This is a genomic window from Epilithonimonas hispanica (assembly GCF_003385395.1).
Lineage (GTDB): Bacteria > Bacteroidota > Bacteroidia > Flavobacteriales > Weeksellaceae > Epilithonimonas > Epilithonimonas hispanica.
This window is the reverse complement of sequence record NZ_QNUG01000008.1, coordinates 1-57,671: the sequence shown is the minus strand read 5'-3', so window position 1 is coordinate 57,671 and position 57,671 is coordinate 1. Positions and strand designations below refer to the sequence as shown.

Below are 57,671 nucleotides of genomic sequence, written 5' to 3'. Positions count from 1 at the left end.
ACCTTAGTTCCCATTGAGTTATAAAAATCAGCAAACTCAATTCCGATAGCTCCAGAACCTACAACAATCATAGATTTTGGCTGCTCAGGAAGCGATAATGCCTGTCTGTATCCAATTACTTTTTTACCATCTTGAGGCAAGTTTGGCAATTCTCTAGAACGCGCACCAGTTGCGATGATGATATTAGTTCCAGAATATTCTGTTGATTTTCCGTCAGCATCTACAACAGTCACTTTTTTACCAGCTTTCACTGTTGCAGTTCCCATAATGACATCGATTTTATTTTTCTTCATCAAGAAAGAGATTCCGCCACTCATTTTAGAAGCTACACCTCTACTTCTCTGGATTACTTTTGTAAAATCAAATCCTGGATTTTCCACTTTATTAAGACCATAATCTTCAGCGTGCTTCAAATAATTGAAAACGTGAGCAGATTTCAATAATGCTTTCGTTGGGATACAACCCCAGTTAAGACAGATTCCACCAAGATTTTCTTTTTCAATAATGGCTGTTTTGAAACCTAATTGAGCAGCTCTGATTGCAGTTACATAACCGCCAGGTCCACTTCCAATAACAATAATATCGTAGTTCATTGTGATTAAAAAATTTTAGCGAATTTACGGAAAATTATTGAAAGCATAATATGACAAAAAGCAACTTTATCAGTTGCTTTATATTTAGTTTTTAATGATTTTAAATGTTTCTGATTCTGTCCCATACTTCAATTTAACGAGATAAACACTTTGAGGATAATGTGTAATATCAAAATTGTGAAGTCCTTTTACCAAGTTATTTTTCTGGATTAAAATTTTCCCCGTATAATCATACAAAATAAACTCTTCCGCATCACGTTTTAGATCAATTTTGAAAATTCCTTTTGTTGGATTAGGATAAACCTTGGTAGCGAAATCTTTTTTATCTAGGCTTTCCACTTCCAATTTTTTATTGATATATTCTTTTGTTATACCATTTTTACAATCTGGAACCGTTGATCTTTGGAGGATTAACCTTAATAATAAATCATTTAGTTTTTCTACTTCATATTCGCTTGCAGTTGGTTTGATATGATCATTTCCTATTCCACTATCATTCGTCAGAAAAGTATAAGTTCCGTTGGTTAATAAAGCAAATGTTCTCATCAGATATTCGGTTTGTTTATCCGTATCACTCGCAGCAATTGGAATGATTGTGATTCCTTTTTTGGAAGCTAATTTAATTTTCTGATTTAAAATTTCAATATTTCCTTCAGATAAATGTGGTGGCGCGTCCAAAAGTAAGAACATTATTTTTGTAGAATTCTCTTTGTTCCAAGCTAATTCATCAATCGAAGTTTCCAAAGCTTCAACAACCGCTTCCGGTCTGTCTCCGCCTCCTCTAGCATTTTGTTTTTTAATAAAACTGATAAGATTTTCTGCATCATTTGAAAAATCGAATTTTCTTGTAATATATTCATCTCCATTATCTCTGTAAAAAACAGAACCATATCTTATGTTGGTTTGGGTTAAATTAGTTTCTACCTTTTTCAGAACATCCAATAATTCTGATTTAAGATAATTGATTTCATCTCCCATAGAACCTGTTGCATCTACAACGAAAACCAAATCTAATGCTCTTTTTTTGATGCAATCATCATTAACTTTTATTAAATTCTGCCCTTTTCGGAACTCTTTAACATTATTTGACAAAACATTTCCTTCATCATCAATAATCGAATATTGTTGCGAATTTGTTTTCTGGTCTATTAACGAAGAAATCCATAATTCTGCATTTCCACGATTATCTGTTACACTTTCCCAGATGATTTCTTTTTTATAGTCAATTAATTTTAATTTTTTACCAATGACTGGATTACTATGAAAATTGGTCAATTGTACAGAAACTCTTTTGTCTGGGAAAAATTTCCAAGTTTTCTTATATTGATCAAGAATTGGAACCGCAAAGTCTTGCCAATAATCCCATTTGGAGAAATCGTTCACTTCGCCTGCGGTTAGTTTTCCAGCTTCTGGTAAACTTTTCTTTTCTTCTTTTAGCTCTTTTTGTCTAATTTCCCATTCTTTGTTTAATTTCCTTTTTTTCTTTTCGGATAATTTTTTGGTTTTGATTATTAATACACCATTTATTGCCTGATTTCCGTATAAACTTATTGCCTTATCTTTTTTTAGGACTTCCAACGACTCAATTACATGAGGATTAAGGGTCTTCAAAATACTTGATGATTCTACTTTCCCATCCACGATATACAATGGTTCTTTTGTTTTATCATAAGAAGCTATTCCTCTAATCATAATTGTTGAAGAACTTCCAGGATTTCCCATATTTGGAGAAATTTTGAGTCCTTCAACTCTTCCCATTAAAGCAGAGTTTACAGTTGGGGTTGCATATCCTAAACTTTTCGCATCTCTTTTAATCCCCATTGCGGTTACAGTAACAGATTCTAAATCTTTTGTTTTTTCAGTTTCATAAACATAATTTTCAACGATTCCTGTAGAGGTTTCTAAACTTTTGGATATTGCTGGTGGTGGCGTTTCTGAAATATTTTTTTCAATATAATTGTCGTTTGTTGACTGATTGTTAACTCTTGTTTTATAGAAAATTTCATCAAACTCATCGTTCTTATATTCAACATCTTGATAAGCAATAATATCTTTTCTTTCAGTAAGTTGAATTGGATTTTTGCTCAGATTCTCTTTAAAGGTTTTATTAATTTCTTCAACTTTTTTCGGAGTTTCAATTTGATTTGGATTAATTGGTTTTCCAAAATCTTTCGAAGCAACCTGAGGTTGAATCTGTACTTTATCATCTTTCACAAAATACAAAACGCCAAAGGTCAAAGCCAATCCAGCAACCATTCCGTAAGGAAACCAAATCGGGATAATTCTTTTCTTTTGTTCTTTTTTGTCTAATTTCTCTTCAACTTTTCCCCAAACTTTTTCAAAGGCAGGAAATGTAGAATTTTCTTCTGCTGATTTCCCAGCATCATTGAACATTTTATCGATATCTTGATTTTCCATTTTTTTTAACTTTAAGAATTAATTGTTTGAAGTTTCACAAACTCCTGCAATTTTTTGCGGGCAAAATTCACCTGAGATTTAGACGTACCTTCGGAGATAGAAAGCATTTGTGCAATTTCTTTGTGTGGATAACCTTCCATCGCAAACAGATTGAAAATCGTGCGACAACCCTCCGGAAGAAAATTAAGAAGAGACAAAATTCCTCTTTCTTCAGAAACATTTTCCGATTCAGAATCCGGTAAATCCACAAAATTCTCTTCAATTGAAATTGAGAACGGTTGTTTCTTGCGAAGTTTCTGTAAACATTGATTCACTACAATTTTCTTTGCCCAAGCATCGAAAACCTGAAAATCTTTAAGTTGTTCAAGCTTTGTGAAAATTAGGTAGAAAGAATCGGCTAAAACTTCTTCCGCATCTTCATCATTTTTCAGGTAACGTTTGCAGGTTGCGAAGAATCGTCCTGCATATTCTTCATAAAGTTTTCGCTGTGCGTTGCGGTCTTTATTTCTGCATCTTATGTATATGTCGTGTTCCATACATTGGCTTTTATAAGGAAAGATGCAATAGTTTAAAAAAGGTTGGAATTATTTTGAAAATTTATGAAAATTATTTGGATTTAAATTCTCTTATTAAAAGATGATTCTGCAATTTCTTTTATCAGTCTATTTCTTTCAATTAGAAATTTTTTAAGATAATTTTTCAGGAATATTTTATTAAATAATTTTCCAAAAATTCCAAAAGGTGATTCAAATTCGAAAATATCAACCATACAAGTTTTTCCATCTTTTTCTTTGAAAATGTGTTGATGCTTCATCGATTTGAAAGCGCCTTCAGTCATTTTATCTGTAAACATTTTTGGACTTTCCATTTCAGTAATTTTCGTTGTAAGCGTTTGATAAAATCCCAAATGTTTGGCGCACCAAGTTACCGTTTCGCCAAGTTCTATTAATCCATAGGTTTTTCCAGCAATTGCTTTTTCGTTGGTTTTAGCTGATTTTTGGTGGAGATCAATATCTCGTGATAAATCAAAAACTTTCCGAATATCAGCATTAATAAATGTTTCTAAATAAATTTTAGCCATCATTTTTCTTCTGTTTTTAAAGGTTGAGGAAATCGCCTTTTGTTCTTCGGTTTTTTCTGAAAAGGAAGAACATTATGATTTTAAATATTAGGTTTTTCATCAGTTAAATTATTAATAAGTTCTTTTTCGTTAGATTTCTTTCTTACTTTCATAAAAAGTAACAGATTGAAAAGAAGCATCAATCCTAAATAAATTGAAAATCCTCCTATTTTTTTACTCAAACCAACAACCAAAGATTCTCCGGTTATGAGTTGACTGAATTCTATAATTAAGAATGCAAAACCAATATTCAGAAGATAAAATCCAATTTTAAATAAAGAATTGGTCGCTAAAGCAATGTCAGATTTCTGGTGAAAAATATCCATCATGAATACTTTTGCATTGCGGAAAAGTAGTTCTGAAACAATAACTGTTAATGTTAAAACTATTGGCAAATAGATTGCGTAAGCGGTGAGGTTGTAAGTTGCGGTCATAATTTTATGATTTAAAAGTTGATAATATTTGTTTACGGAAATAAGTCAGAGAAAAAATATTGATATAATGCATCACTGCAATCAGTAAAAGTGTTGTTGCGATTTTTGTAAAAATTGATACAATAAATAACTCGATTGTACCTGTTTTTAGATCTTCTGAAAGAGAAAAAGTCACATATCCGATATTCATTAGATAATATCCAATCAACAAAATTCTGTTGACAGAATCGCATATCCGGATATTGCTGAACAAATCCATCAGATAAATTCTGCCGATTGTAAAACATTTCCAACCTACCAAAACAATCACAGGAACTGTTATGAGAAAATAGATTATAAAGGAAATAATATTAATCATTTTGTAAATTTTATATTTTCAGTAATTATTGAAAATTAATTCTAAATAAAAAAGGAAAATGTTTTCCTTTCTATTTCAGTAAGTTGGTGATTTTACCAACCAGCCAATGGTCATCACTTTTTATGGCTAAGTCCATTATATTAAAAACTTTCCCAGTTACACTTTCCATTTCTTTCATCAAATCTGTAAATCTTTTTGCTTCTTCTGTATCTTCATCTACAATTTTGAGTTCAGCAATAGAATTCAGAATAGGTTCAATCTCTCTTTTTTTACGTTCTTTTACCAACTGTTTGAAAAGAAACCACATGTCGCGTTCCGCTACAAAGTATTCTTTTCTATCGCCTTTAATTAATTCTTTTTTTATAATTCCCCACTCTAGCAGATTCCGAAGATTCATATTGGCATTTCCTCTTGAAATTTGCAAAACTTCCATCACTTCATCCGTTGATAAAGGTTTGCCTTCTGCAAGAAGCAAAGCGTGAACCTGAGCCATTGTCCTATTGATTCCCCAATTAGTGGCCAATGTTCCCCAAGTCTGGATATATTTTTCTTTAGCTTCTTCAAGTTTCATTTTGTAATGTTTAAATCCTTATACAAATACAAATATAATTAAATTTTCTAGACTTTCAAAAATTATTGAAAATACAATATGTAAATATTAATTTTTAATTAATAAACTAAAATTAATTAGCTATTAATAACTATAATAGATTATTATTAATAAATTTGTTTAAAATTGACAGCATGAAATATACTTTGGTAAAACGGAATAAGAGTCTGCGTGCAGAATCTCATTCCCATTTTATAAGTTGGATGAGAAAGATGGATCTACAGCAGTGGGATAGTAATGAGGAATTTATGGAGGCCTATTCTTACAGAAAGAAAACTTTCGAAAAGATAGAAATTCGGTATGAAAAAGAAGATTTTTTTGTGGAAGATCTGCAAAAAAATAACCTTTTGAAAATAGAATCTTCAAAAGGTTTTTTAGGATTATTTTAGAAATTATTATTAATAAATCGCTGGATATTTTTGAGGATTTATTTCATTGAAAATTGTATAGATCTTTTCTACCATATCATCAGCAGAAGGTTTACTAAAATAATCTCCATCACTTGCAAAAGCAGGTCTATGGTTTTCAGCAGAAATAGTTAAAGGCTCAGAATCTAAAAATTTGAAAGCCTTTTGCTTCTCTAAAATCTGTTGAAGAATGAATGCCGAAGTTCCGCCTTCTACATCTTCATCAATCACAACCAATCTATTGGTTTTCTTAACACTTTCTGCAATTTCGTGAGACAAATCAAAAGGAATCAAAGACTGAACATCAATTACTTCTGCTGAGATTCCTACTTTTTCTAGTTCTTTTGCTGCTTCTGAAACTATTCTCCATGTTGAGCCATAAGTTACTAGAGTTACATCTTTTCCTTCTTTGGTTACTTCAATTTTTCCTACAGGAATAGTAAATTCTCCAAGATTGTCAGGTTGCTTTTCTTTTAATCTGTAGCCATTTAAACATTCTACAATCACAGCAGGCTCGTCACTTTGGAGCATTGTATTGTAAAATCCGGCAGCTTTTGTTAAACTTCTTGGAACTAATATATTAATGCCTTTTGATAGATTAAGGATTCCCGCCATTGGAGAGCCAGAATGCCAAACGCCTTCCAATCTATGTCCTCTTGTTCTGATGATTACAGGTGCTTTTTGACCTCCTCTTGTTCTATATTGAACGGTTGCCAAATCATCACTCATCCCTTGAAGACAATATAAAATATAATCCAGATATTGGATTTCGGCAATTGGCTTCAAACCACGCATTGCCATTCCAATTCCTTGCCCGAGGATTGTTGCTTCACGGATTCCTGTGTCAGCAATTCTCACATCGCCATATTTTTCTTGTAGACCTTCCAATCCTTGGTTGACATCTCCAATATTCCCAGCATCTTCTCCAAAAACTAAAGCTTGAGGATATTTTTCAAAAATCTTATCGAAGTTATTTCTTACAACTACTCTTCCATCAACTTCTTCAGAAGATTCTGAGTAGATAGGCTTGATTTCTTTAACATTGGTTGCTTTCCATTGGGATTGAGAGTAAAGGTGTGAAGAATAATTATCTTTTTCAACTTTCAGAAGCTCTTCATATTTAGCTTTTAAAGCATTTCTTTCGGGAGAAACTTGTGCTCGGGTAGATAATAAAGTTTGTCTTATTAAATGAAATACATCTTTCTTACTTACGGATATCACTTTGTTAAAGTTTTCAATGAAATTAAAAACTTCAGTATTTTGATTCTTAAGAGGTTCTATTAATAATAAAGCTTCTCGTTTTATATCTGTGATGGTTTTTTGATAAACTTCCCAAGCTTTTTTCTGTCCATCTTTTACTAATTTTTTAGCTTCTGCATCTATCAAATCTAATTCTTCTATAGAGGCAAGATATTCTTCATTTCCTTCGATTTCTATACTGTAATCCAAAATCCACTCTTTGAATTTTATCAAACCATCAAATTCTGATTCCCAATGCAATCGATCTTCAGATTTGTAACGCTCGTGCGATCCAGAAGTAGAATGTCCTTGCGGTTGTGTCACTTCAGTTACGTGAATTACAACAGGCACGCTTTCATATCTTGCAAAATGTTCTGCTTTTGCATAAGCTTCCATCAGCGCTGGATAATCCCAAGCTTTCACTTGGATGATTTCGCAACCTTGTTTTTCGTCAGTTTTTCTTTGGAAACCAGAAAGCATTTCAGAAATATCGGCTTTTGCTCTTTGGTTTTGAGTCGGTACGGAAATCCCATAACCGTCATCCCAAATCGAAACAATCATTGGAACTTGTAGAGCACAAGCAGCGTTCAAAGTTTCCCAGAAATGACCTTCAGCCGTAGAAGCATCACCAATTGTTCCAAAAGCTACTTCATTTCCTTCTTTTGAAAACTTCTCAGAACCATCGAATTTTACAGATTTATAAACTTTGGAAGCCTGAGCTAAACCTAATAATCTTGGCATTTGTCCTGCTGTAGGAGAAATATCCGATGAGATATTTTTTTGAGCAGTCAAATCTTTCCAGCTTCCATCTGCATTCAAACTTCTTGTAGCATAATGGCCATTCATTTGGCGACCTGCAGAAGCTGGCTCTCTTTCTACACTAGTATCCGCGTATAATTGTGCAAAAAAACTTTCTATAGAAACTGCATCGATTGCCAAAGCAAATGTCTGATCACGATAATATCCGGAACGAAAATCTCCATTTCTGAAAACTTTTGCCATTGCCAATTGAGGTAATTCTTTTCCGTCTCCGAAAATTCCGAACTTTGCTTTCCCCGTAAGAACTTCTCTTCTTCCTAGATATGACATTTCGCGGGAAATTCTTCCTAATCGATAGTCGTCTAAAATACTGCTTTTAAAGTCCTGAAAAGAGATCTGCTGAGTTTCTATATATGTTGATTGCATAACTTAGGGTTTTGACAAATATAAAATTTTTTACTTAATTTTTTATTAATTTGATATTTAGTAAAAGTAAGAAATTTTATATAAAGTATTAAAATTTCATTAAATGTCTATTTTACAGATAATTATTGAATATTTTCGAATGATCAAATTTAATAAATGAAAAAAAACGGCACCTCATATCCTGAATGCATCTACAAATCTTCTGGGATTTTGTTTAGTAATCATTACTTCTTTGAAGATTTCTAAGTTCAATCATTCATCTTATCTTGATGAGTTTACCGTTGGTGCGATTCTCTGTTTGATGATAAGTTGTGCCTTTTCTTTTCTTGCAATTAGAACTAACAAGGAAAAGCTATCAGATAAATTAGAAAACATTGCCGATATCCTTTTCTTTGTTGCTTTACTCTGTATCTCTCTAGCGGTTTGTATTGTGAGTATTGATGTGGTGTGATGGTATTAATTTAACTAAATTTTTAATTATATTATTATATGAATATTAGAATTTTACTTTTGATGTTATTCTTAACTAATTGTAATCCTAAAAATTCAAAATTTGAAGATGATTATTCTCCTAATATTTTTCTTACAAACTATTGGAAAGTTGATGACAAGAATTTAAAATTAAAGTTCGGAGATTTGATCGAACTTAATATTGGCGAAGAAAACATCAAGGCAATCGTATTGGGTATTAACCCAGAAAATGATGGAAATTGGTTTGGATTATGCTTTTTAAATGGAAATCAAATTTTCGGCAGGAAAATACCACAGGGTTTTAACGGTCATTGTGTCGACCTATTTGACTTTAGTTATATAAATGAAAAAGCTTTGAGTAATTATAAAATTTTAAAAAATATAAAAGTTAATTTTAAAAAGATTGGGCGTGGAATGGATAGTCCAACAAAAAACATTCAAGAGATTTTAAGGGATTATAAAAATGGTATTGAAGAGCGGAAGAAAAAGCAAACTCCTTGTGATGATAAGTTGGGAGAATTAGATCCTGTCAACGAATGTTATTTTCCACTCAGTAAAATTCAATAAAACTATCCTACCTTTATCGTCTCCAAAGCCTTTGGTAAAAAACTGTTCGGGAAAATCTGTCTGGCTTCATCTGTCATTACACTCAGGTCACTGTAACGATTGGAGAAATGCCCTAAAATCAATTTTCCAACTTGTGCTTTCTTTGCAATAGTTGCAGCTTCCAAAGCGGTTGAATGTCCGGTGTAATCTGCCATTTCCTTCAAAACGTGGAGAAAAGTGGACTCGTGGTAGAGAACATCTACGTTTTCTATAATTGGAATGATGTCTTCCTTATATTTAGTATCACTACAAAAAGCATAAGATACAGATGGTTTCGGATCAGTTGTCAATAAAGAATTTTTGATAATATTTCCACCTTCCGAAACAAAGTCTTTTCCTAAACGCAGATTCTGGAAATCACAAATCTCAATTTCCTTATATTTTGAGATTTCTTTCATATTCAGGTGGCGTTCTTTTGGTTTTTCTTTGAAGAGATAACCGTTGCAATATATTCTGTGATTCAATGGAATTGTATAGACTTCTACCCTTTTATCTTCATATATTTTCACAGATTCTTTGCCTTCCAATTCGTGATAGATGACTTCGAAGCCTTTGTAGGTTTCGGTGATTTCGAAAATAGTGTCCATCATTTTTTTGATTCCTTTTGGACCGTAAATGTTCAAAGGGGTTTTTCTTCCTAATAATCGGAAAGATGCGACTAATCCAGGCAAACCAAAACAATGGTCGCCGTGAAGATGGGAAATGAAAATATGATTAATCTTAGAAAATCTAACTTTTGCTTTTCGCATCTGAACCTGAGTTCCTTCGCCACAATCAATTAAAAAATGACGTTCTTCCATTTCTAGAAACTGTGAAGTTGGCGAGGAATTAATGGTTGGAATTGCTGAATTGAATCCTAAGATTGTAAGATATGTACTCAATTTTCTAAAATGTGTTGAAAATTAAAAGGCTAAAGATATAAAAACATCACAAAAACTACAAAATACCCCCTCTGGAATTCAAAAATTCTAGAAATAATTTCAAAGCTTCACTTCGGTGGCTGATTTTGTTTTTTTCTTCGGGCAACATCTGAGCAAATGTCATATTGTAATCATCCGGAATGAAAATTGGGTCGTAACCAAATCCATCTGCGCCAAAAACCTCAGTGGTCAAATTACCATAAACACGACCTTCGAAGTAATGTTCGCCATCTTTATCTTTGAAACATAAAACAGTGATGAAATAAGCTCTTCTATTGGGCTCGCCTTTCATCTCTTCCAAAACTTTTTCGATGTTTTTTTGGAAATTGTGATTACCTGCATAACGTGCAGAATAAATCCCTGGTCTTCCATCCAAAGCTTCTACAACTAATCCGCTGTCATCGCCTACACTTCCTTTTCCGGTTTTTTCGAAACAGTATTTTGCTTTGATGAGTGCGTTTTCTTGGAAGCTATTTCCGTCCTCGATGATTTCTTCATTCAAATTGTAATCTGACAAACTTGTCACAATATATTCTGTTCCGAGAATCTGCTGAATCTCTTCTTTTTTATGTAAGTTATGTGTGGCTATAAGGATTTCCATATGTTATTATAAATGATAATTGATAAATGATTGTGATTTAAATTTTGAAAGTTCGTTTTTTGACAAGTTTGAATGCATTAAAAAATGTTGAACTTTGCGAAGCTGCAGCCCGGCTTGAGCGCAAATCCTTTTTTGCGTGGACTTGGGATTCTATTGAACTGGAAGTCGTCTGCAAAAAAGATTAGGAGTACTTCGACAAGCTCAGGATAAACTACAGAGTATATAGCTGCCATAATTTTAATCTTTATAAATAATATTTTTGTTGATTGCGAAAAAGTAAAATGGTATTGCAAAAATTACGATTCCTAAAACAAGTACTATTTCTTTGTTTAATTTGAATAATTCAGAAAATGTTTCTGAATCAGAATACATCATCATCAATGCTGATAAGAGATTATTGAAGGCGTGCAACAATATCGACATCAGCAGAGATTTCGTTTTGTAGTACACCAAACCTAATACCAAACCGAGTAAAAATGCGCCCGCAAATTGCCAAGGATTGAAATGAACTGCTCCAAAAATGAACGCTGAAACGATAATTGCCGTCACAGGTTTCACATTGTTATTTATCATTCCTTTCATTATGATTCCACGGAAAAGTATCTCTTCCAAAATTGGCGCAAGTATCACTGTCATTAGGATTAACAAAATTGGACTGGACAAAAGTTTGGCAAATTCGTCATTGTACATTTTGTAAATCTCTCCTAAAAAAGGCCCTGTTGTAGGGATAAGTTGTGTGGTGTAATCTGCAATCAACATCATCCCAAACATCATTGGAAATATCAAAAGATAAACTCGGAGTGGTTTTGTAGAAAAATCGAAACAGAGTTTTTTTCCTTCGTTTCTCGCAATCAAAAAATAGAAAAATAAAATGGGAATCAGCATTGTCATTACATATGCGAACAACGAAAAACCGCCTGTCTGCTGGATATCTTGACTGAATAATGCCGATATTCCCAACCCAACTGCCTGAGCTAATCCTGCGCCTATATAAAGTCCTACAACAAGAATGATTCCTGTGAAAAAATCTAATTTGTAATTTTGATTTTCCATTATTTAAGCTCTTTCATATAGATTAATGGTTCTGACTGGAAAGTTACGTCTTCTGGATGGAAAATCTTGAAATAATCTCTCAAAACTAAATCGCATCTTACAACGCCACTTTCAAAATAATCGTTGGCTTGGTTATTCTCCTTATTATTAATCATATATAATTTGCCTGAGTTGAAAGCGCCCATTTTGCTGTAGTTTGGATTCATTGTCAACAATTCTTTTTTGTTTTTGTGAGGGCTGATATTAATCCAATAATTGGCTTTTTTTGCTTTTACAAAGACTTCTTCAAAACTCAACGGAACTGAGCTTGATTCTTTGTTATCTTTCAAAATATAATTTCCGCCTGCATCGTTAATCAGTTTGGCAACAAAGGAATCTCCGCCGGGTAAAAACCATTGACTTCCGTACATCTCATTACATAGTACTAAAGATTCTGATTTTGAATTTTTGCTTAATGTCTGGATTTTTTTGTAATTATTTTCGATGTTTTGATAAGCTTTTTCAGCTTTCTCCTCCATTCCAAATAACTTTCCGAAGAGCAAAAGATATTTTGATTTTTCTAATGGGTTCTGTTCTAAAAATTCGTCTAAGAAAATGACTTCGATTCCGTTTTTCTTTAGAATATCATAAGTGTTTGCAAAGTTGGGAACATAATTGGTAAAAATAACATCGGGTTTGTTTGCCAGAATTTTTTCGATGTTATACTTCTGCTCGTTTCCGATGTTTTGGATTTTATTTTCTTTGATTAATTGATGAATTTTTTCTGAGAAAACATACTCTGGACTGGAAACACCAGTGATTTTATTTTCAAGATTGAGCTCAGAAAAAAAGCCAATTAAGCTTGAATTAAGCAATATTACAGTTTTGAAAGGTAATTTTTGACTCGGAATTGTATTTTTAAATTTTCCGGATGTTAAAATCAAATTGTCGAAATTTTCAATATAATTAACTCGTGATGAGATAGTTATGTTTTTATTTAATTCCTGAGGGATTTCCTTTTTACATGAAACTGAAAAAAGAAATAAAATTAAAAGTAAAAAAATGCGTTTCATGTTTCAAAGAACGGAAAAAAGTACTATATTTGCAAACCTTTAAACGATAAGGAAACAAAGGACTCGTGGCGCAACTGAATAGCGCATCTGATTACGGCTCAGAAGGTTACAGGTTTGAATCCTGTCGAGTTCACAAGACCGACATTTGAAGTTTTGAACTTCTTATGTCGGTTTTTTTTATTTCCTAATGCATTGTTATAGTGATTTATACACTGAGCTACAATATTCATTTTAGGTGTTTGAAAACTTTTTCCGTCAAATTCAACTTTTTGAGGAAAGTTTACAAGATTTTCCATTAAATCTAAAGCATTTCTATTTTTGTCCTGATGTCAAGTTCTATAATAGTCCCCAAAATTAAAAAAGACTATCTTAAGTTTTGTGAAATCCTGTCCTAAGGATGGGGTGTATTATACATATTATTACAGTTGAAAATTGCCATAATAAGGCTGGTCACAATTTTATTAAAAGGCGGCAACTGAATCAGTTGCCGCCGTTTTTCATTTTTTTTAGCTATGTTTACTGAATATTAACCCCTATAAATTTTTTCCTTTAAAAAATCTTCAATTTCTTCATTTCTCAGTTTAGGATTTGCTCCACTATAACTTGCTACCAAAGCTCCCACAGCGCTTGCAAAATCCAATGCCGTTTCAGGATTTTTATCGGATAACAATTTAGCAATCAGACTTGCAAGAAAAGAATCTCCTGCTCCAACGGTATCTGCCACTTTTACAGGATAACCACCGTGTTGGTAAATATTGCCATTCCATAATAATAATGAACCGTGTTTTCCCAAAGTCACGCAGATGGAATTGGTATTGGTTTTTTCTGAGATAAACTGAATATTTTCTTCCAGATTTTCAGATTGAAAACCTAATTCCGAAGCTATTTCTAAGATTTCCTCATCATTGAATTTAATGAAATCTGCTTTGTTCATCAATTGTTGTAAAACTTCAATATGATAATGCGGCTTTCTCAGATTCACATCAAAAACTTTGAACATTTTAGGATTAGAATTCAGCAGACTGAAAAGTGTATTTCTAGAAATATCATTTCTACAACTCAGGCTTCCGAAGAAAAAAACATCAGCATTTTGAACAATATTTTGAACATTTTCATTCAATTCTATAAAATCCCAAGCCGATGGAAATTTGATTTCGTAGGTTGCAGAACCACGCTCATTTAATGTTACCTGAACAACTCCAGTTTCATAATCCTGAGTGGTAATAATCCCTCTGGTATCAAGTTGATTTTCTTTGATGTAATCAGAAATTATCTTTCCGTCTTCATCATCGCCAACGGCACTTATCATCGCCACCGGAAATCCGAAAGAGGCTGTTCGGAGTGCAAGATTAAGTGGAGCTCCACCAATTATTTTTTCTTCTCCAAACACATCGAAGAGCACTTCTCCGTAACTTACTGCATTTATTTTTTTGTTGAGGAACATCAATTTAAGGATTTTTGATATTAATATTACTGAATGAACTATCTGAACCAAAAATACTCCATTTTTTGTTAACAACATCATACACACGGTTGCTAAACACAATTTTATCATTCACATAAACCACGCAAACACCATTACTCATCTGATCGTTTACTTCATAAACTCCACTAATCCCATTTAAAGGATAAGTATTGGATAAAACCTCACTTCCATTGCTCATCACATTACTTGCAATTCGGTTGGGTTTTGTTTTCGCATGATGTAGGAAGAAAAGATGAAAGAATCTATTTTCATAATAAGGCATTGTTTGAAATTTATTTAAAATTGTTTTCATAAATCTTAAATTTTAGTAACCATTATTTTGTTTGTACAATCCTTGGCTAAAGTTGATTTGAGCTAATGGTATCGGGCAATATTCTTCAATGCCGTGGTCAAATCCTGCTTGAGAATAGTAAGTTCTTTTCGTTTTTTCACCGGAGTAGTAGGTATTCATCGTTCCGGCAGCAACTCCCCATCTCACAAGATCAAAGAAACGGCTGCCTTCCATTGCAAACTCCATTCTTCGCTCCCATCTTAGGGCTTTTCTTGCAAAATCTTGGTTCCAAGTACAGTTCACGCCTGGTTCATATTTGCTAATAAAATTGTTTGAGGTATAACTTCCCGTCAAAACAGTACTGTTTGCTGCTCTTTGTCTTACTTGGTTGATTAATGGCAATGCTTGACTTGCCTGTCCCAATTCGATCAGCGCTTCTGCTTTCATCAGCAAAACGTCGGAATAACGGATGATAATTCTGTTTTTAGAATTGCCATAAAATGGATCTATATTGACCGTACAGCCACATCCTACAGGAACATTTTCTTTTAGTGAAGCATAATAGCCATAGGTTCCCGGACTTCTGACCCAGCTTTCCTGATAGATTTTGTCTTCTTCATATTTCCATGGCAGTCCCGGCATCGCAACTGTATGGTAAAGCCTTGGATCCACTTTATAATTGTTGAGTTGCTTATAATCTAAATCCGCATCATTGTAAGTATCAAACATTGGCAAACCTTGGGCGTTCGTTTTGAAAGCATTGACCAGATTTTGACTTGGTTTATGGAAATCACAACATCCCAAACCTTGTGGCAAAGAAAGTACATCACCGTAGTTCAGCCTTCCGAAAAGCGTTCCGTCATTGTCGGAATATTGAATGGAGAAAACAGCTTCCGGACCATTTTCGTGCGTACCCGGAAGGAAATTGTACCCGAAATCGGATTCCAAAGTATAATTCCCAATTACCTGATTAGCAGCATCAATCGATTTCTGAAGTGTTACTGGATTAATTTGTGTAACGGTATAATTATCATCTTGTTCATACGCTTGGTACAATCTTACTTTTGCCAAATAAGCAAATGCAGCACTTTTCTTTGGTCTTCCAACTTCTGGCTGTATTGCCGGCAAATTGGCTGCGGCAAATTCAAAATCAGAAGCGATGGCATCCCACAATTGTTGGTCGGTTTTAGCTCTGTTTGAGATATTTGGGTACTCTTCTATTGGTGTATTTTCGTCAACATAAGGTACATACTTGAAAAGTGTTTTCAACATAAAATAAAAATGACCTCTCACGAATTTCATCTCGGCAATTCGTTTCTGCTTATTCGGATACGCAGTTTCGGAAAGTTGGTTAAGTGCAGCAATCGCTTTATTACATCTACCAATTCCTACATAATTCAAATACCAAAGTCCGTCTAATTCACCAAAATCCGGGCGAATATTATTAGAAATTTCAAAGAAGTGGAAAGTTTGGATATCATTTGTCCCACTGCCTCCTTTGTATGCATCGTCTGAACGAACATTTCCATAAGGCCAAAGGCTGAAAGGAGTATCATAATGATCATTTCCAAGTGCTGCATAAGCCGCTATCACAAATCCATCCACATTCTGGGGTGTTACCACATCGGCTTCGGATAGAACGCCTCTCGGTTCATTATCTAGAAAATCATTGCAAGAAGTGGTTCCCAGCAAAAAAGCAAAGGCGATTGTAAATAATATATTCTTTTTCATTGTTTTAATATTTAAAAGTTTAAAGGGATAAATTAACTCCAAAATTGAAAGTCAAAGGAAGCGGATAGCCATAAGCAGGGGTTTCCGGATCGACGCCTGTAAAGCTTTTGGATTTGATGGTCAAAAGATTCTGCCCACTCACATAGATTCTGAAATTGGAAATCTTGTATTGTTCAAGAATATCTTTAGGAAGGGTGTAACCAAGTTGTAAAACCCTCAATTTCAAATAACTTCCGTTTTCTATATAGTAAGTAGAAAACCTCGATTCTGCATTGCTATCCACTGTAGTTAGTGACGGAATATCAGAGTTCGGGTTCTGTGGAGACCACGCATTTAAAAGTCTTGTTCCTTTATTGGAACCTACATCATCCACGCTCCAGAAATCGGTTTGATATTTTTTTGAATTAATTACATCCACATCGCCGATACCTTGCCAGAAAGTTGACAAATCAAAGTTTTTATAAGAAAAATTGAGATTGACACCATACATAAAACCAGGGTTCGGATTTCCGATCCATGTTCTGTCTTTGTCATTGATAATTCCGTCCGAGTTTAAATCAGCATAACGGATTCTTCCCAAACCTTTACCTGGCTGTGCGGCAGAATTATCTACTTCCGCCTGAGTTCTGAAAAGTCCGTCGGCAACATAGCCATACATCGAATTGATCGGTCTTCCCAGAATATTATCGGTAGTTCCGTTTCCACCATAATTATTGACAACTGATTTAGGTAATTCCGTTATTTTATTTCGGTTCATTGAAAAATTTCCTGAAATTTCATATCCAAAACCACCTGTTGTTTTATTTTGATAGCCTAATGCTACCTCTATTCCTTTGTTCTCCATTGAAGCACCATTGATCCAACGGTTTCCGCCTTCGCCGATGACGCCTAGATAAGGTGGCAATACAAGGATATCCTTTGTATCTTTTTGATAAACATCCACACTACCTGTCAATTTTTGATTAAAAAACCCAAAATCCAAACCTAGGTTAGTTTGTGTAGTGGTTTCCCATTTTAGATCATCATTTTTTGATTGAGTAGCGATAAATCCGGATGGCAACAAACCACTTCCAACACCGGAAATATCATAAGCTGTTCCGTATGAAGTAGCCCAAGTCGGATTACCACCTGCATAATTGGCGATGTAAAGCGAGTAAACAGCAGAATTGCTGATTTCTTGGTTTCCGGTTTGTCCCCAGCCTGCTCTTAACCTTAAATCTGAGAAAAATGGAATCACTTGTTCTGCAAAATCTTCTTTGTTAATTCTCCAACCTAGTGAAAAAGCTGGGAATGTTCCGAAACGGTTGTTTTTACCGAATCTTGAAGAGCCATCATAACGAAGCGTTGCAGAAAACAGATAACGATTGTCATAATCATACGAGAGTTTTCCGAAGTACGATAACAAACTATAATAGGTTGAACTACCGCCGTTGAAGGCATCGCCGGTTCCGGCATCTGGATACATATAATCTGGATCTTCAATCAGGAAACCTTCTTTTCTCAGCCAAGTATTGTTGTACGTATCTTGATACATTTCCATTCCTCCCAGCAAATCGAAATGGTGATTTCCTGCTTTGGCGGTATAATGAGCAGTATTGGTCCATGTCCATTTTTCAGTATCGGACTGATCAATATTTACAGCATTCTTATTATTCTGCAAATACCCTGAAACATAACTTCTTTGAAGAATTCTTTTGTAATAATTGGAAAAATCAATACCAAAACTTGATTTTAAAGTAAGGTTTTTTACAAGCTGTAATTCAGCAAAAATATTTCCGAAAAACCGTTCGTATTCGTATCCATTATCTTTATTATATTCCAAAAGCCGAACAGGATTCTGCCGGTCATTCATTCCTCCAACCGGACCACCCCACCCGATTCCGTCCACTGTATGAACCGGTATAATCGGCAGTGCCCTCAATGCCGGATCAAGAACACCAGGATCCATCAATTCGTTAGTTTTATTGTACGTAAAATTTTCCCCTATTTTTAATTTACCATCGAAAAAATTGTAAGAGGTATTCACACGGGCAGATAATCTTTTGAAATTGGTCAGTTTCACAATTCCCTCATTGTCATAATAGCCCATTGAAAAGAAATAAGATCCTTTATCTGAAGCACTTGATGCAGAAACATCTAGTGAATTAGCCACGCCAGTTTGAGACACTTCGTCATACCAATTGGTATCGGCAGACTTAATGGTTTTCGCTGCATCTAAATATTCCGGCACGTAGCTGTTGTACAAAGTCGGAACACCATTCTGAACGCCCCAATCGAAGTTATAACTAAGATTATTAGCATTCGGATTCAAACCATCGTTAATATTGGCTTGCCAAAGTACTTGCCCAAATTGTTTTGCGTTGAGAACATCAGTTTTCTTAGCATATTGCGAATAGGCTGTATAATAATTCAGGTCGATTCTCATTCTGCCTTTTTTCCCTTTCTTAGTGGTAATGATAATTACACCGTTTGCCGCTCTGGACCCATATATACTTGCCGAGGATGCATCTTTCAGCACTTGCATAGATTCAATATCGCTTGGGTTTAATTCATGCATGCCAGCTTTTGTAGGCACACCGTCTATGACATAAAGTGGGTCGGTATTATTAAGCGTTCCCACCCCACGAATCAAAACTTTGGTATTCCCTCCAGAAGGCGAACCATCAGTTGAAATATTCACCCCCGCAACTCTTCCTTGTAAAGATTTTACGGGATTGGGTTCTCCTTGTTTGTTAAGGTCTTTCATATCAACAATAGATACCGCTCCTGTAATGTCAGCTTTTTTCTGCTTGGTATATCCGGTCACCACAACTTCGTCGATATTCTTTACCTTATCGGCTGCCAGAATGATGTTGAGGACAGTTTTTTCATCCACCACAATTTCCTGTGTAGAATAATCCGGGTAAGTAAAAACAAGTGTATTTCCTTTTTGCAAATCATTGATTTGAAATGCACCATTACTGTCGGTAGTTGTCATAGTTCCTGTTTCGGAAACAGTAACCGTAACGCCGCTCAAAGGTTTTTGAGTTGGTGAAAGCACTTTACCCTTCACAATTTCCTGGGCAAAAATGTAGGAAAACGGAAGAAGACAAAGAGCGATTGCCATTTTAGATTTCTTCATATAATATAGTTTTTATTTGGTGTTAATCTGATAAGCATTGAATTCTAGAGAAGCTCCATTCGTATTTGTATTTAAAGTCAGTTCTGAGAAATTTTCGTTCGGAAAGAAGATTTCTGTCAGAACTTTTTCGCCGTCGTTGAAGAAGATTTCTATGGAAGTTTTGTCGATGACCAGTTTCATTTTGGCGTTCACATAAATTTCGTTCAAAGGAGCTTTGGTAATTGGCGTTGCATAATTTTTCCCGAAATCTGTTTTACCAGATTTTGAACGGTCTATAAAAAGTTCTTTTGTTTTGTTATCAATCCCGAAAAGAACTTCTTCTCCCAAAGTATTTTTCAAAGAGAAAGTGTATTTTCCTGCATTCATCTTTTTTAAATCTAAATCAATAACTGCTTTGGATAAATTGATTTCAGATTTGGAAATCAACTGATTCTCGGATTTTAAACTAATTTTTTTAGTTATAGGTTTTCCCTGATATTTTTTCAGCTGCGTAACCGGAACATTTTTGAGAATATAGCCGTCTTTTGTTTTCTTGAGCGAAACTTCTCTTGCAACAGTAGTACTGCTTCGCCAAAGCTCGGTCGGCACTTCCTGCGCATATTCCCAATTGCTCATCCAACCGATGATGATTCTTTTATCCTGAGGAACATTATCAAATGAAACGCTGGCATAATTGTCTTTGCCCCAATCCAGCCACACAGCTTTTTCTCGCTGAAGTTGTTTCGTAAAATGCTCATCTATTTTAAATGTTTTGCCATCAAAATCACCAACAAAATACTGTCCTGCAGAACCTTTATTCGGACCACCCGGATTGATATTCACAATCAGCACCCATTTTTCTTCTTTCGAACCTTCCACTTTTAGCGGAAATAAATCAGGACACTCCCAAACACCACCGTGACCACCCAGCTCTTTCCCGAATTCGGATTGAAAAGTCCAGTCCTTGAGATTTTTGGAGGTGTAGAAATGCGCTCTGTCCTGCGCTGCTAAAGCCATTACCCATTGTTTTCTCTTGGTATCCCAGATGACTTTCGGATCACGGAAATCACGGATTCCAGGGTTTTTCAATACCGGGTTTGAGCTGTATTTTGTCCAGGTTTTGCTGTTGTCGAGAGAATAAGCTATTCCCTGAGATTCTACATCAATTTTGCCGTCTTTTTCACGGTTTGGATTGTGGTATGTGTAAATGGCAACCACAGGATTATTTTTAGAATTTCCAAAACCGGAAGTGTTGTTTTTGTCCACCACCGCACTTCCTGAGAAGATATATCCCAAATCATCCGGATAAAGTGCAATCGGCTGTTCTTCCCATCTCACCAAGTCTTTACTGGTTGCGTGTCCCCAATGCATCGGTCCCCATTTGTTGCCATCAGGATAATACTGGAAAAATAGATGGTAAACGCCGTCTTTATAATAGAGCCCATTTGGGTCATTCATCCAGCCTTTTTTTGGTGTGAAATGAAAATTGGGGCGGTACAGCTGTTCTTCCGACGGTGTGGCATCCGCCTGTGCGTGAAGTCCTGATTGGAAAGTGGCAGCGATAATTAAGGTTGATATTATTTTTCTCATTACGATTATTTTATTGATTCCTGAGTATTTAGCAGATTTTATTTTTTTTTTATAGCTTGACTTTTTTCGTTTTTTTTTAACCGAGCTAGTTTTCAATCAGATATATAAGGAAGCCAAATTGTATTTTTATGACAAAACTTCGTTTTATACAGACTCCCGCAGCCCGACCTGAGTGGAGCTCTTTTTGTGAGGAGGCACGACGAGCAAAAAAGCGGGAACGGAGGGCGGATATAGCTGCCCAAATAATTCTCCTTTAAATTATTTCTCGCAGATTTGTCTGATTTTGCAGATTTTTTTTATTCTTTCGTTAAGGTTTTGCTCAATTTTTCTAAGGATACGCCTTTGGTTTCCGGCATCATAAAAATCACGAACAACAACTGGAAAACCATTGCAATGGTAAAAATCAAAAAGACTGTTCCTGCACCAATGGTAGAGAATAACGTCGGAATCAACGACGGAATTACTGCTGCTAAAACCCAGTGGGTGGAACTTCCGAATGCCTGTCCGGATGCGCGGAGATGGTTCGGGAAAATCTCGGAGATAAAAACCCAGATCACCGTTCCCTGTCCGATGGCGTGAGAAGCGATAAACAAGAATAAAAAAATGGGAATCGCCAAGCCCGACCAATGGAAATAAAATGCCATAGAAACCAATCCCAACGAAATGATATAGCCTATGGAGCCAATGTACATCAAAGTTCTTCTGCCGACTTTGTCGATGAGATTAACCCCAACCAAAGTGAAAACCATATTCACAATCCCGATTCCGATACTGCTGAGCAATGCGGTTTTCTCGCCTAAACCAGCCTCTTCAAAAATTCTTGGAGCGTAATATAAGAATGCATTAATTCCCGACATTTGATTGAAAAATGCAACCAGGAAAGCCAGCATCAATGGGAAACGGTACTTTTTCATAAAAATATTTTCCTTTGGTGCATCGGCGTGGTCGTCTTCCATCTGAGCGATAACAGCTTCGGAATCCTGATCTGGACTCACAATTTTCATCACTTTTTTGGCTTCTTCTATTCTGCCTTGCGAAACGAGCCATCTCGGACTTTCCGGAATGATGAAAACGCATAGTGTGTAAATTGTTGCCGGAATAGCCTGCACACCCAACATCCAACGCCAATCGTTATCGCCAATTCCGCTGAGTAGATAATTGGATAAAAACGCCACTAAAATTCCTAAAACGATGTTGAACTGATATAAGGAAACCAATCTACCACGGTCTTTTGCCGGCGCAATCTCGGAAATGTATGCGGGCGCAGCGATGGTTGAAGCTCCAACGCCCAAACCGCCCATAAATCTGAAGAATGCAAATATATAGGGGTCATTCGATAATGCTGAACCTATAGCGGAAAGGGCATACAAGACGCCTATCGCCAAGAGTGTTTTTTTGCGTCCGAATTTGTTGGTCGGGATTCCGCCGAAGATGGCGCCGATAACGGTTCCCCATAACGCCATCCCCATCACGACTGCTCCGTGGAAAGCATCTGAACTTTGCCAAAGCGCCTGCAGTTTTTTGTCGGCCCCGGAAATTACCACAACATCGAATCCGAAAAGAAATCCTGCCAAAGCAGCGGTAACGGACCACAATACAATTTTGTTCATCTGTATATATTTAATATTTTTTATGAGTAAGATGGAATCGCTCTTTATCAATTATATTTACGGATGAGCGATTTCATCAATAGAATTATTAATTTGTTTGTGGCTAATATATCCTGAGATGGTAATGGGAAGGTCTAATTATGTAACAAAATATTACGTTAAGGTTAATTATTTGTTAACTTAATATAAGATACTGAAAAACAAAATATTATAATTAAATTATTTTGTTAAATTATAATAACGTATCAAAAATGTAACATCGATCTACAGAATTGTAACGTGGTTTTTGGGAATTTTTAGGAGTTTAAACTGATGTTGGTGTGGTTTTGTTGACCGAAATTGGAACCTGACAAAATAAAAAAGCAACAACCTATCTTGGGTTGTTGCTTTTAAACTAAGTTCGATAATATTACAATGTTAGAAATTAATTTTGGCTACGCCGACCAATTCGTTAATTTCAAAAATTATTGGATATGCATAGCGTTGGGCTTCAGCCCGATTTGAAGTTTGTAATGTAGAATTGGCTTTAGCCGAAATTTATTATAAGCTTTAGCTAAAGTCAATTAATTTTTCTTAATTAAAAACGGGCTGATCTCAGTTCCTATTGATATTTCAGAATATTTTTGTTAATCGGAATGTGTTTACATTTATCATATACATAACATTCCAAACTTATTCCAAAAAAGTATCACTCCTCTCCCGCACTTTTCCTGTAAATATTCGGGGAAATGCCAAACTTGTTTTTAAAAACGGTGGAGAAATAATTCGGGGAAGAGAAGCCTGTTTTGTAAGCGATTTCGGAAATGGTGAGTTCGGGGTTTTGAAGCATCGATTTTGCCTGTTCCAGTCGGATATTGCTGATATAATCGCTCACATTCACATCAAACATTGCTTTAATCTTTCTGTAAAGCTGGATTCGTGAGATATTCAGAAGGTCAGCGAGATTTTCAACGGAAAATTCGGCATTGTCGATATTGGCCTGGATAATTTGATTCAATTTATTAACAAAAGTCTGCTCCATACTTCCGAACGATTTGCTGTCCACAATTCTTCCGATGTTGTTGGTGTAATAATAACGTAGCTTTTCGCGGTTGTAAAGCAATGAACGCAGCGACTGTGTCAGAATCGGAAAGCTGAAAGGCTTCGTAAGATAAAGGTCAACCCCGGATTTCAGTCCCTGAAGATAAGATTCCTTATTGTCCAAAGCTGTGAGAAGAATGATCGGAATATGAGATGTTCTGAGGTCATTTTTCAGAATTTCGCAAATTTCAAATCCGTTTTTATCCGGAAGATTGACATCGCAGACAATGATGTCGGGAATTTCGCTCAATGCTTTTTCAATCGCATCTTTTCCATCAGAAACCTCAACATCAAATTCATAATTTAGCTTATTGCTGAGGAAAAATGATAAATCTGAATTATCCTCAACTAAAAGTAAGGAATACTTTTCAGATTTATCTTCCGGATTGGCTGGGAAAATTTCACTTTCTGTTTCAGTAAAAACTGCTGCTTTTGCCAACGTTTCCGCATCCATCACACTTGACTCTTTGACCATCTGGTCTTCGTTAAAATGTTTGTTGCCCTTGTAAAGATTGATAATAAATTCTGTTCCCTGAAAAGAATTGACTTCAATTTTTCCAAGGTGAAGTTCCACAAACTGACGGCTCAAATGCAATCCAATTCCCGAACTATTTTTCCGGTTGTTAGAACCTTTGAAATAAGCTTCGAAAACGTTACCGATTTCTTTTTCAGGAATTCCGATGCCATTATCTTTAAAAGTGATTACCGCTTGATTACCTTTTTCCAGAATCGTGATTTCAATTTTTCCGTTGTCTGGTGTAAATTTAAAAGCATTTGACAAAAGGTTGAAATATACTTTGTCCATCAGGTTTCTGTCGATATAAAGCTCCAGATTTTTGTTTGTAGAACGGATTTCAAACTTTATATTCCGTTTCTTAGCTTCATTCTCAAAGTCTCTGAAAATCCCATAAGTGAAATCATAAATATTGGTTTTGGAAACCCTAAGATTGAAGGTTTTATTTTCTATTTTTCTGAAATCCAAAAGATTATCTACCAAACGCAGCAATCGGTTAGAATTTTTATTGATGAGCTCAATTTCATAAGACGGTTTTGTTCCCTTGCTTTTAAATATTTCTTTCAGCGATTCCAAAGAACTTAGAATCAGCGTTATCGGCGTTTTGAATTCGTGCGACAGACCTGTGAAGAAATTGACTCTCGCTTCGTTACTTTGCTTGAGTTCATCGGCAATCATCTCAATCTGATTCCTCTGAATGGTGATTCTTTCGTTGGTCAAAGTGAGTTGTTTGTTTTTTATTTTAATGGCATAAATCAGGTAAATCGCATAAGCAACGAGGCAAAACATGAGCATCAATAAAACCACCGACCAGCGGAATAATTCTTTTTGGGAAGCATACAGTTCGGTCTGCTTTTTCACAGCATTCACTTGATTTTCTATCACACCCTGTTGCTCAATAATTTTGTCAAACTGATTTCGCATAATTTCAGCATTCAACCTGTCAATAATGGTTGTACTGAGCTTGATTCGTTTCGGTGGAATTTGCCCGTTGTAGATTTTAATCGCCGATTCTATAGCTTCTGCGCCACCCGTTGGATAAAGCAAGGTAGCGTTCAGTTTTCCATCTAAAACCATCTGAATCCCACCATCTTTTGTGTTCAGGCCATCCACACCGATAAATTTAATTTGATTTTCCACACCGGCGTTTCTCGCTATTTGCCAGGCTTGTGTAGCGAGTTGGTCATTGAAAGCAAAAACATACAGACTTTGATTACCCAAAGAATCCAGCGTTTTCCTGAAAGCCTCTGCCGGAAGACCTTTGAAGGTTTTTATTAGTTCTGTGTTGGAATTATTTTTTATAGTTTGCTGGAAACCCAGACTTCTTTCAATTGTTGGTGAAGAGTTATCATCGCCTTTTATTTCAATAACTTTTTTCAGATTCTTGGAATCAGAAATAATATATTGCCCTGCTTCTTTGCCAATTTCTATATTATCTGCACCGATGTAAGTGGTATATTTTGAGGAGTTTATTTTCCTATCAACTAAAATTACCGGAATTTTTTGCTCATAAGCTTTCTCCACAATAGGAATGAGCGAGTTAGGTTCAATGGGAGAAATAATGATGATATCTACTCTACTGTCAATCATTTTTTGAATATCCTCAATCTGCTTTTTGACAGAACCTTCCGCTTTGCTAATGCTCAATTGCACCTCCGAATGCAAAGATGCCTGAATCTCCATAGAATGATTCATAGCCTGTCTCCAGGGATGATTTCCTAACCCTTGCGAGAAGCCGATATTTATTTTATCCGATTTTGTTGAAGCATCCTTGCAACCATGCAAAATCATCAGCAACAAAAATAAAACGGTACCAACCTTGGGGGAACCAAACGTTCTAAAAGCTTTTTTTGTGGACATATGAACACAATATTAATAAAGATGTTTTACACCTGCAATTTTAGTGATAGTATTTTTATATTAATTTATTATTTTTTTTTCTTTACTTCATTCAGATATAAAGATTTTCAAATTAGACTACAATTAAAAAAAGGCAACTATATATTTAAATATACCAATATATAATATGTTTACAATCGATCTAGTTTATTGGTATCTAATAGTAAAACTACTTCTTTTAGATAAAGATACAATCTGGTACACTAAATGTCTTGTCAACTAGATTAATACAATTATATACCAGGATGTACTATTATTGTATTTAAAAAAGAAACAGGGCAAACCCCATCATATTTTATTAATAATCTTAAAAAGAATAATTAATATCAGTAAATTAAAAATGCAGTGACTTTCTTCCAAAAAACCTTATCATTTAAAAGTAGAGATTTTAGATAAAATTATTACTAAAAAAAGAAAATCTTATGAAAAAGAGCAAATTTATAGAGGGCCAGCTTGTTTTTGCTTTAAAGCACTGGTATATTATTGCCATTTATGCCCACTTCGATTGTTAAAATGTTTAAAATTAAATTGTAAAAAATTTTATAACTACAAAAAATTAGTAATATTTAATTCTTGTTTAACTTGGCTCAACCTAATCAAATCATCTATAAAAGTGTTTGAAGATACGCTCGTTAAGGTCACAAGACCGACATTAGAAGATTTTTTGCTTTTTTGTCGGTTTTTTTTATTTCCTAATTCTTTCTTAATCAATAATATAGAATTAGCTAAACTGTTAATTTTTGTGGTTTGAAAATTCTCTCCATCGAGGATTAACTTTTCAGAATATATCAGACCAACAATCGCTCTCTTATCTAGAGTATATGCATTTTTATACCTTTCAGAAATATTTGTAATGGCGTTTAATGCCTGATCAATCTTTTGTTCAACATTTTCATTTTCTGAAGAAATTTTTAAAGAATTTAATTTAAATGTAAGATTTTCTATTTCTCCTTTGTATTTCATTTTAATACTTCTAAAATCTTCTTCATCTAATTTATCTTCAATAAACATATCTCTAGCTTTTTCAATTCGTTGTTCAATAGTATTTAATTTATTTTGTATAAGTTTCCGGTCATCTTGTAAACCATTAGAAGCAACTGCGAAATTTTGCTTAAGAATTGTTTTAAAAATCTTTTCAGTTCCATTATTAAAACTAAATTTTGATAATTCTTCAACAAATAAATTATTTACAATTTCTGAATTATATCTAAACCCACATGAAACATTACAATGATAGTAATAGTTGGATGTACTAATTTAGTGTCAAGTTAAAGTTAAGCATAAAGCCTTAATTTTAACTTATGAAACGAGGTAGAAAAATCTACGCCCCTGCTTTTAAACCCAAAGCTGTTCAGCTAAGCAAAGAACGAACTAATGTGTCAGAACTCGCAAGGGAGCTGGGAATCGCAGTCACGCTGCTTTACAAATGGCGTAAAGAGTACGAAGAAACCTAACGAAGTGGTTCGGCGTAGCCAATTTGGAGAAGCAAGTTTTCCAGGGAATGGAAATTTAAAACTGACAGCCGAACAGGAAAAGATTCATGAGTTGGAAAAAAAGCTGAAAGATGCAGAACTGGAACGCGATATATTAAAAAAGCAATCGGCATCTTCTCCAAGAGCGGTCGATGAAATATAAATTCATAAAAAATAATAAGACAGTTGGCGTCATTTCTTATTTCTGTTAATAGAAATTTACCTAATTTTATTTTCTAATTCGAAAAAATGAACAACCCCGTTTTATCAAAAGAATTTCCTAATTCAAAAGATTTGCTGGATAAGCTCTACCAAAACGGCATCACAAAAACTTATCACGAAGGCGATATTATTCTTGATGAGAATGCATCTATACGCTCCATTCCTATTGTAATGAAAGGAATGATAAAAGTAATTCGTACTGAGGAAGACGGTCGTGAGATTTTGCTGTATTACATCAAAGCCGGCGAAAGCTGCATTATGTCTTTTCTTGGCGGAATGCACCAAGAGAAAAGCATCGTAAAAGCGGAAGTGGAAGAAGATGCCGAAATTCTTTTTTTACCAGTGGATAAAGTTTCGCTTTTCATCAAAGAATATCCCGAATGGCTCGACTATATTTTCAGGCTTTATCATAAACGTTTTGAGGAATTACTCGATATTATCAATGCCATCGCATTTAAAAAAGTAGATGAGAGACTTCTTAATCTGCTGTATAAAAAATCTTCCAACTTGGGTTCAAAAACCATTACTGTTACCCACGAACAGCTTGCCAATGAACTCGGTACAGCAAGAGTGGTCGTTTCCAGACTTCTAAAGCAGCTTGAAGATGCAGGAAAACTGAATCTTGGGCGAAACAAAATCACGCTTTCGGAAAACTAAATAATGCTTATGTAACAAAAGTAGCGGTACACGTTCTTCAGGATTTCCAATTTTGCATTATAAATAAAAAAGCAAATGGAAATTTTTGGCTATATCGCTTCTGTTTTAATCGGAATTTCTTTAGGATTAATCGGTGGCGGCGGAAGCATTCTTACCGTTCCTGTATTAGTCTATCTTTTTGGTCTGGACGCATTTTTGGCAACCGAATATTCACTGTTCATTGTCGGAATCAGCAGTGTTGTGGGCTCTTTTTCTTACTTTAAAAAAGGTTTGGTCAATCTGAAAACGACTTTGGTGTTTGGAATTCCTTCTATTATCTCCATTTTTCTTACCCGAAATTATCTCGTTCCACTGATTCCCAATGAAGTTTTCAGCATTAATAATTTTGTGTTGACCAAGGATATTTTCCTGCTTCTCATTTTTGCCGGTTTAATGATTTTAGCTTCGTATAAAATGATTCAGAAAAGCCCTGAATTACAATTGCAAGCTGAAACTATTGATAAAAACAAAAATCTTTTGGCAGCAGGCGAAGGTTCTGTTGTGGGAATTCTTACCGGACTTGTCGGCGCCGGTGGCGGATTTATGATTATTCCGGCTCTTGTCAATTTGCTTAAAACACCGATGAAAGTAGCTATTGGAACTTCTCTGGTGATTATTGCTCTCAATTCTCTTATCGGTTTTTTCTCATCAGTAAAAAATGTCGAAATCGATTGGAAACTTTTAAGCACAATTTCTTCCATAGCCATTATCGGAATCATCATTGGAACTCAACTTTCCAAAAAGATTGACGGCAAAAAGCTGAAACCTGTTTTTGGATGGTTTATTCTGGTGATGGGAATTTATATTATCATAAAAGAATTATTCATCTAAAAATCCTTATGTAACAAAAGTAGCGGTACAGAAATTTCTAAACGCTCAACTTTGTATCAATAAAAAAACTTAAAAAATTTATCACAATGAATATAGAACAAATTTATACAGGATGTCTTGCTCAAGGCGCTTATTACATTATTTCAAACGGAGAAGCAGCGATTATCGACCCGTTAAGAGAAACCCAACCTTATATTGACAGATTGCAAAAAGACAACGTTATTTTAAAATATATTTTTGAAACTCATTTTCACGCAGATTTTGTGAGCGGCCATTTAGATTTAAGCAAAAAAACAAAAGCACCAATCGTTTATGGGCCAACCGCTAAACCCGAATTTGAAGCGATTATCGCAGAAGACAATCAGGTTTTTGAAGTAGGAAATATCAAAATAAAAGTCCTTCACACGCCCGGTCACACGATGGAAAGTTCATCTTTTTTATTAATCGATGAAAACGGAAAAGAAACAGCATTATTCAGTGGTGACACTTTGTTTTTAGGCGATGTCGGTCGTCCTGATTTGGCACAAAAAGCAGCAAATCTTACACAGGAAGAATTAGCAGGTCTGCTTTACGACAGTTTGTACGAGAAAATATTACCACTGAATGATGATATTATCATTTATCCAGCACACGGAGCGGGTTCGGCCTGCGGAAAAAATATGCAGAAAGAAACAATCGACAGTTTAGGAAATCAGAAGAAAACAAACTATGCGCTTAACCAAAAAGATAAGGAAAGTTTCATCAAATCGGTTACGGACGGGCTTCTTCCACCACCTGCTTATTTTGGGATGAATGTTGCGATGAACAAAAAAGGCTACGAAAGTTTTGATGAAGTTTTATCGAAAGGACTTCACGCACTGTCACCAGATGAATTCGAAGAAACAGCGGAACACAGTGGAGCGTTATTATTAGATGTCAGAAACAACAGTAATTTTGCCAAAGGTTTCATCCCACAATCTGTAAATATTGGTTTAGACGGTGATTTTGCGCCTTGGGTTGGAGCGCTCATTGTAGATGTACAGCAATCGATTTTATTAATCACTGACGAAAATCAGGAAGAAGAAACCGTTACCAGATTGAGCCGTGTAGGTTTTGATAACATCATCGGTTTTTTAAAAGGAGGTTTCAATGCATGGAAAAACAGTGGTAAAGAAATCGATACTGTGAATAGAATTTCTGCTCAGGAATTTGAGAAAGAAATCATAGGAAAAGAGGTGAAAATTATCGATGTAAGAAAAGAATCCGAATATAATGCAGAGCACGTAGATGAAGCTTTCAACAAGCCTTTAGCTTATATCAATCAATGGATTAACACATTAGATTCCAAGGAACATTTCTACCTCCATTGTGCGGGTGGCTACAGAAGTATGATGGCTGCGAGTATTTTACAGGCAAGAGGATACAGAAATTTTAGCGAAATTGCAGGTGGTTTTAGCGAAATTGCAAAAACGGGAGTTCCGAAAAGCGATTTTGTTTGTCAGAGTAAAGTTTTAAATTAAAAATAGAATTAATGTTAGAATTGATAAAAGAACCTTGGCCCTGGTATATTGCAGGACCTCTCATTGGTCTCACAGTTCCTGTTTTACTGATTTTAGGGAACAAATCTTTCGGAATCAGCTCTTCTTTGAGACATATCTGTGCGGCTTGTATTCCTGCGAATATCAGTTTTTTCAAATATGACTGGAAGAAAGAATTATGGAATCTATTTTTCGTTTTCGGAATTTTTTTGGGCGGAATAATTGCTTCTCATTATCTCATCAACAGCACCGAAATTTCGGTAAACCCTAAACTGAAAGCAGAATTAGCGACTTATGGAATTACGGATTTCAGCAATCTCGTTCCCACTCAGTTAATGAATTTTGCAAGTCTTTTAACTTTGAGAGGTTTCATTACAATGGTAGTCGGAGGTTTTCTGGTAGGTTTCGGAACCCGATATGCAGGCGGTTGTACCAGCGGTCACGCCATTATGGGATTGTCTAATATGCAATGGCCCTCGCTTGTTGCCACAATCTGCTTTATGGCAGGCGGTTTTTTAATGGCAAATGTTATTCTGCCGATTATACTTTCACTTTAAAAATTTAAAAATGATAAAAGGAACAGAAGATATACGTCACCAAGACACGATTTGTATCAACGAAAGCGAACTGAAACATAAATGGTATCACAACATCAAATACCTCATCGTCGGCGTTCTTTTCGGGATTGTATTTGTAAAAGCCGAAATTATCAGTTGGTTCAGAATTCAGGAGATGTTCCGCTTGCAGTCTTTTCATATGTACGGTGTGATTGGGAGCGCTGTTCTTACGGGAATGATTTCCGTTTGGGTCATCAAAAAGTTTAACATTAAGACCGTTTATGGCGAACCCATCAAAATTGCGCCCAAGACATTCAATAAAGGTCAAATCTATGGCGGATTGATTTTCGGATTTGGCTGGGCGATTACAGGCGCTTGTCCAGGGCCTCTTTTTGCACAGATTGGAACGGGAGCTTTGGCGGTTATCGTTACTTTGACAAGTGCCATTTTAGGAACTTGGGTGTATGGCTATTTCAGGGAAAAATTACCTCATTAAAATGGAAGAAAAAAGACTGTACTTCAAAACTACAGTCTTTATTTTTTTATTTAATAATAATTTTTACGCCACAGAAACTCCAAAAAGATGTCCAATCAAAGCAGTAACGCCCATTGCGACAGTTCCCCAGAAACAAATTCTTATGACAGCAATTCCTATTTTTGAACCACCTGTTCTCGCTGAAATTGCTCCAAGAATCATTAAGAAAATAATGGAAAATCCATACTGGAAATAAACCATTTCTTTTATCGGCGCTAAAAATGATACTGCAAAAGGTAATATTGCACCCAAAGCAAAAGAACCAAAAGATGCAACTGCTGCCTGCAAAGGTTTTGCCTGAGTAATCTCGTTGATTCCCAATTCATCGTGAGCGTGTGCTCCCAAAGCATCATGATTGGTTAATTCAGTAGCAACCTGTAAAGCAGTTTCCTTACTTACACCACGCTTTTCATAGATTTTTGCCAGCTCTATCAATTCAATTTCCGGCATTTCTTCCAATTCCTTTTTTTCCCTTAGCAAATCAGCTTTTTCAGTATCTTCCTGTGCACTTACGGAAACATATTCTCCAGCTGCCATAGACATTGCTCCGGCAATCATTCCGGCAAGTGCTGCGAGAATAATAGTATTTCGGTCAGGATTTGCTGCGGCAACACCAATCACGATACTTGTGGTGGACAACAAACCGTCATTAGCCCCTAAAACTGCTGCACGAAGCCATCCTACTCTATTGACGTAATGTTTTTCTAATTGATGATGCATACGTTGTTGTTTTAAAAAAATTGACTTGTCAAATAACATCCAACAAGTCAAGTATTACAATTTTATTTGAATCTTAAATTTAACGAAATATTATCAGAAGTCATCCCGACAGATTTCGTGTAATGTCCGTACTTCTTGGTGGTTCACAAACTGAACTTTTAAAACCTTTCAGGCAAAAGTCTTCGTCTTTGGAAGGAATTTTATGAGATACACTTTCTCTGAAACTATTGTTCATTGACTGAAAAGTGACTCCTGCACTTAAAGTTAAAATTAAAGTTAACGTTTTAGAATGAACGATGAAAGGAAGCTTCTGGTCTTTCCCATAATCTCCATCTTTAACCGGATGGTCATAATGCGTTTTAAGAAAAGCAATCAATGGCATCTCTGGATTGAGCGCCTTGTGTTCAAAGTAATGTTCAACAAGTGTAGGAATTTTCAAAAGCTGATATAATTCGGTTGTAGAAACCAAATAGAATGTAAGCAATACTATGGAAATCAACTTTTTCACTATTCAAATTTAAACAATGTTTCGCTAAGAACGGTTTTAAATAAGGTTGTATTTCATAGATAAAATAAATAGTTGTTCCAATAAAATAATTATCGTAATATTGCGATATATAAATGTTAATTATGGGACTCACTAAAACAGAAATATTTTCGGACGAGCAGAACAATCTGGCATCTCTCTTTAAAGTTTTGGCGCATCCTGCAAGAATTGCAATTCTTCAACACATTATCAATCAGAAGGCTTGTATTTGTAATGATTTGGTAGATGAACTGGGATTGGCACAGGCAACTATTTCACAGCATTTGAAAGAGCTTAAAAATATAGGAATTATACAGGGAACGATTGATGGAAAATCTGTCTGCTACTGTATCGAAGATAAAAAATGGAAAGAAGTTCAGGCTTTGTTGAATCAATTTTTTGAACAGGATGTAAAAGTTGGACAATGTTACTAACAGCTTTTTTTATAAATCTAATATCGTTATATTGCAATATATTAATTAATTAAATAAATTTACTATGAAATTATCAGAAATTAAAGAAATTCTAGCTACGCTGAACAATGTTGAATTTCAATTAGAAAACGGAGAATTTGTTCCTGAACATTTTCACGTAACTGAAATCGGAGTCATTATAAAAAACTTTATCGATTGTGGCGGAACCATTAGAAATGAAAAAGTAATCAATTTTCAGCTGTGGAATGCCAATGATTTTGAACACAGACTAAAACCTGCGAAATTACTAAACATAATTCAACTTTCTGAAGAGCAATTGCACATCGAAGATTCTGAGATTGAAGTGGAATATCAAAGCACGACCATAGGAAAATATGATTTGGATTTTAACGGAAGTCATTTTATTCTGAAAAATAAACAGACCGCTTGTTTGGCTCAGGACGCTTGCGGAATTCCTTCAGAAAAACAAAAGATAAAACTCTCTGAGCTGAATAGTTCTTGCTGTACACCAAATTCAGGTTGTTGCTAAATTCTTGTAAAATGGAAATTAAATCAATCACTAAAGACAACTTTCCTGAAGCAATGGAAATTTACAGACAAGGATTGGAAACTCAGATTGCGACTTTTCAAAACGACACACCTATTTGGGAAGATTGGGACAAAGGGCATCTGAACTTTTGCAGAATAAGCATTTTTGATAACAATAAAATGCTTGGATGGACTGCTTTGACGCCTGTTTCCAGCAGATGCGTATACGCAGGAGTTGCAGAAGTCAGCATTTATATCGCCAAAGAAGAACGCGGAAAAGGAATCGGAAAAATAGTACTGACCGAATTAATCCGACAGAGCGAAGAAAACGGAATATGGACCTTGCAATCAGGGATTTTTGCAGAAAATGAAAGCAGTATCAAATTGCACGAGAAATGTGGATTTCGAATAGTCGGTTATAGAGAAAAAATCGGTAAGAAAAATGGAGTTTGGAAAGATAATGTCCTTATGGAGCGCAGAAGTAAAACTATAGGAATCGATTAAAAAAATAATTAGCAAAATGTATTCAACATTAAAAAATATAATTGAAAAATTGCAGTATAAAAGCATTAGTGAAGAAAGAAAAATCACATTGCAACCCTTAATTGATTTTATACAGCAAAAAACAAATGATGGGAAAGATATTAATCTCAATTTCATTTGTACGCACAACTCGCGCAGAAGCCATCTATCACAAATCTGGGCTCAAACTGGAGCTGCTTATTTCAATATCGCAAATTTACACTGTTATTCGGGAGGTACGGAAGAAACAGCTTTATTTCAAAAAGTAGCTGAAACACTTGCAAATCAAGGTTTTAATATTTTTAAAATCTCGAATGAAAGCAATCCGATTTATACGATAAAAATTGGTGACAACACTTTACCGATTATTGGATTTTCAAAGAAATATGACAATCCGTTCAATCCTGTATCAGATTTTGCAGCAATAATGACCTGTTCACAAGCGGACGAAGGCTGTCCTTTCATTCCGGGTGCGGAAAAAAGAATTCCCATCACGTTTGAAGACCCAAAAATTTCTGACAATACTCCGGAACAATCGAAGGTTTACGCAGAAAGAAGTCTTCAGATTGCTTCTGAAATGTTCTACGTTTTTTCTATGATTAAAAAATAATCTTTTATGCAACCCAAATTAAAATTTCTTGATCGCTACCTTACCCTATGGATTTTTCTTGCGATGACCATTGGTATCGGTTTAGGCTATTTCTTTCCTTCAATTTCCAAAATCAGCAATACTTTATCGGTGGGAACTACCAATATTCCGTTGGCAATTGGCTTAATTCTGATGATGTACCCGCCCTTGGCAAAAGTTGATTATTCATTATTGCCTCAAGCATTCAAGGATAAAAAAGTAGTGGGTATTTCGCTATTTCTAAATTGGTTTGTTGGCACCGTATTGATGTTTGGATTAGCCGTTTTGTTTCTAAGAAGAGAGCCAAATTATATGACAGGACTGATATTGATAGGTTTGGCAAGATGTATCGCAATGGTCATTGTTTGGAGCGATCTGGCAAAAGCAAACAGAGAATATACAGCTATGTTGGTTGCATTGAACAGCATCTTCCAGATTACTTCTTACAGTTTTTTAGTTTGGTTGTTCATCAATGTATTGCCGAGCAAATTAGGTCTAGCCAACTTCAACGTAACCGTATCTATGAAAGATGTTACAGAAAGTGTCTTATTATACTTAGGAATTCCCTTTTTGGCTGGTTTTCTCACTCGTTACTTTTTTATTAAAACAAAAGGAACCGAATGGTACAACAGAATATTTGTCCCAAAAATTTCACCAATCACATTGTATGCACTTTTGTTCACTATCATATTAATGTTCAGTCTGAAAGGAGATAAAATAATTGAACTTCCAATGGATGTGCTAAAAGTTTCCATTCCGTTAATCATCTATTTTGTACTGATGTTTTTTGTAAGTTTCTTCATTAACAAAGCATTAAAAATTCCTTACGATAAAAATGCTTCAATCGCATTCACAGCCACAGGTAACAACTTTGAACTGGCAATTGCAGTTTCTATCGCTATTTTCGGAATTCATTCTCCACAGGCTTTTGTAGGCGTCATTGGTCCTTTGGTCGAAGTTCCTGTGCTTATTTTATTGGTAAAAACTTCTTTGAGACTAAAGAAAAGGTATTATCTGTAGGGTTTTTTGAACAGAAATCTTTATATAAAACATATAATCATCAATATTTATTTAAAATTAAAGTTTTGAATAACATTTATTTCTAAGTATATCCCTTATCTTTGCACCAATGTTAAAATGGCTCTCCATATTCTGTGCGATCACCTATTGCTTTGCTACGACAAGTATCGCAGAGCTTGTGAAAACACCCGTATTTATTGAGCATTTAGCAGAATATCAAGGAAGTGTTATAGAGTTTTTGGTTGAGCATTATGACAATCACCAACCAGATGAAGATTGGGATACAGATCAGAAATTACCGTTTTTCAATCCCACTTTAGTTTTGATTGTTCACGCAAAACTTCCTGAAACTACTTTTCATATTGAAAAAATCAAAGAGATCATCATATCTCAAAAACCAACTGTTTATCAGGAAAAAGACTTTTCCAGCAGTTATCTTTCACGTATTTTCCAGCCGCCGCGCTTTTGTTAATTGATTTTTAAATTAAATATCAATGTTTTAGGTTTTTACTTCAAGCAGTTGATTTCTATTTCATTCAATTAATACATTTTTATGTTAAATAAAATTATTGAGTTTTCTGTAAAGAATAAACTCATTATCGGGCTGTTTACCATTGCGCTCATTCTTTTTGGTATTTATGAAACCACTAAACTTCCCATCGATGCACAGCCTGATATTACCAACAATCAGGTTCAGGTAATTACCGTAGCGCCGTCTTATGGTGCGGCAGATATAGAAAGATTGGTCACTTTTCCGATTGAGCAGGCAACAAGCAACATCAACGGAATTACCGAAATTCGAAGTTTTTCACGTTTCGGGTTATCCTTAATTACGGTTGTTTTTGATGATGATACCGATGTTTATTGGGCGAGACAGCAAGTTCAGGAGCGTTTGCAATTGGTTCAGGATAATATTCCCGAAGGTATTGGAAAGCCAGAATTAGGACCTATTTCTTCAGGTTTGGGAGAAATTTTTCAATATGTTGTAAGAGCTAAAAAAGGCTATGAACACGTTTATGACGAAACCGAACTTAGAACCATTCAGGATTGGGTAATTCGTCGTCAGTTATTAGGAACAAAAGGCGTTGCCGATGTAAGTAGTTTTGGTGGAAAATTAAAACAGTACGAAATCGCCATTAATCCTAATCAACTTCAGGCTTTTAACATCAATATTAATGATGTTTTTGCCGCTTTAGAAAAAAACAATCAAAATACCGGAGGTGCGTATATCGAAAAGAAAGAAACGGTACTTTTTATTCGAAGCGAAGGACTTTTAGGAACGGTTGAAGATATTGGAAATATTCAGGTTTCTACCACTCAAGAAGGGATTCCGGTTCATCTTAAAGACGTTGCAAGTGTAAAGATTGGCTATGCAACACGTTATGGTGCAATGACTTTTAACGACACAGGCGAAGTTTCGGGAGCGATTGTTTTGATGCTGAAAGGCGAAAATGCTAACGAAGTAATTGGAAACATTAAGCAAAGATTAGATAAAATTCAGGAATCTTTACCGGAAGGCGTTGTAATTGAACCGTTTTTAGATAGAGCAAAAATGGTGAAAAATACCATCAGTACAGTAAAAACCAACTTGATGGAAGGTGCGCTAATCGTAGTTTTCATTTTGGTTTTATTCCTCGGAAATTTCCGAGCGGGATTATTAGTTGCTTCTGTGATTCCTTTGGCGATGCTTTTTGCCATTATTATGATGAATATCTTCGGAGTTGGAGGAAACTTAATGAGTCTCGGAGCTCTCGATTTCGGATTGATTGTGGATGGCGCTGTGATTATTGTAGAAGCTGTTTTACACCAATTAGCACATAAAAAACATTTCGGAACAGACAATATGCTTTCTAAACTGGAAATGGATGCGCAAGTTTCAACTTCGGCTACAAAAATGGTGAACAGTGCTGTTTTCGGACAAATCATTATTCTTATCGTATATCTTCCCATTTTTACACTTCAAGGAATTGAAGGAAAGATGTTCAAACCAATGGCACAAACCGTAGCTTTTGCTTTGATTGGAGCGTTTTTACTGTCATTAACGTACATTCCGATGATGAGTTCTTTGGTGTTAAGCCGAAAGAAAAAATTAAAAGACAACATTTCGGACCGAGTAATGGCGAAAGTTGAAGTAGGGCATCAAAATTTATTGATTAAAGCTTTAAAATTCAGAAAAACAATCATTGCGACAGTTATTGTCTTGTTTGCAGGAGCGGTTTTCGTTTTGTCGAAAATGGGTGGAGAATTTATTCCATCATTAGAGGAAGGAGATTTTGCGGTTGAAATGAGGATTCTTCAAGGAAGTAACATCGAAGAAACCAAAAAAGTAACCACACAAGCTGCTCAAATTTTGTTGAAACAATTTCCGGAAGTTCAAAAAGTGGTAACCAAAATCGGAAGCGCAGAAATCCCAACCGAACCAATGCCAATGGATGCGGGAGATATGATTATTGTACTAAAACCTAAAAAAGAATGGACTTCCGCACATTCTTTCCCCGAACTTTCTGAAAAAATGAGTGAATCATTGAAAGTGATTCCAGGCTTAACGACAGGTTTCCAGTTTCCGGTGCAAATGCGTTTTAATGAATTGATGACGGGAGCAAGACAAGATGTTGTCTGTAAAATTTATGGAGAAAATTTAGACAGTTTAGCGATTTACGCTAAAAAATTAGGTGGTGTAATTTCTACGGTGAAAGGTGCTCAAGATTTGTATTTGGAGCCTGTTGTAGGCGCTCCGCAAGTGGTTATAGATTATAATCGGGACGAACTTTCGCGTTACAATATTTCAGTTGCAGAAATCAACAGGGTTATCAATATGGCTTTTGCTGGGCAAATTGCAGGTGCTTTGTATGAAGGTGAAAGAAAATTTGATGTCGTTGTAAGAATGGATAACGATTATAAAAAAAACATTACAAGTATTCAGAATCTTTTGGTTCCGACGCCGAATGGGGAGCAAATTCCGTTGTATCAACTCGCAAAAGTAGAATTAAAGGAAAGCCCAAATCAGATTCAAAGAGAAGATACCAAACGAAGAATTGTTGTAGGTTTCAATGTTCGCGGAAGAGACGTTCAAAGTATTGTGGAAGAGCTGCAGCAGAAGGTTAACAAAGATTTGAAATTGTCTGCAGGTTACACGATTTCTTACGGTGGCGCTTTTGAAAATTTAAATGAGGCTAAAGCAAGATTAGGAATTGCCGTTCCGATTTCTTTGGTGATGATTTTCTTATTGCTATTCTTCGCTTTCGGTTCTGTAAAACATAGTTTACTGATTTACACAGCGATTCCATTGTCAGCAATTGGAGGGATTTACTTTTTAGCATTGCGAGGAATGCCTTTCAGCATCAGTGCGGGAGTTGGATTTATAGCTCTTTTCGGAGTTGCTGTTTTGAACGGAATTGTATTGATTTCAGAATTCAACCGACTGAAAAAAGATGGTGTTACCAACTTAAGCAGAATTGTTTTAATGGGAACAAGAATTCGTCTTCGTCCGGTTTTGATGACAGCTTTTGTGGCTTCATTAGGATTTTTACCAATGGCAATCAGCAACGGAGCTGGTGCGGAAGTTCAGCGACCTTTGGCAACAGTCGTTATTGGAGGTTTGATGTTGGCAACACTTTTAACCTTATTCGTTTTACCGATTCTTTACGTCTTATTTGAACGAATCAGTAAAAAGAAAAAGTATCAAGCTCCTCGATAAATCAATTTAATTTAATCAAAATGAAATTTTCAAACAATCATAAAAAACTGACTTCATTCTTATTTCTGATGTCTTTCGGAATAATGAATGCACAGGAAAATATTACCTACGAACAAGCTTTGGAACAAGCTTTTCAGCAAAATGGAACTTTAAAAAATTCAAAATTAATTTCTGAATATCAGGAAAAATTAAAGTCAAGTTATCTCGATATTCCACAAACGGAAGTTAGTGCGCAAATCGGACAAATTAATGGAATTGAAACCGATAATTCTTTTTCTATTTCCCAACGTTTCAGTTTTCCGACGGTTTATACCAAAAGAAAAGAAATGTTGGATGCACAGTGGAACGCAAGTGTCATCAATCAAAACTTAACGAAAGCACAGTTAGCAAAAGAAGTTTCGGATGTTTTTTACCGAATTCTGACGCTTCAAGAAAAGAAAAAAGTGATTGATTACATCAGCAAATTGTACAGCAGTTTTGCAGAAAAAGCGAGTTTGAGACTGAAAAAAGGTGAAACCAATATTTTGGAGGAATCAACAGCAGAAATTCAAAATGAACAAGCAAAAACGCAATTGAATATGCTTGAAAATGATTTGAATATTGCCAAACTTCAGCTTCAGTTATTGCTTCAGTCGGAAGAAAAATTTCAACCAATTTCAGACAAGCCGATTATGAATGTTAATCTTGAGGTTTCGGAAGAAATGATTCAGCAACATCCTGAATTACAATATTTAAATCAACAAATTAAAATCAATGAAGCGGAAGCTCAGCTTGAAAAATCGAAGTTGTTGCCGGATTTATTGATTGGATATACGAATCAAAGTATGAAAAACCTGAATAACAATCGTTTTAATGCGTTTCAAGTCGGTGTCGGAATTCCTTTGTTTACGAAAGGTCAGCGAGCTTTAGCAAAAGCGACGAAAGCGAAAGTGGCAATTTCTGAAAACGAATTTCAGCGTAAAGAAATCGAGTTGAAAAGCAGATTGCAACAACAATTGAGCAGCTACAATAACCAATTAAGAATTGTTGAAAACTACGAGCAAAAACAGCTTCCGAAATCGGAAACTATTTTAAAAACGGTTCAAAAACAATTAGAAGTTGGCGAAATCGATTATCTAAACTGGGTAATTCTTGCCAATCAGGCAGTGCAAACGAAGGTAGATTACATCGACAATCTCGAAAGACTCAACCAAATTGGTGCAGAACTTAATTTTTTACTATCAAAATAACAGCGAAATGTATCTTAAAAATATATCAATTCTTAGTTTAAGTGTAATTCTGATTTTATCTTCCTGTTCAGGAAAAAAAGAGGAAGAAAAAACGGTTTATGAAAACACAAAATTCAAGGAAAAAGACCAAAATACGGTTCAAATGTCGGATAAACAATTGCAATCGATTGGTTTAACGACGACAACGGTTCAGGAAAAAACAATGCAAAAATTGGTTCGTCTGAACGGGAAAGTTGAAATTGAGCCGTCTCATATCAGTTCGATTTCCAGCATTATGGGCGGTCATATCAAATCGATTAATGTGATAAACGGAAGTCATTTCAGCAAAGGTCAGGTTTTGGCGGTCGTAGAAGACCCGCAGTTTATTCAGTTGCAACAGGATTATCTGGTAACGAAGGCACAATTGGAATCGGCAAGATTGAATTTAAATCGTCAAAAAGATTTGAATATCACCAAAGCAACAAGTGATAAAACTCTGCAAACCGCACAGGCAGATTATTCTACATTGAATGCTACTTTGAAAGGTTTGGAGGAAAAATTAAGAATTATTGGAATTAATGCCAAAGGATTAAACTCATCCAATATCAGAAGTCGAATTAATATTTATGCGCCTTTCAATGGTTTTGTGAGCAAAATTCTGGTGAATAACGGACAATATATTAATCCTTCGGATACTTTGTTTGAATTGATTAATCCAACAGGTTTATTGCTTGAATTAAAAGTTTTTGAAAATGATGTAAATGACGTGAAAATCGGACAGGAAATTTTGGTTTACAACAATCAAAACCCTGATAAAAAATCGACAGCTAAAATTGTAAGTATCGTTCCGAACATCGAAAATGGAGGTTCATCAATTGCTGTGGCGAAACTTTCAACGCCAAATCCTGAGTTTATCAAAGGAATGTACATCAACGCAGAAGTGACTATTAACAGTAGATTTACCATTGGTTTACCGAATGAATCTGTAGTTTCTTTTGAAAGTAAAAATTATGTTTTTGAAGATTTAGGAAATAAAAAATATAAAATGATTCCTGTGAATGTGGGAATTTCTGATGATCAATTCACGGAGATTTTGAAAGCGGACAATTTGAAAGATAAAAAGATAGTTCAGAAAGGAGCTTATAGTCTTTTGATGGCGCTGAAAAATAAGGCGGAGTAAAAATTCAAACATTTTATCGATATAGCATTAAAAAAGGAAACTTAAAATTTAAGTTTCCTTTTTTATTTTCCTTTCAAATGTTTAAAATATCAACGAAGAATAAGCAAAGTTTAAAAGTTGTGTTAAACATTATTTTACACCTTCAAAATATCATCGATATCTGCTAATAAATGGTTTCGATACAGTCTTGTTAAAATTACAAACAACCAAATAGCGCCAACTGAAGACAGTTGGCGCTTATTTTTATTTATTAAGATTTATTATTCAACAAATAAATTTTCACTTTTCAAATATAGAATCAACTCTTTTGGTCTGTCTGTTTGAATGATATTCACACCTTTATTAATGTACCAATCATAAACATTAGGATTATCCAAGACTTTGTCGTTATTATTTCCGGCATTGTGATGTGGCCAAAGCGAGTTTACCCAAATTTTCACCTTTTTAGCACGGATTTCTTTAAAATCAATTAAATTCTTTTCGATTTTTCCGATGGTAAATTCAAAGCCATAAACTTTGTAATTTTTAAGGTATTCTGTGATGTTTTTCAAGTCTCCTTTCGCTCCTAAACGAATAATTGGCATGTAATGAATATCTTTTTTAATATCACAATATTCCTTATTAAATTCTTTATAAGATTCGTGACCCTTAAACAAAATCTGATCAAGCATATTTCGTTGCAGAAAATGCATAGAAATCTCCCCATTTAGAATTTTTCCCAAAACGTGACGAGCCATCTCTTCGGTAAGAAGCCATAAGATTATATTTATTATCAAATGTTTAATTGTGGATGTACTAATTTAGTGTCCAGTTAAAGTTAAGCATAAAGCCTTAATTTTAACTTATGAAACGAGGGAGAAAAATCTACGTATAAATGGAAAAGCAGACCGAGTAGCAAGAAATTGCTTTTGAAAGAAAAAGTAAAACAGCAAATCACGTCAATATATTTTTCATCAAAATAGCGTTAGGAAGCCCAAGGATTACTTTTGAATTGAATTCTTTAGGCTATAAAATCTCCAGAATAACTGTTGCAAAATATATGAGAGAGCTTGGTCTACGAAGTAAACTGAGCAAGACATTTAAAGTGACTACAAACTCTAAACACAATTATTAGGTGGTAGAAAATGTGTTGGACAGAAATTTTATAACCGAAAAACCTGCGTAAGTTTAGGTTTCAGACATCACTTATATTCAGACCAAAAAAGGATTTTTATACTTAACAACAGTGATTGATTTGTATGACAGGAAAATCATTGAATGGAGTTTAAGCAAAGGGATGAGCACCTAAGAGACAAGTCTTTCTACCTGGAAAATGGCTGTCAAGAATAGAAAAATAGGGGAAAGTCTAATTTTTCATAGCGATAGAGGCGTTCAATATGCAAGCTGGAAATTTGCAAATACTTTGGAATTTTATGGCGTTACAAGAAGTATGAGTCGCAGAGGAAATTGTTAGGATAATGCTGTGGCGGGGATAAGCTAACTTATACTGTAAATTTTGTTTGCATATCCAAAGTATGACCTGGCGAAAACCCTATCCTAAAGAAAGTGAGATTGGCTTGGCAAGACAACGATTAAATTAGTGTAATTAAAAACTACTCATTATACACTTATTCCGATGCAGAAGTTTTTTATAATTAACTAATACAGATTTTTAAGGTCATAAAAGTTGAAAACTTTATAAAAAATTATTAGTTAAAAAATAAAAAGACTGCTATAAAATATAGCAGTCCAAATTAAAAGAATTATTTTTATTTTGCTTTAAAATACACTCTTCTATTAGCTTTATTTTTCCATTCAGGACATTTGGCAGCAGGATCACATTCGGGATATTTCAAATCGTGTTTTCCATTACCTTGAATATCTATTCTGCTAGATTGTACACCATTATTGATTAAATATTGTTTAACATTGCTTGCTCTTCTTTCGGATAAAGTTTGGTTATAAGCATCACTACCTCTAGTGTCTGTAGCACCTACAACTGTATAAGAATCGTTGGAAGAATTGATATAGTTTATTGCACTGTTAAGAATTGGGTTACTATTAGGAAGGATTCTGTCAGAATTCAAATCAAATTCAATACCATCTAATTTGGTTTCGTTTTCACTTACAAGGCCATTATTGCTTGTCAATGGACAACCGTTATTTTCTACCGGACCAGGAATAGTTACACATTTATCATATAAATCAATAACACCATCCATATCTACGTCTAGCGCAACGCCCGCACCATCAACTCTTGCTCCGGCAGGCGTATCGAGTTGTCTGTCCCAGTCATCGCAAACTCCGTCGTTATCGGCATCACCCGATTTGCATAGTTGGATGTTATCCACCTTGGTTTCCAAATCGTCGATTCTGTTATAAATATCTTTCAATGGATCTACCCACATTATATGGTTAGAATTTTTTCCTAAATTGATTGATAAGCCAAGTGTGGCATTGAAAAAATTATCTGATGTTTTCGCATCCATTCTATTAATAGCAGTATATTGGCTTCCTCCACCATCAAATGATTCGTCACCTGTTATAACATACATCAATCTTCCTTCGATATCTACTCTGTTACTAATTTTATATTTCAAACCTGCACCAGCTTGTCCAAATAAAGAATTAAATTTAAAAGGTTTTTTTTCTGTCATTAATCTTTGGCCAAACTCATCTTTCTGATAAGCACGGTAAGCCAAAACTCCAAGACCTGCATAACCATGGATTGCCCATCTGAAATCTCCTTTTCTATCAACTCTTCTTAATAGATTAGATAAGTTAACATCACCAATAAGGGAAATACCATCATATTGTGTTCTTCCTGCAACCTTCCTAGTGGCAGCAGCATTCGCCGGTGCTGAATCCTTTGTATTGAAGTAGCCTTGTCTTGTTTCACCGCGATCATATTGTAACTTCAATCCAAATGCATGGGAAAGTGCTTTGTCAACACTGAAATAAGCAGAATATCCCACTAAAGTGTTTCCACTTTTGATAGATCTTAAATCGGCATGTTGCATTAGAGGAACACCACCTCCAAAAGAGAAAGACCAACTGTTATAACTAGGAGCAGTATCCACTGTTTTAGTTTCTAATGGTAATGATGTTGTTTGCGCTATTTCTTGCGAAAACATCACGGCTGGGCATGCCAAAGCCAATGATAAAATTGTTAATTTTGATTTCATATTTTTAAAAAATTACGTTGATTTCTGATTATATAATTAAAACTTACTTGTCTAGAAAAAAGCTAATTTCATTCAATATGATAACCTATTCAATAAGCATACCAAAAAATCAATGTAACATCCTACTTTATTTTGAGTATACTTCAATATTTGATAATTAATTACTAACAATTAATAAATTTTAAAGGTATTAAAACATTTTATAATAAATTATTTACTCAATAATTTAAAATACGTTGAAATGAAAATGATGCATAAAGTTTACTTTTTGTAGGAAATAAACAATATTTTCTTTTATTTAAAACAGATATGAGTTCAGAAATATATCCTGTCAACTAGTTTTTATATTTTAAATTTACTTACGGAATTAAATTTATAAAAGCACAATAGCTTAAAAAATGATCTTTTAATTAAGTAAAGATTTTTATTAACAAATCATTAAAACTAAATATCCAATTAAGGTAATTTCTTTGAAGTTGCTCATTTATAAAAAATTATTTAAATATTAGGATTATTTACTTTTTTAATGGAGATTTAAATTATTAGAATTTGCTACAAATCCATTATAGGTTTATTAAAATTGCCACTTTGTAATCATTTAAAAAATCCAAGATATCCAAATGATTCAAACTATCTCTTTTTATTATATTATTTCTTATAAATTTGGAAAAAGAATATCAAATCAAGATTGAAAAGATAATTATTCGTATCCACAAATTTTATTAGAGACTAACTTAAAAAATCACACTAAAGCTTTTTTATACGTCTTCAATGCCCTATCTCTTGCAAATCTATGATCTATAATAGGTTGAATATTATAGTTTTCCGGAATCCACTTTTTTATATAATTAAAGTTTTTGTCAAATTTTTTTGTCTGTTCATCTGGATTGAAAATTCTGAAGTAAGGAGCGGCATCACAACCGCAACCAGCTACCCATTGCCAGTTTCCATTATTGGCTGCAAGATCATAATCTAAAAGTTTTTGAGCAAAATAAGCTTCGCCCCATCTCCAGTCAATTAGTAAATGTTTGGTTAGGAAACTCGCCGTAATCATTCTCACTCTGTTATGCATAAATCCTGTAGTATTTAATTGTCGCATTCCTGCATCCACTATGGGATATCCAGTTTTCCCTTCACACCAAGCCTTAAAATCTTTTTCATTATTGATCCATGAGATTGCTTCATATTTATTTTTAAAACATCCATTAACCACATAAGGAAAATGATACAAAATCTGCATAAAAAACTCTCGCCAAATCAATTCGGTAAGCCATATCTCATTCTTTTCCAAAGCATAATTGACGCATTCTCTAATGGATATTGTTCCAAACCGTAATGCTACCCCCAGTTTAGTAGTATGGTTTTTTGCAGGAAAATCTCTATTTTCATCATAAGAATTGATAATGTTTTCATCCAATTTTGGTAAAAAAAACTTTAAATCTGTGTTTTTAAAACCTATCTCATCTAATGTATGGATTTTTAAATGCTTTTTTAATGGCAAAAAATTATCATAACTTATTTTAAGTATTTCTAGCTTGTTTAATGCTGATTTCCACTTTTTGGAATAAGGCGTGAAAATGGTATAAGGAGAACCATCACTCTTTAAAATATCATTTTTTTCAAAAATGACCTGATCTTTAAAATCTTCGAATTTTACTTGATTTTGATTTAATAAATCAGAGATGACTTGATCCCTCTTAATTGCTTGATGTTCGTAGTCGCGATTACAATAGACCTTATCCACATCATATTCCTTTAAAATCTTTCGAAAAATATCTGCAGGTTTTCCAAAGAAAGTTCTAACTCCACTATTATGACTTTGAAGCTCTTTATGTATTTGTTGCAAAGCCTGATAGATGTAATCGACCCTACGATCAGATTGATCCTCTAAACAATCAAGTATTTCAGAATCAAATATGAAGATAGGCATAACTTTCAATCCCGATTTTAAAGAGTGATAAAGACCTGTATTATCTTGTATTCTAAGGTCTCTGCGAAACCAGAAAAGATTGATTTTGTTCATCAATTTTAAATTTTTTAAAAAGGAATATGTTCCATAATATCATCTCATAACCATACACTGCATCTTCTATAGGAATAGTCAAAATCCTAATTCCAAGAAAATCATCAGAATTATAATTTACAATTGGAGAATCTAAACCAGTACCGGTGAGAACTCCATTAACCATAAGAAATCCTGGCATAAGAAATAAATAAATCAATGAGGCTTTACCAATCCATGACTGTTTAAAAATAAAATATAGACTCAGCATACTTAATGCAGTGGTAAAAAAGGTAAAAGAAGTATAGATTCTGGAGGAAAAATAAATTCCAACTGAGGCTGAAACTACGATTGAGAATATCACAAACAGCTTTTCAAACGAAGGATTCCATTGAAAATTAAAGAATTTATCAAGGCAAAAATAAGTGAATACACAGGAAAACGGAATGCAAAAGAAGAACAGTACTTCTTCTATGGGCAGATTAAAAATTCGCCATCCCATAACATATCGATTGTTAAACCACCATACACCTATTTTTGTAAACCAGATGTCCCAACAAATAAAAACGAAAGCCACAATAAATGCAGATTTAAAAAAAGCACCAAAATATCTGCTGAATTTAATCTTGTGATGAAAAGAAAAAATAAAACAAATTATGATTGTCAAAAAATTTACTAAAAGATATGTATATTTCTCCATTCCTATAGTTTGTCATTCTTAAAATACATTCTGAAATACTTCATAGGAACCCAAAGAAAGCCAAAACATTCTCCATCTTCTTTTCCCAGGTGTTTATGATGTTGTTTATGAGCTCTTCTAATAGCAAGTAAGTAAGGGTTTTTGGTATTTCTCAAAAACTTTATTCTTTGATGAATGATAATGTCATGAACAAAAAAGTAAGCCATCCCATATAATGAAATTCCTAAAGCAACATAAAACCAAAGATTAAAACCATTTATAGTTCCATAATACATCAAAACGATTGTTGGTACTGCAAAAATCAGAAAGAAATAATCATTTTTTTCCACAGCTCCTTCTGAGCTATGATCATGATGGTCTCTATGCAGATGCCAAAGAAAGCCATGCATAATATATTTGTGAATGCACCACGTAAGACCTTCCATCATAAGAAAAGTCATAATGACAATTAGTAAATTCATAGCCTACAATTTATTGAATAGTTCCTCTAAAATTTTATGTCTATAATCAAAAACATAATTGAGCTTTTTGCGAACAAATAGAAAATGTGCAATTTTTCCTAAAAAACCTAAAGGAAGTTCGTAATCAACTGTATCTTTCATTAAGACACCGTTTTCATTGATAATAAATTCATGATGATGATTCCATCTTTTATAAGGTCCACTTTTCTGAAAATCTGTAAAACTACGTTGGAAGGCGACTTGTGTAATTTCTGTTTTCCATTTCATTTTGATTCCAAACAAAGGCGAGACATAGTAATCAATAATCATCCCTTGATAAATTGCATCATCTGCCGTAGGTGTACGAACAATAAAGTTCATTTCCTTAGGTGTAATTTTTGAAAGATTTTGCGCCGATGAGAAAAAGTCCCAAGCTGTATTAATATCACAATTGAGTTGTTGCTCTCTATATAATTTGTAACTCATTGGTATATATCAGTTAAAGTAGTGTTGTTTTATATTGAACATAACTGCTCATCATCAATGATAATTTTCTCCCGTTCGAAATTCTTACTCTCTGATTGATAATTTTGGCAGCAGATATTTTTCTTATTTTTTTAAATAAAGAGATATAATATCTAAATGCCAGATAAACACCAAATCTAGAAGAGCGAGGTAATTTTTTGATTCCTTCTAAAGCTATCCCAAATTCTACTTCAATATCTTTTTCAATATCAGACTTAATTATATTATCAAAATAAGCAATATCTAAATTGGGAAAATAGCATCGTCCCAAGATTTGATAATCATCCTTCATGTCGCGAAGAAAGTTAACTTTCTGAAAGACAGAACCTAATTTCATTGCGTAGGGTTTAAGTTTTTCAAATTCTTCTATATCTCCATCTGTAAAAACATGCAGGCACATCAATCCCACGACTTCTGCAGAACCTAAAATATAGTCTTTGTAGAGCTGAGAATTATAATCTATCTGCTGGAGATCCATCTCCATGCTTTTAAGAAAAAGATCAATAAGATTGTGGTCGATATTATATCTTTTCACAGTCTGCTGAAAGGAATTTAAAATTGGATTTAAAGAAATACCCTTCTCCAAGGACTGGAAAGTCTCCTCTCTATATTTTTCTAAAAGCTCTCTCTTATTGTAATCATGGAAACTGTCAACAATCTCATCTGCCAGACGAACATAACCGTATATAGCGTAGATTGGGTTTCTAATATGAGGAGACAGAGCCATAATCCCTAACGAAAAGCTGGTACTGTATTGCCGGGTAGTTTCCCTGCTGATTTTGTACGATAAATTATCAAAGAGTTTTTTCATATTTAAAATATTTTTTAACTTCATTAGCAACAATCTTTCCTGATATAATTGATGGTGGAACACCTGGTCCAGGAACTGTTAACTGTCCTGTATAGAGTAGATTTTTTATTTTTTTATTTCTTATCGCAGGTTTTAGTACCGCCGTCTGTGACAACGTGTTGGCAAGACCATAAGCATTACCTTTATAAGCATTGTAGTCTGTCTGAAAATCATTAATACAGTAACTACGTTTATAGTCAATGTACGAGCTTAGTTCTGTTTCACCTGTATGCTTCTCAAGTCGCTCAATCATTTGCTTAAAATAATCCTCTCTAACTTCTTCAGAATCTTCTAAACCAGGTGCTACAGGCATCAGAAGAAAAACATTTTCACAGTTCTCAGGAGCCATACTTTTATCCGTTTTTGAAGAACAGCAAACGTAAAATAAAGGCTTTGAAGGCCATTTTTTTTCTTTATATATATCGTTGGTGTGTTCATATAAATCATTTTCAAAAAACAGAGTATGATGTTTCAAATTGGAAATTTTCTTTTTAAACCCGAGATAATAAATGAGGCATGAAGGAGCTAGTATTTTTTTCTCCCAATAATCAAAGTTATAATTTCTATACTTCTTGTCTAGTAGATGCTGTTCTGTATGATGGTAATCTGAAGAAGCGATTATAAAATCAAAATATTGCTCAGTACCATTAATCGTCAATGATTGCGCACGACCATCAAAAACATTAATCTTTTCGACATTTGAATCAAAATTAAATTTCACACTGTTCCTAATGGCAATACTCATCATGGCTTCAGTAACTTTTGAGAAACCGCCCATAGGATACCAAGTACCAAGTCTGTAACCTCCATAATTCATTAGGCTATACAAAGCTGGAATATCCTTAGGAGCTGCTCCTAAAAAAATAACCGGAAATTCCATTAAAATGATTAACTTGGGATGCTGAAAATATTTTCTAACAAAACGGCTAAAATTAGTTAGCAAATCAAGTTTTAAGGCATTTTTTGCTATTTTTGGAGAAATAAACTCTATCCATGAATGACAAGGTTTTACAACAAACTCTTTCATCCCTATCTCATATTTTGCGGCAGCATCTTTCATAAATTCTTCTAATCTATTACCCGCACCTTTCTCTATACTTTCAAATAAATCCTTCATCTCACCATAATTTTCCGGAACATTCATAATATCATCCGAAAAAATCATTTCAAATTGTGGATTTAGTGAAATTAGCTCATAGAAATCAGACGTTTTGCTCCCAAAATCTTGAAAAAAATCTTCTATAATATCAGGCATCCAATACCAACTAGGTCCCATATCAAAAGTATAACCATTATCGGTAGTAAACTTTCTTGCACGGCCTCCTACCTCTGTATTCTTTTCAAATACGTGCACTTCAAAACCATATTTTGAAAGGTATGAAGCGGCGGATAAACCTGAAAACCCTGAACCTATGACAGCAATCTTTTTTTTCATATTAATTAGCAATCATATATTGTTTATCAACAAAATCGAGCAGATTTTCTGAAGGTGGGTTTTGATCCCAAATTTGCTCGTGAAATTTTGTAAGTTTATTTAAAAGTCTAATTAATTCAATCTTCTCAGATTCATTAAGATTACCGCTTACTATTTGTGTTGCAAGTCTGATGTTTCTCATTTGACCCTCAAGAACATCAATCCCAGTCTCTGTTATGCAGAGAACTTTTGCTCTATTATCGAAAGAGGAGTTTTCTTGCTGAACCCAACCTCGTTGCAAAAGTCTAGTAATAATTAAATTACCAGCAGACTTATCATGTATATTCTTTTTGATTAGTTGTGTTTTTGTCATCGGTCCCGATGTCCTGAGGCTTATAAGATAAATGAAATCATCTTGAGTGGAAAAATCGGAATGTGAAATAGCAGCTTTAGAGTACTTTTTAGCATATCGATTAAGACGAACAAAAAGAGTGCTTATTACACTCTCGGGACTTCTGCCCGATTCCTTACCTTCCCATAAGGTTTCCTTTTCGTAATTTATTTTTTTTTGAGCTTTTTTTTCCCAACTCCATTCAAGAAAATTTTCAACATTCAACTCTTGTATATTGACTGAATTCTCAGATTCAAAGTCTTCGACTAAGCTTAATAAATCTTTTACTAAAGAATAATTCATGCTACCTTTTTATTATAGTTTATAAATAATCAAAAAATAGACCAAATTTTAATATTTTAGTTTATTTATGTACAATTGAATTATAAAAGAAACCAAGTGATTGATAATTCTTTATTAAAAAATGTTTTATAGCTTTTCTACAAGTATTAATTTTACTAACTTCAGATACTTACTGAGTTCAGGCAATTAAATGTCTTTAACTTTTAAACTACTTTATCAAAAAGAATAAAATGAACATATCAAATCACGCTCATCATGATATTCAATAATAATTAATCATCATTTTTAAGTAATCCAAAAACTAATATCTAAATTTGCTTTCATTATGCATAGCCAAGAAACGTCATTCGAACACAGCCTTAGCTCTAATCTTATTATTGAAGCATTAGGTTCTTCTCCAGCACCAACAGCCATCTATGTGGGTGAAGATATTACCATACAATTTGCGAATGAGGGAATGCTAAAGCTATGGGGGAAAGATGAAACTGTGATAGGGAAGCCGCTTATGGAAGCAATCCCCGAATTAGAAGGACAGCCATTCCTTGAGATTTTACAGCAAGTATGGAGATCAGGAGAAAGTTTTTCTATATCGGAAGCTCCTGCTAAATTGATAAAAAATGGAGTAGAAACACTTGATTATTTTGATTATGAATATAAGGCTCTTTTAGATCAACAAGGCAAAACTTGGTGTATACTGAATACAGCATTAAACGTTACTGCACGTCGTGAATTTTTACAGCAGATCAAAGACAAAGAGGAAAAGGAACGTGTTCTAAATGAGGAAATGGCTGCAACTTTAGAAGAGCTAACTGCTACCAACGAAGAAATGAGCAACTTTATAAAGCAGCTCGATCAAAGTAAAGAATATATCCGCACAATTATTGAACAAGCTCCTGTAGGTATTGCTATGCTTAAAGGCCCGAATCATATTATTGAAATTGCCAATCCTACAATTCTTAAAATATGGGGACGTAATGAGAATGAAGTTATCAATCAGCCTCACGAAAAAGCACGCCCTGAATTGATTGGCCAGCCTGTCAATAAATGGCTAAAAGAAGTTTATAAAAGTGGGAAACCAAAAGTTAATAAAGAATTTGTAGTAAAGCTACATCATGAAAACGGTTTAAGAGAAGCTATTGTGAATTCCATTTACCAGCCTATTTTCTCTTCTAATGGTGAAATTTCTGGAATTTTGGTCATATTGGAAGAAATTACCCAACAGGTCATAGATCGCCGAAAGCACGAAAATGATTTAGAAATGCTAGCGCTGGCGATTGATGCAGGCGAATTAGCTACCTTCTACTATCAGCCTGCAACTAATCTATTTTATGGCAATCCTCTTCTTAAGAACTGGTTTGGACTGTCTTCTGATGAAAATATGGATTTATCCCTTGCTCTTTCATCTATTATTCCTGATGATCGTGAGCGAGTGGTTACAGCCATTTCAAATGTATTAAGCCCTGGTTCTAATGGTCGATATTTTATAGAATATCACATTCAAACTGATACAGACAAAAAAGCAAGGCTGTTACAAGCCAATGGAAGAGTTTTTTATGATCAGCTAGGTAATCCTGTAAGCTTAAATGGTACTTTGAGAGATATCACTGTACAGAAAAAAGAGGAGCAAAGAAAAGATGATTTTATGGGAATGGTAAGTCATGAGCTTAAAACTCCCATTACTTCGCTAAAAATCTATCTTCAAATTTTACTCCAAGGTGCAGTGAAAACAGAAAACCTTTTTCAGCAAAGTACATTGGAAAAATCTCTGAAGCAGATCGACAATATGACAAGTATGATTAACAGCTTTCTCAACGTGTCAAGGTTAGACTCCGGCCAGATGCATCTTCAAAAAACAAAATTTGATTTCCGGTCATTGTTTTTAGAAATCGAAGATGAAATGAGAACAACGGCAGCTACTCACCAGTTTAGATTTAAAGATTCCGGAACAATGTTAATTGATGCAGATCGCGAAAAAATATCGCAGGTACTATATAATTTGATTGGCAATGCTGTAAAATACTCTAATAACGGCAGCTTAATTACTATTGAATATGCTATTGTTGGAAATCGTTTAAAAATAAGCATTGAAGATCAGGGTAAAGGAATCTCAAACGAAGATCAGCAAAGAATATTTGAGCGCTACTACCGTGTTAAAGACAGCAACAATTCTTCTATAGCCGGATTCGGTATTGGACTTTACTTGTGTAAAGAAATCATTGAACTTCATAACGGTACCATCGAAGTTAAAAGTAGAATCAATCAAGGAACGACATTTACCTTTAATTTACCTATCAATTAGCAAGGGGATAATTATTAAAAGTAGACCGTAGCTTTATTGAAACTTTTCTGATTGATATTTTGTTCTACTGCATAAACCGCATTGGTTGAGGTGTGATACTAACTTTGGCAAATTCTAACTAGCCTTATTGTCACGAATTACAACACTAACCTAACTAGTTAATTTTTAATTTATTAAAGGTTTTTTGTAATTCATGTACAAATCTTATTTTCTTCATATCTACTTGTACACGATTTTTATACATAATGATAAAATCGTTTTGTCTTGATTTTAAGAGAGAATATTCAGGAATTCTATCGTTGTAATAAACATTGAAGTCACGATTAAAACCCAGATTATTAAGTCAATCATCATTTAATTCAATAGGCTTCTCACTATTTTGAAAGTGATTATTTGCTATCTTGGTTTCTTCGTTTGATGATTTTTTCAAAATGTTTTCTTCCTTTAAAAATTTATTATTCATAAGAATTTAATTACAACTATTATGCCTATTTAATTAGTAATCGGTATATGTGTAAATATGAGTTTACTGCACTAACACTATAAATACTAATTTAAACCGTAAGCAATTCATAATGTTAGCAAAAGTAGAATCTATAATTTGCATTGGAAATTTGCAAAATAGAAAACCCAAAATCACTAAATAGGAATTCTATTGCTGCAAGAGAAAGATATTTCTTTGATTAGAAGGTAGCAATACCCCTCTAATTAGATAAATTTCAAATTTATACATAGGTAATTCAATAAGGTGTTTCAGCTTTCTTATAGATTAAACCTTCACTTTTGAGCTCGTACCAAAAGTCTTTGGGTATATGAGTATCTAATGATTCTTTATTACTTATAACTTGTTTGGGACTGCTTGCTCCCGGAATAATTGATACAAATTCTTTTGCCGAAAGAACAAAATGAAGCGCTGCATCTATAATTGAAATACCATAATCTCGAGCAATCTCAATGATTCTGTCTCGCTTTTCCGCCATACCTTTTGGTATAACATCGTTATAATTATAACGTTCTCGACCTGTAACAAATCCTGAATTATAACCCGCTCCAGATACAAGCTTAACTCCAACTTTATGGACTGCAGGAAGTAATCTATCAACAGCATCTTCGTGTTCAAGAATCGAATACTGTGTTGCTGATAGACATATATCGGGGTCTGCTGAATCTATACAATCGAGAATTGGCTCAATTTTATTGACACCCATACCCCAGGCTTTTATGACATCTTGATCTCTTAATTCGGAAAGTACTTTAAAAGCACCTTTTCGTGCTTGTCCAAGAAAATACGGATAACGATCTCCTACTTGATCTTCAGACAAATCATGAACATACACAATGTCAATAGATTCAAGTCCTGTTCTTCGTAAACTGTCTTCAATGGATCTTTTCACCGCATCTCCTGTATAATCATGCTTAAAATCAAAATTCAATGGTTTCTTCCACATTGTAGGCGGTACTTCTGAAGGTAAAACCTCATTAAACAATCGTCCTACTTTGGTTGAAAATACAAATTCAGATCTTTTTTTATCTGAAAGAAAATCTCCAAATCTTCTTTCACTCTTTGTCAACCCATACCATGGAGAAGTGTCAAAGTATCGGATCCCAGCATTCCACGCAGTTTTTAAAATTTCATAAGATTGCTCATCTGTTATATCATTGAAAGCGGTTCCAATTGCAACACCACCTATTCCTAATTGATGCTTTTCCTGTAAAATATTTTGACTCATTATTGTAAGTTTATGATATTATTTACCTTTCCTCATATTAGTCTTCAAAACCATAAATAAAAGTGAAATTCCTAATCCAGCCAAGAAAGCTGTTCTTGTTTTTTTGGATGGAACAGGTAAAATTGTGTCACCATAAATTCGATGCGGACAGCCCGATGGCTTTAGAACATTTCCTTCATCTCCGGAAGTCTCATTGGATTTCATCATAAGTCGCATTCCTGCTGAAGCTGTATTGATAATAATCTTCGGAAAGGTTTTATAAAGTGTTACCAAAGCTTTAGATCTAAAATCCGGAAACAAATCCTTTTGAGGATGTTTGGCCAACTGTAGAATCTTTGAAGCGGTATCCCTTGGATCAGAAGCAAATGGAGGAATTTTAAAATCCAGCCCGGAATATTTTGCAGAATGCATATTGCCTGTTGATCGCTGGATCTGAGGATATAAGTTTGCAATATGAATATTAGGAAAATCCGAAATTTCACCATGGAGGCATTCCATCATACCACGAATTCCAAACTTTGTTGAAGAATATACCGCACTATATGGAGCAGGCATAAATCCACCGATTGATACATTATTAATCAATACGCCCTCTTCTTGTTTTTTAAATATTGGCAAAACACTATAAGTTCCATGCATATAACCGAATAAGTTAGTTTTGATGACCTGTTCATGAACATCCATTGGTATTTCTTCAAAACGTCCGCTTGCCATTACACCTGCATTATTGACCCAGAAATCTATTCTTCCAAAAGTATCTAAAGCCTCTTTTGTCAATTGCTGGACATCTTCATATTTAGAAACATCTGTCGAAACAGCAATAGCCTTTGCCTCCAAATCTTCACATAAACGAAGTGTTTCCTCTAAAGCTTCTTTACCGCGTGCTGCCAATACCAATTGACAACCTTCCAATGCAAAAGCTTCTGTAATAGCTCTGCCTACTCCACTACTTGCTCCTGTAATGACGACTGTTTTTCCTTTGAGACTTCTTTCTTGTATTATTTTTTCCATAAGAGATAGTTATAATTAGTGATTAATTATTAGTAAACCACTATCACACCAAATCACTATCGAAAACAAAAATTCCTATTATAATTTTGAAATATATAATAAAAAGAATCCGTCTCACAACTTGAGGCGGATTTTTTTTGGTTATAATTGTTATTTTTTGTATATTTATATCTGATAATCAGATATTTGTCTATGAATTTC

The 57,671-nt window shown here is 34.4% G+C and carries 52 protein-coding genes, 1 tRNA gene and 2 pseudogenes (1 of these 55 running past the window's edge); 21 read left to right on the top strand and 34 right to left on the bottom strand.

The annotated features are described in order from the left end of the window. From lpdA to DRF58_RS04985, 7 genes are all read right to left on the bottom strand, one after another. Positions 1–593, bottom strand: partial view of a dihydrolipoyl dehydrogenase gene (gene lpdA, locus DRF58_RS05015; protein WP_116033526.1) — the 5' portion only. It extends 799 nt beyond the left edge of the window; the window shows 593 of its 1,392 coding nt (coding positions 1–593); it begins with the start codon at positions 591–593; its stop codon lies beyond the left edge, outside the window. 84 nt (positions 594–677) lie between these two features. Next, on the bottom strand, positions 678–3,011 hold the full coding sequence (locus DRF58_RS05010) for a VWA domain-containing protein (protein WP_116033524.1): 2,334 nt from the start codon (positions 3,009–3,011) through the stop codon (positions 678–680). A gap of 11 nt (positions 3,012–3,022) precedes the next feature. Continuing rightward, positions 3,023–3,547, bottom strand: coding sequence for an RNA polymerase sigma factor (locus DRF58_RS05005; RefSeq protein ID WP_116033522.1), 525 nt, complete (start codon positions 3,545–3,547; stop codon positions 3,023–3,025). Between the two features lie 80 nt (positions 3,548–3,627). Beyond that, positions 3,628–4,095 (bottom strand): SRPBCC family protein, encoded by a 468-nt coding sequence (locus DRF58_RS05000; RefSeq protein ID WP_379883815.1) that lies wholly within the window; start codon positions 4,093–4,095, stop codon positions 3,628–3,630. A 77-nt stretch (positions 4,096–4,172) separates the two neighbouring features. After that, complete coding sequence (locus DRF58_RS04995) at positions 4,173–4,565, bottom strand: hypothetical protein (RefSeq protein ID WP_116033519.1); 393 nt, start codon at positions 4,563–4,565, stop codon at positions 4,173–4,175. A 4-nt stretch (positions 4,566–4,569) separates the two neighbouring features. Beyond that, on the bottom strand, positions 4,570–4,923 hold the full coding sequence (locus tag DRF58_RS04990) for a hypothetical protein (RefSeq protein ID WP_116033517.1): 354 nt from the start codon (positions 4,921–4,923) through the stop codon (positions 4,570–4,572). A 70-nt stretch (positions 4,924–4,993) separates the two neighbouring features. Next, the gene (locus DRF58_RS04985; protein ID WP_116033516.1) at positions 4,994–5,494 is read right to left on the bottom strand and encodes a GbsR/MarR family transcriptional regulator; all 501 of its coding nucleotides are present in this window, start codon (positions 5,492–5,494) and stop codon (positions 4,994–4,996) included. A 173-nt stretch (positions 5,495–5,667) separates the two neighbouring features. On the opposite strand from DRF58_RS04985, the gene DRF58_RS04980 reads away from it, so the two are divergent. Continuing rightward, a complete protein-coding gene (locus DRF58_RS04980) occupies positions 5,668–5,922 on the top strand; it encodes a hypothetical protein (RefSeq protein ID WP_123902366.1) in 255 nt (84 codons plus the stop codon). 9 nt (positions 5,923–5,931) lie between these two features. Here DRF58_RS04980 and DRF58_RS04975 read toward each other — a convergent pair whose 3' ends face one another. Continuing rightward, entirely contained in the window at positions 5,932–8,364 is a 2,433-nt protein-coding gene (locus tag DRF58_RS04975; protein WP_116033513.1) for an alpha-ketoacid dehydrogenase subunit alpha/beta, read from the bottom strand. Positions 8,365–8,853: 489 nt separating this feature from the next. Here DRF58_RS04975 and DRF58_RS04965 point away from each other — a divergent pair, with 489 nt between their 5' ends. Further along, positions 8,854–9,402: a hypothetical protein gene (locus DRF58_RS04965; protein ID WP_116033510.1), complete on the top strand. Its 549-nt coding sequence runs from the start codon at positions 8,854–8,856 to the stop codon at positions 9,400–9,402. Positions 9,403–9,404: 2 nt separating this feature from the next. Here the strand turns inward: DRF58_RS04965 and DRF58_RS04960 are convergent, their stop codons facing one another. The 4 genes from DRF58_RS04960 to DRF58_RS04945 all read right to left on the bottom strand — a co-directional run bounded on the left by DRF58_RS04960 (position 9,405) and on the right by DRF58_RS04945 (position 12,938). Beyond that, complete coding sequence (locus DRF58_RS04960) at positions 9,405–10,322, bottom strand: ribonuclease Z (RefSeq protein WP_116033508.1); 918 nt, start codon at positions 10,320–10,322, stop codon at positions 9,405–9,407. A gap of 55 nt (positions 10,323–10,377) precedes the next feature. Continuing rightward, positions 10,378–10,962: an RdgB/HAM1 family non-canonical purine NTP pyrophosphatase gene (gene rdgB / locus DRF58_RS04955; protein WP_116033506.1), complete on the bottom strand. Its 585-nt coding sequence runs from the start codon at positions 10,960–10,962 to the stop codon at positions 10,378–10,380. A 237-nt stretch (positions 10,963–11,199) separates the two neighbouring features. Beyond that, positions 11,200–12,015 carry a CPBP family intramembrane glutamic endopeptidase gene (locus DRF58_RS04950; protein ID WP_116033505.1) on the bottom strand — a complete coding sequence of 272 codons (816 nt, stop codon included), beginning with the start codon at positions 12,013–12,015 and terminating at the stop codon, positions 11,200–11,202. Further along, a complete protein-coding gene (locus DRF58_RS04945; protein ID WP_245955364.1) occupies positions 12,015–12,938 on the bottom strand; it encodes an ABC transporter substrate-binding protein in 924 nt (307 codons plus the stop codon). Before DRF58_RS04945 ends, DRF58_RS04950 begins: the two co-directional genes overlap by 1 nt. Before the next feature lie 188 nt (positions 12,939–13,126). Here DRF58_RS04945 and DRF58_RS04940 point away from each other — a divergent pair. Further along, positions 13,127–13,200: transfer RNA gene (locus DRF58_RS04940), tRNA-Arg, on the top strand. On the opposite strand, the gene DRF58_RS04935 is transcribed toward DRF58_RS04940, so the two are convergent. The 9 genes from DRF58_RS04935 to DRF58_RS04895 form a co-directional block, all read right to left on the bottom strand. Further along, positions 13,166–13,363, bottom strand: coding sequence for a hypothetical protein (locus DRF58_RS04935; RefSeq protein WP_116033503.1), 198 nt, complete (start codon positions 13,361–13,363; stop codon positions 13,166–13,168). The genes DRF58_RS04940 and DRF58_RS04935 overlap by 35 nt on opposite strands. A gap of 230 nt (positions 13,364–13,593) precedes the next feature. Further along, positions 13,594–14,511, bottom strand: a complete 918-nt coding sequence (locus tag DRF58_RS04930; RefSeq protein WP_116033502.1) for a carbohydrate kinase family protein — start codon at positions 14,509–14,511, stop codon at positions 13,594–13,596. Positions 14,512–14,515: 4 nt separating this feature from the next. After that, a complete protein-coding gene (locus tag DRF58_RS04925) occupies positions 14,516–14,845 on the bottom strand; it encodes a DUF4975 domain-containing protein (RefSeq protein WP_116033501.1) in 330 nt (109 codons plus the stop codon). A 12-nt stretch (positions 14,846–14,857) separates the two neighbouring features. After that, a complete protein-coding gene (locus tag DRF58_RS04920; protein WP_116033625.1) occupies positions 14,858–16,555 on the bottom strand; it encodes a RagB/SusD family nutrient uptake outer membrane protein in 1,698 nt (565 codons plus the stop codon). Positions 16,556–16,574: 19 nt separating this feature from the next. Next, positions 16,575–19,676, bottom strand: a complete 3,102-nt coding sequence (locus DRF58_RS04915; RefSeq protein ID WP_245955363.1) for a SusC/RagA family TonB-linked outer membrane protein — start codon at positions 19,674–19,676, stop codon at positions 16,575–16,577. Positions 19,677–19,688: 12 nt separating this feature from the next. Then, positions 19,689–21,245, bottom strand: a complete 1,557-nt coding sequence (locus DRF58_RS04910; protein ID WP_116033622.1) for a glycoside hydrolase family 32 protein — start codon at positions 21,243–21,245, stop codon at positions 19,689–19,691. 296 nt (positions 21,246–21,541) lie between these two features. Continuing rightward, positions 21,542–22,855 carry a sugar porter family MFS transporter gene (locus DRF58_RS04905; protein ID WP_116033500.1) on the bottom strand — a complete coding sequence of 438 codons (1,314 nt, stop codon included), beginning with the start codon at positions 22,853–22,855 and terminating at the stop codon, positions 21,542–21,544. A gap of 688 nt (positions 22,856–23,543) precedes the next feature. Next, positions 23,544–26,309, bottom strand: coding sequence for a substrate-binding domain-containing protein (locus DRF58_RS04900; protein WP_116033499.1), 2,766 nt, complete (start codon positions 26,307–26,309; stop codon positions 23,544–23,546). 585 nt (positions 26,310–26,894) lie between these two features. Continuing rightward, on the bottom strand, positions 26,895–27,359 hold the full coding sequence (locus DRF58_RS04895; RefSeq protein WP_116033498.1) for a hypothetical protein: 465 nt from the start codon (positions 27,357–27,359) through the stop codon (positions 26,895–26,897). Between the two features lie 290 nt (positions 27,360–27,649). Here DRF58_RS04895 and DRF58_RS19100 point away from each other — a divergent pair, with 290 nt between their 5' ends. From DRF58_RS19100 to DRF58_RS04865, 7 genes are all read left to right on the top strand, one after another. Further along, on the top strand, positions 27,650–27,802 hold the full coding sequence (locus DRF58_RS19100) for a transposase (protein WP_116033497.1): 153 nt from the start codon (positions 27,650–27,652) through the stop codon (positions 27,800–27,802). Between the two features lie 4 nt (positions 27,803–27,806). Next, positions 27,807–27,983 (top strand): hypothetical protein, encoded by a 177-nt coding sequence (locus DRF58_RS18360; RefSeq protein WP_157966707.1) that lies wholly within the window; start codon positions 27,807–27,809, stop codon positions 27,981–27,983. Between the two features lie 86 nt (positions 27,984–28,069). Continuing rightward, positions 28,070–28,699, top strand: a complete 630-nt coding sequence (locus DRF58_RS04885) for a Crp/Fnr family transcriptional regulator (RefSeq protein WP_116033496.1) — start codon at positions 28,070–28,072, stop codon at positions 28,697–28,699. A 75-nt stretch (positions 28,700–28,774) separates the two neighbouring features. Continuing rightward, positions 28,775–29,569 carry a sulfite exporter TauE/SafE family protein gene (locus DRF58_RS04880; RefSeq protein WP_116033495.1) on the top strand — a complete coding sequence of 265 codons (795 nt, stop codon included), beginning with the start codon at positions 28,775–28,777 and terminating at the stop codon, positions 29,567–29,569. Between the two features lie 86 nt (positions 29,570–29,655). Further along, entirely contained in the window at positions 29,656–31,068 is a 1,413-nt protein-coding gene (locus DRF58_RS04875; RefSeq protein WP_116033494.1) for an MBL fold metallo-hydrolase, read from the top strand. Positions 31,069–31,079: 11 nt separating this feature from the next. Further along, entirely contained in the window at positions 31,080–31,643 is a 564-nt protein-coding gene (locus DRF58_RS04870) for a YeeE/YedE family protein (RefSeq protein WP_116033492.1), read from the top strand. 10 nt (positions 31,644–31,653) lie between these two features. After that, positions 31,654–32,139: a DUF6691 family protein gene (locus DRF58_RS04865; protein WP_116033490.1), complete on the top strand. Its 486-nt coding sequence runs from the start codon at positions 31,654–31,656 to the stop codon at positions 32,137–32,139. Between the two features lie 63 nt (positions 32,140–32,202). On the opposite strand, the gene DRF58_RS04860 is transcribed toward DRF58_RS04865, so the two are convergent. Continuing rightward, entirely contained in the window at positions 32,203–32,898 is a 696-nt protein-coding gene (locus tag DRF58_RS04860; protein ID WP_116033489.1) for a VIT1/CCC1 transporter family protein, read from the bottom strand. A 100-nt stretch (positions 32,899–32,998) separates the two neighbouring features. Continuing rightward, a complete protein-coding gene (locus DRF58_RS04855) occupies positions 32,999–33,406 on the bottom strand; it encodes a hypothetical protein (RefSeq protein ID WP_116033487.1) in 408 nt (135 codons plus the stop codon). Between the two features lie 122 nt (positions 33,407–33,528). Between DRF58_RS04855 and DRF58_RS04850 the strand changes: the two genes are divergently transcribed. The 8 genes and pseudogenes from DRF58_RS04850 to DRF58_RS04815 all read left to right on the top strand — a co-directional run bounded on the left by DRF58_RS04850 (position 33,529) and on the right by DRF58_RS04815 (position 42,641). After that, positions 33,529–33,858 carry an ArsR/SmtB family transcription factor gene (locus DRF58_RS04850; protein ID WP_116033485.1) on the top strand — a complete coding sequence of 110 codons (330 nt, stop codon included), beginning with the start codon at positions 33,529–33,531 and terminating at the stop codon, positions 33,856–33,858. A 64-nt stretch (positions 33,859–33,922) separates the two neighbouring features. After that, positions 33,923–34,387: a DUF6428 family protein gene (locus DRF58_RS04845; protein WP_116033484.1), complete on the top strand. Its 465-nt coding sequence runs from the start codon at positions 33,923–33,925 to the stop codon at positions 34,385–34,387. 11 nt (positions 34,388–34,398) lie between these two features. Beyond that, positions 34,399–34,890, top strand: a complete 492-nt coding sequence (locus DRF58_RS04840) for a GNAT family N-acetyltransferase (protein ID WP_116033621.1) — start codon at positions 34,399–34,401, stop codon at positions 34,888–34,890. A gap of 16 nt (positions 34,891–34,906) precedes the next feature. Continuing rightward, complete coding sequence (locus tag DRF58_RS04835) at positions 34,907–35,518, top strand: arsenate-mycothiol transferase ArsC (RefSeq protein ID WP_116033482.1); 612 nt, start codon at positions 34,907–34,909, stop codon at positions 35,516–35,518. A gap of 6 nt (positions 35,519–35,524) precedes the next feature. Further along, the gene (gene arsB, locus DRF58_RS04830; RefSeq protein ID WP_116033480.1) at positions 35,525–36,556 is read left to right on the top strand and encodes an ACR3 family arsenite efflux transporter; all 1,032 of its coding nucleotides are present in this window, start codon (positions 35,525–35,527) and stop codon (positions 36,554–36,556) included. Between the two features lie 178 nt (positions 36,557–36,734). Next, positions 36,735–37,028, top strand: a complete 294-nt coding sequence (locus DRF58_RS04825; RefSeq protein ID WP_123902365.1) for a hypothetical protein — start codon at positions 36,735–36,737, stop codon at positions 37,026–37,028. Positions 37,029–37,109: 81 nt separating this feature from the next. After that, a pseudogene (locus tag DRF58_RS04820) lies at positions 37,110–41,482 on the top strand (CusA/CzcA family heavy metal efflux RND transporter). A gap of 7 nt (positions 41,483–41,489) precedes the next feature. Then, positions 41,490–42,641, top strand: coding sequence for an efflux RND transporter periplasmic adaptor subunit (locus DRF58_RS04815; RefSeq protein ID WP_123902362.1), 1,152 nt, complete (start codon positions 41,490–41,492; stop codon positions 42,639–42,641). Positions 42,642–42,901: 260 nt separating this feature from the next. Here the strand turns inward: DRF58_RS04815 and DRF58_RS04810 are convergent, their stop codons facing one another. Continuing rightward, on the bottom strand, positions 42,902–43,417 hold the full coding sequence (locus DRF58_RS04810) for a DUF4996 domain-containing protein (protein ID WP_123902361.1): 516 nt from the start codon (positions 43,415–43,417) through the stop codon (positions 42,902–42,904). Positions 43,418–43,632: 215 nt separating this feature from the next. Here DRF58_RS04810 and DRF58_RS19095 point away from each other — a divergent pair, with 215 nt between their 5' ends. Next, entirely contained in the window at positions 43,633–43,755 is a 123-nt protein-coding gene (locus tag DRF58_RS19095) for a hypothetical protein (protein ID WP_157966706.1), read from the top strand. A gap of 111 nt (positions 43,756–43,866) precedes the next feature. After that, positions 43,867–44,094: pseudogene (locus DRF58_RS19090) on the top strand (DDE-type integrase/transposase/recombinase). A gap of 295 nt (positions 44,095–44,389) precedes the next feature. Here DRF58_RS19090 and DRF58_RS04800 read toward each other — a convergent pair. The 8 genes from DRF58_RS04800 to DRF58_RS04765 form a co-directional block, all read right to left on the bottom strand. Then, positions 44,390–45,805, bottom strand: a complete 1,416-nt coding sequence (locus DRF58_RS04800; protein WP_116033472.1) for an OmpA family protein — start codon at positions 45,803–45,805, stop codon at positions 44,390–44,392. 742 nt (positions 45,806–46,547) lie between these two features. Further along, positions 46,548–47,828: a cryptochrome/photolyase family protein gene (locus DRF58_RS04795; protein ID WP_116033470.1), complete on the bottom strand. Its 1,281-nt coding sequence runs from the start codon at positions 47,826–47,828 to the stop codon at positions 46,548–46,550. Beyond that, the gene (locus DRF58_RS04790) at positions 47,788–48,507 is read right to left on the bottom strand and encodes a lycopene cyclase domain-containing protein (RefSeq protein ID WP_116033469.1); all 720 of its coding nucleotides are present in this window, start codon (positions 48,505–48,507) and stop codon (positions 47,788–47,790) included. The genes DRF58_RS04795 and DRF58_RS04790 overlap by 41 nt, the downstream gene beginning before the upstream one ends. 2 nt (positions 48,508–48,509) lie before the next feature. Then, positions 48,510–48,968 (bottom strand): sterol desaturase family protein, encoded by a 459-nt coding sequence (locus DRF58_RS04785; RefSeq protein WP_116033467.1) that lies wholly within the window; start codon positions 48,966–48,968, stop codon positions 48,510–48,512. Between the two features lie 3 nt (positions 48,969–48,971). Beyond that, positions 48,972–49,433 (bottom strand): SRPBCC family protein, encoded by a 462-nt coding sequence (locus DRF58_RS04780; protein ID WP_116033465.1) that lies wholly within the window; start codon positions 49,431–49,433, stop codon positions 48,972–48,974. Between the two features lie 13 nt (positions 49,434–49,446). Next, on the bottom strand, positions 49,447–50,283 hold the full coding sequence (locus DRF58_RS04775; protein ID WP_116033619.1) for a phytoene/squalene synthase family protein: 837 nt from the start codon (positions 50,281–50,283) through the stop codon (positions 49,447–49,449). After that, positions 50,267–51,757 (bottom strand): phytoene desaturase family protein, encoded by a 1,491-nt coding sequence (locus DRF58_RS04770; RefSeq protein WP_116033464.1) that lies wholly within the window; start codon positions 51,755–51,757, stop codon positions 50,267–50,269. Before DRF58_RS04770 ends, DRF58_RS04775 begins: the two co-directional genes overlap by 17 nt. Before the next feature lies 1 nt (position 51,758). Further along, complete coding sequence (locus DRF58_RS04765; RefSeq protein WP_116033462.1) at positions 51,759–52,430, bottom strand: MarR family winged helix-turn-helix transcriptional regulator; 672 nt, start codon at positions 52,428–52,430, stop codon at positions 51,759–51,761. A gap of 325 nt (positions 52,431–52,755) precedes the next feature. On the opposite strand from DRF58_RS04765, the gene DRF58_RS04760 reads away from it, so the two are divergent. Next, the gene (locus tag DRF58_RS04760; protein ID WP_116033461.1) at positions 52,756–54,729 is read left to right on the top strand and encodes a PAS domain-containing sensor histidine kinase; all 1,974 of its coding nucleotides are present in this window, start codon (positions 52,756–52,758) and stop codon (positions 54,727–54,729) included. Positions 54,730–55,469: 740 nt separating this feature from the next. On the opposite strand, the gene DRF58_RS04755 is transcribed toward DRF58_RS04760, so the two are convergent. Beyond that, positions 55,470–56,459, bottom strand: coding sequence for an aldo/keto reductase (locus tag DRF58_RS04755; RefSeq protein ID WP_116033459.1), 990 nt, complete (start codon positions 56,457–56,459; stop codon positions 55,470–55,472). Between the two features lie 18 nt (positions 56,460–56,477). Further along, positions 56,478–57,470, bottom strand: a complete 993-nt coding sequence (locus tag DRF58_RS04750) for an SDR family NAD(P)-dependent oxidoreductase (protein ID WP_116033457.1) — start codon at positions 57,468–57,470, stop codon at positions 56,478–56,480. Positions 57,471–57,671: the final 201 nt, after the last annotated feature.

What these genes read in the sequence shown, in the direction of transcription:
- DRF58_RS04990 (WP_116033517.1), bottom strand. Translation starts at nt 4,923, where the DNA reads ATGATTAATATTATTTCCTTTATAATCTATTTTCTCATAACAGTTCCT.
- DRF58_RS04815 (WP_123902362.1), top strand. Translation starts at nt 41,490, where the DNA reads ATGTATCTTAAAAATATATCAATTCTTAGTTTAAGTGTAATTCTGATT.
- DRF58_RS04985 (WP_116033516.1), bottom strand. Translation starts at nt 5,494, where the DNA reads ATGAAACTTGAAGAAGCTAAAGAAAAATATATCCAGACTTGGGGAACA.
- DRF58_RS04780 (WP_116033465.1), bottom strand. Translation starts at nt 49,433, where the DNA reads ATGAGTTACAAATTATATAGAGAGCAACAACTCAATTGTGATATTAAT.
- DRF58_RS04875 (WP_116033494.1), top strand. Translation starts at nt 29,656, where the DNA reads ATGAATATAGAACAAATTTATACAGGATGTCTTGCTCAAGGCGCTTAT.
- DRF58_RS04980 (WP_123902366.1), top strand. Translation starts at nt 5,668, where the DNA reads ATGAAATATACTTTGGTAAAACGGAATAAGAGTCTGCGTGCAGAATCT.
- DRF58_RS05010 (WP_116033524.1), bottom strand. Translation starts at nt 3,011, where the DNA reads ATGGAAAATCAAGATATCGATAAAATGTTCAATGATGCTGGGAAATCA.
- DRF58_RS04975 (WP_116033513.1), bottom strand. Translation starts at nt 8,364, where the DNA reads ATGCAATCAACATATATAGAAACTCAGCAGATCTCTTTTCAGGACTTT.
- DRF58_RS04850 (WP_116033485.1), top strand. Translation starts at nt 33,529, where the DNA reads ATGGGACTCACTAAAACAGAAATATTTTCGGACGAGCAGAACAATCTG.
- DRF58_RS04755 (WP_116033459.1), bottom strand. Translation starts at nt 56,459, where the DNA reads ATGAGTCAAAATATTTTACAGGAAAAGCATCAATTAGGAATAGGTGGT.
- DRF58_RS04950 (WP_116033505.1), bottom strand. Translation starts at nt 12,015, where the DNA reads ATGGAAAATCAAAATTACAAATTAGATTTTTTCACAGGAATCATTCTT.
- DRF58_RS04905 (WP_116033500.1), bottom strand. Translation starts at nt 22,855, where the DNA reads ATGAACAAAATTGTATTGTGGTCCGTTACCGCTGCTTTGGCAGGATTT.
- DRF58_RS04885 (WP_116033496.1), top strand. Translation starts at nt 28,070, where the DNA reads ATGAACAACCCCGTTTTATCAAAAGAATTTCCTAATTCAAAAGATTTG.
- rdgB (WP_116033506.1), bottom strand. Translation starts at nt 10,962, where the DNA reads ATGGAAATCCTTATAGCCACACATAACTTACATAAAAAAGAAGAGATT.
- DRF58_RS04910 (WP_116033622.1), bottom strand. Translation starts at nt 21,245, where the DNA reads ATGAGAAAAATAATATCAACCTTAATTATCGCTGCCACTTTCCAATCA.
- DRF58_RS04800 (WP_116033472.1), bottom strand. Translation starts at nt 45,805, where the DNA reads ATGAAATCAAAATTAACAATTTTATCATTGGCTTTGGCATGCCCAGCC.
- DRF58_RS04995 (WP_116033519.1), bottom strand. Translation starts at nt 4,565, where the DNA reads ATGACCGCAACTTACAACCTCACCGCTTACGCAATCTATTTGCCAATA.
- DRF58_RS04895 (WP_116033498.1), bottom strand. Translation starts at nt 27,359, where the DNA reads ATGTTTATTGAAGATAAATTAGATGAAGAAGATTTTAGAAGTATTAAA.
- DRF58_RS04920 (WP_116033625.1), bottom strand. Translation starts at nt 16,555, where the DNA reads ATGAAAAAGAATATATTATTTACAATCGCCTTTGCTTTTTTGCTGGGA.
- DRF58_RS04965 (WP_116033510.1), top strand. Translation starts at nt 8,854, where the DNA reads ATGAATATTAGAATTTTACTTTTGATGTTATTCTTAACTAATTGTAAT.
- DRF58_RS04795 (WP_116033470.1), bottom strand. Translation starts at nt 47,828, where the DNA reads ATGAACAAAATCAATCTTTTCTGGTTTCGCAGAGACCTTAGAATACAA.
- DRF58_RS04915 (WP_245955363.1), bottom strand. Translation starts at nt 19,676, where the DNA reads ATGAAGAAATCTAAAATGGCAATCGCTCTTTGTCTTCTTCCGTTTTCC.
- DRF58_RS04870 (WP_116033492.1), top strand. Translation starts at nt 31,080, where the DNA reads ATGTTAGAATTGATAAAAGAACCTTGGCCCTGGTATATTGCAGGACCT.
- DRF58_RS04765 (WP_116033462.1), bottom strand. Translation starts at nt 52,430, where the DNA reads ATGAATTATTCTTTAGTAAAAGATTTATTAAGCTTAGTCGAAGACTTT.
- DRF58_RS04935 (WP_116033503.1), bottom strand. Translation starts at nt 13,363, where the DNA reads ATGGAAAATCTTGTAAACTTTCCTCAAAAAGTTGAATTTGACGGAAAA.
- DRF58_RS04775 (WP_116033619.1), bottom strand. Translation starts at nt 50,283, where the DNA reads ATGAAAAAACTCTTTGATAATTTATCGTACAAAATCAGCAGGGAAACT.
- DRF58_RS04900 (WP_116033499.1), bottom strand. Translation starts at nt 26,309, where the DNA reads ATGTCCACAAAAAAAGCTTTTAGAACGTTTGGTTCCCCCAAGGTTGGT.
- DRF58_RS04750 (WP_116033457.1), bottom strand. Translation starts at nt 57,470, where the DNA reads ATGGAAAAAATAATACAAGAAAGAAGTCTCAAAGGAAAAACAGTCGTC.
- DRF58_RS05000 (WP_379883815.1), bottom strand. Translation starts at nt 4,095, where the DNA reads ATGATGGCTAAAATTTATTTAGAAACATTTATTAATGCTGATATTCGG.
- DRF58_RS04835 (WP_116033482.1), top strand. Translation starts at nt 34,907, where the DNA reads ATGTATTCAACATTAAAAAATATAATTGAAAAATTGCAGTATAAAAGC.
- DRF58_RS04925 (WP_116033501.1), bottom strand. Translation starts at nt 14,845, where the DNA reads ATGAAAACAATTTTAAATAAATTTCAAACAATGCCTTATTATGAAAAT.
- DRF58_RS05005 (WP_116033522.1), bottom strand. Translation starts at nt 3,547, where the DNA reads ATGGAACACGACATATACATAAGATGCAGAAATAAAGACCGCAACGCA.
- DRF58_RS04880 (WP_116033495.1), top strand. Translation starts at nt 28,775, where the DNA reads ATGGAAATTTTTGGCTATATCGCTTCTGTTTTAATCGGAATTTCTTTA.
- DRF58_RS04760 (WP_116033461.1), top strand. Translation starts at nt 52,756, where the DNA reads ATGCATAGCCAAGAAACGTCATTCGAACACAGCCTTAGCTCTAATCTT.
- DRF58_RS04770 (WP_116033464.1), bottom strand. Translation starts at nt 51,757, where the DNA reads ATGAAAAAAAAGATTGCTGTCATAGGTTCAGGGTTTTCAGGTTTATCC.
- DRF58_RS04860 (WP_116033489.1), bottom strand. Translation starts at nt 32,898, where the DNA reads ATGCATCATCAATTAGAAAAACATTACGTCAATAGAGTAGGATGGCTT.
- DRF58_RS04790 (WP_116033469.1), bottom strand. Translation starts at nt 48,507, where the DNA reads ATGGAGAAATATACATATCTTTTAGTAAATTTTTTGACAATCATAATT.
- DRF58_RS04840 (WP_116033621.1), top strand. Translation starts at nt 34,399, where the DNA reads ATGGAAATTAAATCAATCACTAAAGACAACTTTCCTGAAGCAATGGAA.
- DRF58_RS04865 (WP_116033490.1), top strand. Translation starts at nt 31,654, where the DNA reads ATGATAAAAGGAACAGAAGATATACGTCACCAAGACACGATTTGTATC.
- DRF58_RS19100 (WP_116033497.1), top strand. Translation starts at nt 27,650, where the DNA reads ATGAAACGAGGTAGAAAAATCTACGCCCCTGCTTTTAAACCCAAAGCT.
- DRF58_RS04845 (WP_116033484.1), top strand. Translation starts at nt 33,923, where the DNA reads ATGAAATTATCAGAAATTAAAGAAATTCTAGCTACGCTGAACAATGTT.
- arsB (WP_116033480.1), top strand. Translation starts at nt 35,525, where the DNA reads ATGCAACCCAAATTAAAATTTCTTGATCGCTACCTTACCCTATGGATT.
- DRF58_RS04785 (WP_116033467.1), bottom strand. Translation starts at nt 48,968, where the DNA reads ATGAATTTACTAATTGTCATTATGACTTTTCTTATGATGGAAGGTCTT.
- DRF58_RS04930 (WP_116033502.1), bottom strand. Translation starts at nt 14,511, where the DNA reads ATGTTCCTCAACAAAAAAATAAATGCAGTAAGTTACGGAGAAGTGCTC.